Annotated in this window: 47 protein-coding genes (1 of these 47 running past the window's edge); 19 read left to right on the top strand and 28 right to left on the bottom strand. The window is 45.0% G+C overall.

Annotation, left to right across the window (positions count from 1 at the left end; genetic code table 11):
• Positions 1–219: the beginning of a YcxB family protein gene (locus Q1A86_RS00970; protein ID WP_299801844.1), read on the bottom strand. It extends 267 nt beyond the left edge of the window; 219 of the gene's 486 nt are visible here — the first part of the coding sequence; the start codon lies at positions 217–219; its stop codon lies off the left edge, out of view.
• A gap of 136 nt (positions 220–355) precedes the next feature.
• Between Q1A86_RS00970 and Q1A86_RS00975 the strand changes: the two genes are divergently transcribed.
• On the top strand, positions 356–691 hold the full coding sequence (locus tag Q1A86_RS00975; RefSeq protein WP_299801846.1) for a DUF1971 domain-containing protein: 336 nt from the start codon (positions 356–358) through the stop codon (positions 689–691).
• 42 nt (positions 692–733) lie between these two features.
• Here the strand turns inward: Q1A86_RS00975 and Q1A86_RS00980 are convergent, their stop codons facing one another.
• Positions 734–1,618, bottom strand: coding sequence for a universal stress protein (locus Q1A86_RS00980; protein WP_299801847.1), 885 nt, complete (start codon positions 1,616–1,618; stop codon positions 734–736).
• A gap of 322 nt (positions 1,619–1,940) precedes the next feature.
• Here Q1A86_RS00980 and Q1A86_RS00985 point away from each other — a divergent pair, with 322 nt between their 5' ends.
• The 3 genes from Q1A86_RS00985 (at position 1,941) to Q1A86_RS00995 (ending at position 3,447) form a co-directional block, all read left to right on the top strand.
• Complete coding sequence (locus Q1A86_RS00985; protein WP_299801849.1) at positions 1,941–2,216, top strand: hypothetical protein; 276 nt, start codon at positions 1,941–1,943, stop codon at positions 2,214–2,216.
• Between the two features lie 49 nt (positions 2,217–2,265).
• Positions 2,266–2,511: a hypothetical protein gene (locus Q1A86_RS00990; RefSeq protein ID WP_299801851.1), complete on the top strand. Its 246-nt coding sequence runs from the start codon at positions 2,266–2,268 to the stop codon at positions 2,509–2,511.
• A 183-nt stretch (positions 2,512–2,694) separates the two neighbouring features.
• Positions 2,695–3,447 (top strand): SDR family oxidoreductase, encoded by a 753-nt coding sequence (locus Q1A86_RS00995; protein ID WP_299801853.1) that lies wholly within the window; start codon positions 2,695–2,697, stop codon positions 3,445–3,447.
• 87 nt (positions 3,448–3,534) lie between these two features.
• On the opposite strand, the gene Q1A86_RS01000 is transcribed toward Q1A86_RS00995, so the two are convergent.
• The gene (locus Q1A86_RS01000) at positions 3,535–3,954 is read right to left on the bottom strand and encodes a VOC family protein (protein WP_299801854.1); all 420 of its coding nucleotides are present in this window, start codon (positions 3,952–3,954) and stop codon (positions 3,535–3,537) included.
• A 37-nt stretch (positions 3,955–3,991) separates the two neighbouring features.
• A complete protein-coding gene (locus Q1A86_RS01005; RefSeq protein ID WP_299801855.1) occupies positions 3,992–4,600 on the bottom strand; it encodes an NAD(P)H-dependent oxidoreductase in 609 nt (202 codons plus the stop codon).
• A gap of 164 nt (positions 4,601–4,764) precedes the next feature.
• Here Q1A86_RS01005 and Q1A86_RS01010 point away from each other — a divergent pair, with 164 nt between their 5' ends.
• From Q1A86_RS01010 to Q1A86_RS01020, 3 genes are all read left to right on the top strand, one after another.
• Positions 4,765–5,400, top strand: coding sequence for a metalloregulator ArsR/SmtB family transcription factor (locus tag Q1A86_RS01010; protein WP_299802242.1), 636 nt, complete (start codon positions 4,765–4,767; stop codon positions 5,398–5,400).
• A gap of 3 nt (positions 5,401–5,403) precedes the next feature.
• A complete protein-coding gene (locus Q1A86_RS01015) occupies positions 5,404–6,108 on the top strand; it encodes a pseudouridine synthase (RefSeq protein WP_299801857.1) in 705 nt (234 codons plus the stop codon).
• A gap of 553 nt (positions 6,109–6,661) precedes the next feature.
• A complete protein-coding gene (locus tag Q1A86_RS01020) occupies positions 6,662–7,264 on the top strand; it encodes an acetate uptake transporter (protein ID WP_299801859.1) in 603 nt (200 codons plus the stop codon).
• Between the two features lie 109 nt (positions 7,265–7,373).
• On the opposite strand, the gene Q1A86_RS01025 is transcribed toward Q1A86_RS01020, so the two are convergent.
• The 3 genes from Q1A86_RS01025 to Q1A86_RS01035 all read right to left on the bottom strand — a co-directional run bounded on the left by Q1A86_RS01025 (position 7,374) and on the right by Q1A86_RS01035 (position 10,507).
• Complete coding sequence (locus tag Q1A86_RS01025) at positions 7,374–8,909, bottom strand: MFS transporter (RefSeq protein ID WP_299801861.1); 1,536 nt, start codon at positions 8,907–8,909, stop codon at positions 7,374–7,376.
• Between the two features lie 453 nt (positions 8,910–9,362).
• Complete coding sequence (locus tag Q1A86_RS01030; protein WP_299801863.1) at positions 9,363–10,052, bottom strand: LrgB family protein; 690 nt, start codon at positions 10,050–10,052, stop codon at positions 9,363–9,365.
• Positions 10,049–10,507, bottom strand: a complete 459-nt coding sequence (locus Q1A86_RS01035) for a CidA/LrgA family protein (protein WP_299801865.1) — start codon at positions 10,505–10,507, stop codon at positions 10,049–10,051. The genes Q1A86_RS01030 and Q1A86_RS01035 overlap by 4 nt, the downstream gene beginning before the upstream one ends.
• 108 nt (positions 10,508–10,615) lie before the next feature.
• On the opposite strand from Q1A86_RS01035, the gene Q1A86_RS01040 reads away from it, so the two are divergent.
• Complete coding sequence (locus Q1A86_RS01040) at positions 10,616–11,518, top strand: LysR family transcriptional regulator (protein WP_299801866.1); 903 nt, start codon at positions 10,616–10,618, stop codon at positions 11,516–11,518.
• Positions 11,519–11,680: 162 nt separating this feature from the next.
• Here Q1A86_RS01040 and Q1A86_RS01045 read toward each other — a convergent pair whose 3' ends face one another.
• The 3 genes from Q1A86_RS01045 to amrB all read right to left on the bottom strand — a co-directional run bounded on the left by Q1A86_RS01045 (position 11,681) and on the right by amrB (position 13,505).
• Positions 11,681–11,845 (bottom strand): YqaE/Pmp3 family membrane protein, encoded by a 165-nt coding sequence (locus tag Q1A86_RS01045; RefSeq protein ID WP_012144718.1) that lies wholly within the window; start codon positions 11,843–11,845, stop codon positions 11,681–11,683.
• Positions 11,846–12,085: 240 nt separating this feature from the next.
• Positions 12,086–12,676, bottom strand: coding sequence for an AmmeMemoRadiSam system protein A (gene amrA, locus Q1A86_RS01050; RefSeq protein ID WP_299801870.1), 591 nt, complete (start codon positions 12,674–12,676; stop codon positions 12,086–12,088).
• Positions 12,654–13,505, bottom strand: coding sequence for an AmmeMemoRadiSam system protein B (gene amrB / locus Q1A86_RS01055; protein WP_299801872.1), 852 nt, complete (start codon positions 13,503–13,505; stop codon positions 12,654–12,656). The genes amrA and amrB overlap by 23 nt, the downstream gene beginning before the upstream one ends.
• A 73-nt stretch (positions 13,506–13,578) precedes the next feature.
• Here amrB and amrS point away from each other — a divergent pair, with 73 nt between their 5' ends.
• Positions 13,579–14,688 (top strand): AmmeMemoRadiSam system radical SAM enzyme, encoded by a 1,110-nt coding sequence (gene amrS / locus Q1A86_RS01060; protein WP_299801873.1) that lies wholly within the window; start codon positions 13,579–13,581, stop codon positions 14,686–14,688.
• Positions 14,689–14,852: 164 nt separating this feature from the next.
• Here amrS and Q1A86_RS01065 read toward each other — a convergent pair whose 3' ends face one another.
• Positions 14,853–17,819, bottom strand: coding sequence for an ImpA family metalloprotease (locus Q1A86_RS01065; protein WP_299801875.1), 2,967 nt, complete (start codon positions 17,817–17,819; stop codon positions 14,853–14,855).
• Between the two features lie 401 nt (positions 17,820–18,220).
• Between Q1A86_RS01065 and Q1A86_RS01070 the strand changes: the two genes are divergently transcribed.
• A complete protein-coding gene (locus tag Q1A86_RS01070) occupies positions 18,221–19,942 on the top strand; it encodes a methyl-accepting chemotaxis protein (RefSeq protein ID WP_299801877.1) in 1,722 nt (573 codons plus the stop codon).
• Between the two features lie 106 nt (positions 19,943–20,048).
• Here the strand turns inward: Q1A86_RS01070 and Q1A86_RS01075 are convergent, their stop codons facing one another.
• The 3 genes from Q1A86_RS01075 to Q1A86_RS01085 form a co-directional block, all read right to left on the bottom strand.
• Complete coding sequence (locus Q1A86_RS01075) at positions 20,049–22,964, bottom strand: valine--tRNA ligase (RefSeq protein ID WP_299801878.1); 2,916 nt, start codon at positions 22,962–22,964, stop codon at positions 20,049–20,051.
• 20 nt (positions 22,965–22,984) lie between these two features.
• Positions 22,985–23,476: a DNA polymerase III subunit chi gene (locus tag Q1A86_RS01080; protein ID WP_299801880.1), complete on the bottom strand. Its 492-nt coding sequence runs from the start codon at positions 23,474–23,476 to the stop codon at positions 22,985–22,987.
• A gap of 266 nt (positions 23,477–23,742) precedes the next feature.
• Complete coding sequence (locus tag Q1A86_RS01085) at positions 23,743–26,307, bottom strand: PKD domain-containing protein (RefSeq protein ID WP_299801881.1); 2,565 nt, start codon at positions 26,305–26,307, stop codon at positions 23,743–23,745.
• Between the two features lie 432 nt (positions 26,308–26,739).
• On the opposite strand from Q1A86_RS01085, the gene Q1A86_RS01090 reads away from it, so the two are divergent.
• On the top strand, positions 26,740–27,249 hold the full coding sequence (locus Q1A86_RS01090) for a hypothetical protein (RefSeq protein ID WP_299801882.1): 510 nt from the start codon (positions 26,740–26,742) through the stop codon (positions 27,247–27,249).
• 17 nt (positions 27,250–27,266) lie between these two features.
• Here the strand turns inward: Q1A86_RS01090 and Q1A86_RS01095 are convergent, their stop codons facing one another.
• A complete protein-coding gene (locus Q1A86_RS01095; RefSeq protein WP_299801883.1) occupies positions 27,267–29,360 on the bottom strand; it encodes a winged helix-turn-helix domain-containing protein in 2,094 nt (697 codons plus the stop codon).
• A 237-nt stretch (positions 29,361–29,597) separates the two neighbouring features.
• On the opposite strand from Q1A86_RS01095, the gene Q1A86_RS01100 reads away from it, so the two are divergent.
• Positions 29,598–30,833, top strand: a complete 1,236-nt coding sequence (locus Q1A86_RS01100; RefSeq protein ID WP_299801884.1) for a DEAD/DEAH box helicase — start codon at positions 29,598–29,600, stop codon at positions 30,831–30,833.
• A 68-nt stretch (positions 30,834–30,901) separates the two neighbouring features.
• Positions 30,902–31,810: a LysR family transcriptional regulator gene (locus Q1A86_RS01105; RefSeq protein ID WP_299801885.1), complete on the top strand. Its 909-nt coding sequence runs from the start codon at positions 30,902–30,904 to the stop codon at positions 31,808–31,810.
• A 20-nt stretch (positions 31,811–31,830) separates the two neighbouring features.
• Here the strand turns inward: Q1A86_RS01105 and Q1A86_RS01110 are convergent, their stop codons facing one another.
• The 3 genes from Q1A86_RS01110 to Q1A86_RS01120 all read right to left on the bottom strand — a co-directional run bounded on the left by Q1A86_RS01110 (position 31,831) and on the right by Q1A86_RS01120 (position 33,520).
• Entirely contained in the window at positions 31,831–32,364 is a 534-nt protein-coding gene (locus tag Q1A86_RS01110) for a peroxiredoxin-like family protein (RefSeq protein ID WP_299801887.1), read from the bottom strand.
• A 97-nt stretch (positions 32,365–32,461) separates the two neighbouring features.
• Positions 32,462–32,998, bottom strand: a complete 537-nt coding sequence (locus tag Q1A86_RS01115) for a nuclear transport factor 2 family protein (protein WP_299801888.1) — start codon at positions 32,996–32,998, stop codon at positions 32,462–32,464.
• Between the two features lie 267 nt (positions 32,999–33,265).
• Complete coding sequence (locus Q1A86_RS01120; RefSeq protein WP_299801890.1) at positions 33,266–33,520, bottom strand: hypothetical protein; 255 nt, start codon at positions 33,518–33,520, stop codon at positions 33,266–33,268.
• Between the two features lie 313 nt (positions 33,521–33,833).
• Here Q1A86_RS01120 and Q1A86_RS01125 point away from each other — a divergent pair, with 313 nt between their 5' ends.
• Positions 33,834–35,156: a hemolysin family protein gene (locus tag Q1A86_RS01125; RefSeq protein WP_299801892.1), complete on the top strand. Its 1,323-nt coding sequence runs from the start codon at positions 33,834–33,836 to the stop codon at positions 35,154–35,156.
• A 179-nt stretch (positions 35,157–35,335) separates the two neighbouring features.
• On the opposite strand, the gene Q1A86_RS01130 is transcribed toward Q1A86_RS01125, so the two are convergent.
• The 3 genes from Q1A86_RS01130 to pepA form a co-directional block, all read right to left on the bottom strand.
• On the bottom strand, positions 35,336–36,565 hold the full coding sequence (locus tag Q1A86_RS01130) for an EAL domain-containing protein (protein WP_299801894.1): 1,230 nt from the start codon (positions 36,563–36,565) through the stop codon (positions 35,336–35,338).
• Positions 36,562–40,566, bottom strand: coding sequence for a transporter substrate-binding domain-containing protein (locus tag Q1A86_RS01135; protein ID WP_299801896.1), 4,005 nt, complete (start codon positions 40,564–40,566; stop codon positions 36,562–36,564). The genes Q1A86_RS01130 and Q1A86_RS01135 overlap by 4 nt, the downstream gene beginning before the upstream one ends.
• Before the next feature lie 406 nt (positions 40,567–40,972).
• The gene (gene pepA, locus Q1A86_RS01140) at positions 40,973–42,481 is read right to left on the bottom strand and encodes a leucyl aminopeptidase (protein WP_220761172.1); all 1,509 of its coding nucleotides are present in this window, start codon (positions 42,479–42,481) and stop codon (positions 40,973–40,975) included.
• 224 nt (positions 42,482–42,705) lie between these two features.
• Between pepA and lptF the strand changes: the two genes are divergently transcribed.
• Together lptF and lptG are read left to right on the top strand one after the other, a co-directional pair.
• Positions 42,706–43,821, top strand: a complete 1,116-nt coding sequence (gene lptF / locus Q1A86_RS01145) for an LPS export ABC transporter permease LptF (RefSeq protein WP_299801900.1) — start codon at positions 42,706–42,708, stop codon at positions 43,819–43,821.
• Positions 43,818–44,876, top strand: coding sequence for an LPS export ABC transporter permease LptG (gene lptG / locus Q1A86_RS01150; RefSeq protein WP_299801902.1), 1,059 nt, complete (start codon positions 43,818–43,820; stop codon positions 44,874–44,876). Before lptF ends, lptG begins: the two co-directional genes overlap by 4 nt.
• Before the next feature lie 100 nt (positions 44,877–44,976).
• On the opposite strand, the gene Q1A86_RS01155 is transcribed toward lptG, so the two are convergent.
• The 4 genes from Q1A86_RS01155 to Q1A86_RS01170 form a co-directional block, all read right to left on the bottom strand.
• Positions 44,977–45,486 carry an RDD family protein gene (locus Q1A86_RS01155; RefSeq protein ID WP_299802243.1) on the bottom strand — a complete coding sequence of 170 codons (510 nt, stop codon included), beginning with the start codon at positions 45,484–45,486 and terminating at the stop codon, positions 44,977–44,979.
• Between the two features lie 71 nt (positions 45,487–45,557).
• Positions 45,558–45,812 (bottom strand): DUF2960 domain-containing protein, encoded by a 255-nt coding sequence (locus tag Q1A86_RS01160; protein ID WP_012154175.1) that lies wholly within the window; start codon positions 45,810–45,812, stop codon positions 45,558–45,560.
• A 45-nt stretch (positions 45,813–45,857) separates the two neighbouring features.
• Entirely contained in the window at positions 45,858–46,337 is a 480-nt protein-coding gene (locus Q1A86_RS01165) for a GNAT family N-acetyltransferase (RefSeq protein WP_299801907.1), read from the bottom strand.
• Positions 46,338–46,434: 97 nt separating this feature from the next.
• The gene (locus Q1A86_RS01170) at positions 46,435–47,919 is read right to left on the bottom strand and encodes a carboxypeptidase M32 (RefSeq protein WP_299801908.1); all 1,485 of its coding nucleotides are present in this window, start codon (positions 47,917–47,919) and stop codon (positions 46,435–46,437) included.
• A gap of 504 nt (positions 47,920–48,423) precedes the next feature.
• Here Q1A86_RS01170 and Q1A86_RS01175 point away from each other — a divergent pair.
• The gene (locus Q1A86_RS01175; protein WP_299801910.1) at positions 48,424–50,250 is read left to right on the top strand and encodes a S8 family serine peptidase; all 1,827 of its coding nucleotides are present in this window, start codon (positions 48,424–48,426) and stop codon (positions 50,248–50,250) included.
• An 89-nt stretch (positions 50,251–50,339) separates the two neighbouring features.
• Here Q1A86_RS01175 and Q1A86_RS01180 read toward each other — a convergent pair whose 3' ends face one another.
• The 3 genes from Q1A86_RS01180 to Q1A86_RS01190 all read right to left on the bottom strand — a co-directional run bounded on the left by Q1A86_RS01180 (position 50,340) and on the right by Q1A86_RS01190 (position 54,486).
• Positions 50,340–50,978 carry a DUF2913 family protein gene (locus Q1A86_RS01180; protein ID WP_299801912.1) on the bottom strand — a complete coding sequence of 213 codons (639 nt, stop codon included), beginning with the start codon at positions 50,976–50,978 and terminating at the stop codon, positions 50,340–50,342.
• A gap of 210 nt (positions 50,979–51,188) precedes the next feature.
• A complete protein-coding gene (locus tag Q1A86_RS01185; RefSeq protein WP_299801914.1) occupies positions 51,189–52,487 on the bottom strand; it encodes a DEAD/DEAH box helicase in 1,299 nt (432 codons plus the stop codon).
• 211 nt (positions 52,488–52,698) lie between these two features.
• Complete coding sequence (locus Q1A86_RS01190) at positions 52,699–54,486, bottom strand: aminopeptidase P family protein (protein ID WP_299801915.1); 1,788 nt, start codon at positions 54,484–54,486, stop codon at positions 52,699–52,701.
• A 249-nt stretch (positions 54,487–54,735) separates the two neighbouring features.
• Between Q1A86_RS01190 and Q1A86_RS01195 the strand changes: the two genes are divergently transcribed.
• Both Q1A86_RS01195 and Q1A86_RS01200 read left to right on the top strand, forming a co-directional pair.
• The gene (locus Q1A86_RS01195; RefSeq protein ID WP_299801917.1) at positions 54,736–55,923 is read left to right on the top strand and encodes an MFS transporter; all 1,188 of its coding nucleotides are present in this window, start codon (positions 54,736–54,738) and stop codon (positions 55,921–55,923) included.
• A 314-nt stretch (positions 55,924–56,237) separates the two neighbouring features.
• The gene (locus tag Q1A86_RS01200) at positions 56,238–57,455 is read left to right on the top strand and encodes a Xaa-Pro peptidase family protein (protein WP_299801919.1); all 1,218 of its coding nucleotides are present in this window, start codon (positions 56,238–56,240) and stop codon (positions 57,453–57,455) included.
• Positions 57,456–57,671 lie beyond the last annotated feature (216 nt).

Genomic DNA, 57,671 nt, shown 5'->3' on the forward strand with positions numbered 1-57,671 from the left:
TCGAACACTTAAGGCTTCGAGGGCACCTAAGGCAATGATGAACCAAGAGGCATAGCCATTGATATTGGTTAACATTAAACCTGTACCGACTAGCGTAAAGATAATAGCTTTGCGGTAAGCGCGTATAGATGTGTCGACCACAACAGATTCATCGTAGCACTCGCTAAAATGGCTTTTGTCTAAGGTGTATTGCGTGGTGTAGCGATATTGTTCGTTCATTGGTTCTCGTTATTACAGCAAGCGCTAGTGAGCTAATATTGCAGTTAAGTGGGCTGATTATAGTGCCTAGTTTGCTGATAGTCGCTTAACTTGAACTTAAATCGGCTTAATTACATTTTATAAACGAGGATGAAATATGGCTAAGATCCCTGCTGATTACGTTAATTACAAATCCACACCAGTATTTGAGAAGCACACCGTGCCAAAGATGTTTCTTCATCTGCATAACACAAAGGCTGGTGTTTTCGGTCAAATTCATGTGTTAAGCGGAGAGCTTAAGTTTTATGGGTTTAAAGATAGGCGTGGAGATGTGGAGCAAGAAGTTGTCATTAAAGCCGGTGAAACAGGGATCTCGCCACCTCAGTATTGGCATAAAGTGGAGTTTCTCACCAATGACACTCAATTTAGGGTCGATTTTTGGGCGCAAAAGGACTCCGAAATAGTCGCTAAAAACTTATCAGAGCGTGATTGAAGTCTCCTCTATTACGACTTGGTAGGCGGCACTCCTGAGACATTAGTGTAGCTGTGGCTTGATAGCTAAGATATCGCATTTGAGTTCATCGACTATTGCTGAAGAGGTGTGACCCTTTAAGTCACTGATTAACCCTTGGTGTTCACCAGCCCCAATGACTAAGAGATTAGCGTCGCACAGCTGTGCAATCGAGGGAATGACATGATCCGGTAGTCCTTGCTCAAGATGAAGATGAGCATCTGTTAGGTGGTAGTCTTTTGCACTATTGAGTAAACGTGCCCAGTGCTGCTGTTTTTGCTCCTCATCGGTGAGGCTATCTTTTTTCTTTTCTACCGACATACTCCAATTTTCATTCTGATAACAGTTAACTAAGTGAATATCGTTATCCAATAAAGAGGCCAGTTGCTGACTATCATCGAGTAAACATTGGTTTAATTTACTGTGTTCAATATGGGAGTCCGACGTTTCGAGAGCGGTTAGGATATGTCCATTTTTTTGCCAACGTTTATTACCGACTATCATGATAGGATGCGCGCACTCTCGTAGCAAATGGGCTTCGCAACTAGGTATAAACTCGTTCATGATTGCGTTGCGATGTTGGTTGTTAATCACGATTAAATCGTAATCGCCAGCTTTTGTTTCCTTAATAAGCGCAATGTGTTCTTTGGTTTTATCAATATTTTTGATCTCAACCTCTACGCCTTGGCGTTGGTATTTTGCTAAAAGTTTTTTCACAAAAAGCATGGGGTCAAGGGCGTTATTGGGGATCAGCCCAAGCCTAGTTAATAAGCTACCGTAGGGATGTTCTATTTTCAGTGCGGTGACTTTAGATTTGGTTTTCTTAGCTAGCTGTAAAGCTTTATGCAGTGCAAATTGTGCGGGTGAATCGTTATCGATCACTGTCAGTGTGTGGTGGTACGAAATCATGGGGAGTACTCCATTTTCCTTGCACTCCCTTGCCATTAACGCTGGTTCATAATTCTGTAAACTTAGTCTATAACCCAGTAAACACACGGGTTTGCTAATACTAAATCACGCTTAAAGCTGCGTTTGTAAGTGCATTCGGGTCTACGAGCTTCTAACCCCTTGATATAGCGAATCTAGTGCGGGGGTGTTCTCACATATTGATAGCTAACGAGTTAAAAGAAAGTGTTAATGATTGTTATTAACAACTGTTAACCTGACATTAACCTGACTTATGGTTAAGGTTTAATTCTCTATATAGGCAGTTATACAGGGAGTTAAATCAATGCCGACAAGTTTAGATAAGCCACAGAGACAGGCTGAAGGGGCACGGGTCAACAGCCGTCATATACAGGCTAGCCAAGCAGAGAAAACTCATCCTCAACAAGCAGAGCATCATCGCCCTAAAAATGATTGGAGTTGGTTTGACGTAATTGAGATGCAAACCGAGTTTGCGTTATTTCAGTCGATGGCGCGTTCGAAGACATTGACCGTGATGGTTTGTCTCGGTGCATTAGCCTATGGTGGATTTATTTTATTTTTACTGAAGATGGCAGCGTAATAGTTTTAAGGGGTAATAGTTTTAACAGATAATCGCTAAGGAGAGCGTAATGTTTGCATTGGCCGCTGAATTATTGTTTTGGGTTGTTTGGGACTTTGTATTGTCTTTTGTGTTCTATTTTACCGGAGCGCTACTGCTCTATATCTTTAGCTTTGGAAAAATCAATTACTCTCTGTCTCCGGCTCGATTTCTATCAAGACAAAGAGTACGAGGTCGCTCGGAAACCGATAAGCCTTTTCTTTTAGGTTTTGCGTGTTATATAGGCTTACTTGTACTCGCTATCTGGCTGAGCTGACTTGTTTCTTAAGTGATGTATCAAAAGTTACTTTTCAGTAGTTACATTTCAGCATAGATAATCAGAAGTTATATTCAAAAGTGACCTTAGTTTTCACCATACCAGCTAGGTTTACATTCTCATCTCTGAGCAGTAGTTTAAGTTAAATAATGGCTAAGGATGGTAACTTTTTAGGGAGATATGATGGCAAACCGTCAAAGGATATTAATCACAGGCGCGAGTTCAGGACTAGGAAAAGGTATGGCCATAGAGTTTGCCAAGATGGGACGAGACTTGGCTCTATGTGCACGTCGAGTCGATCGTTTAGAAGACCTTAAGCAAGAACTGCTACAGCTAAATCCTAATATTAAGGTTTCGGTTAAAGCACTCGATGTGAATCAGCATCAAGCTGTCTTTACGGTATTTAATGAGTTTAAGTCTGAGTTTGGCCAGCTAGATAGAATTATTCTCAATGCGGGGATGGGGAAGGGGGCATCGATTGGTACCGGACATTTTGAGGCAAACAAGCAAACCGCTGAAACCAATTTTATCGCTCTGTTGGCGCAAGCCGAAGCGGCTATGACGATTTTCAGGCTACAGAATGCCGGTCATTTGGTGACAATTTCTTCTGTTAGTGCGTTGCGAGGCTTTAGACGAGCTATGACGGTTTATGCTGCCACTAAGGCGGCGGTAACTTCGTTAACGGAAGGGATCCGTATCGATGTAATGCACACGCCGATTAAGGTTAGTTGTATTCATCCTGGCTTTATTCGTAGTGAAATTAATGAGCATGTGGCAAAGGTGCCGTTTATCGTCGATACGCAAACGGGTTGTAGAGCCATGGTTGCTGCCATTGAAGCCGAAAGAGCAAGCAGTTTCGTACCACGTTGGCCTTGGTCTATATTACACAGATTACTGCGCCTTGCTCCGAGTGGTTGGATAAGACGAATGAGTTGATCAGGCTCATTTTCAGCGATATATCTTTGTTACTGGGATACCTCTGTTTCTGATATTCCTTTGCTACTTAAGCTAAGCCTAACACTTTTAATCGTAGCGATTACGCAGTGTTGGGATATCAGTTAAGTATTCGACAAACTCGACCTCATAACCGTCAGGGTCAATAAAGTAGACATTACGTCTGAAGGGATCTTCGGCGCCGGGTTTATCTATGTCTCGGCCGGTTTTTGCCAAACGAGCGATAACACCATCTAGGTCGTCGGTGACAAAAGCAAAATGTGCCATGCCTACTTGATGGCCTGTTAAGTCGCGATTATCAGCATCCCCATCATCATTAAATGTTAGGTATTGATAGTCATCACCAAAGTGGACCCAGTTACGTTCCACTCCGTGCCAAGTCGATTTTCCGCCACCTCTAACCTGCCAATGGGGAAAAACCGCGCGATAAAAGTCGAGCGCTTTAGGGATATCTCTGACAACCAAATTTATGTGTTCTAAACGCATCATGACAAACTCCTTGTTACTGAAATTATGATTGGATTGATTACATGCCGTAGCTATATTCTTGCTGTTTTGGAAAAGGTTGGTGTTGGTGCTGAAAACGGATCGCTTTTAAGGCTTCACTGTATTGCTCAAGCATATGCAAACTGTAGTCTATACGTTGGCGTAAATGTAATTCTCGTTCATCATCGACCTCGTTATGGTTAAGCACCTGCTCAACGTTTCGAATGATTAAGTGATCGGGTGTCGCCACAAGCTTATTATTCTTCAAGGCATTCATTCTCAATTCGGCTATGGGGTAGGCGCCGCTGATCCCACTGACAACCGCCACCAGAAGTGCTGGCTTATGGGCCGTATCTTGGTTGTCACACATCAATAAAAAGTTCTTCATTAATGGCGATGCCATGCCGCCCCACTCTGGAGTAATTAACACCAGTGCGTCGGCGTTTCTTAGCTGCTGAGCAATCAAGGGCCAGCGACTATCATCGGTTGACTTAGAATCTGCTTCACCGTCCCAAAAAGATAAGTTGTACTGGCAAAGCTCGATGTGATTGACCTTGCTAAAGCCTTCAACTCGTTCGTTCAGATAACGCGCAACCTTTGCACTTTGTGACGGGCTTCTCTGGCTAGCACTCACAATGACTAATTCCATTTTAGTAAACCTTTTTGTTTATTTAAGTTTTAAGTAAAGTAATCTCTTTATAAAATAAAGTAAAGAAAAAAGTTTACTTAATTGCTGGGTGAGTAATAATGGCGTTAGTCATACTGCTTTTATGGCTAAGAACCATAAAAGCAGAGCAGTTAAAAGAGGTGTCGATGAAGACCAGTGATAAGATTTTGCAGATGTTAAAAACCCAAGGCGAATTAACCGCTAAAGTGATTGCCAGTGATTTAGGGCTAACCACCATGGGCGTGCGTCAGCACTTACAAAGCCTTGAAGAAAGCCAAGATGTAGTGTTTGAAGATAGGAAGGCTACCCGTGGCCGACCAACACGCTTTTGGGCGTTAACACCGCAAAGTAACAGTCACTTTTCCGATCGTCATGAAGAGCTAACGGTGCAGTTAATCGATTCGGTTAAGATTGTCTTTGGTGATGGTGGGTTAGAGCAGCTTATTGCTCACCGTGAACAGGCATCTTTAACCCTTTATCGTGATGCGTTAATGGGGGCTGATACCTTAGTGGCTAAATTACAGAGCTTAGCTCAATTACGTACTGACGAAGGTTATATGGCTAGCGTTGAGCAAGTCGATGGGTGTTATTGGTTACTTGAGAACCACTGCCCTATCTGCGCGGCTGCATCTGCATGCCTTAACTTTTGTCGCTCTGAGTTGCAGCTGTTTCAAACCCTGCTCGAAGAGGACGCTATAGTTAGTCGTGAAGAGCATATCATCGAAGGTGCGCGGCGTTGTGCTTATAAAGTGATGCCTCACAATAAAGACAATGGTCAATAAGTCATGGAATCAAAACGGGCGCGTTTAGACAGGTTTATCAGTGCAAAAACCGGTATTAATAAAAAACATGTAAGATTGATACTCGCTAAAGGCCAAGTGCTGGTGGATGGTGAAGTGGCAAGAGATATCGACCAGATCATCGATGAGTTCTCCCATGTTTGTTTCGACGGGAAAGTATTACAAGCGAATGCGCCGAGTTACGTGATGCTCTATAAACCCGTAGGTGTGGTCAGTGCCACAGTGGACGACAAACATAAGACGGTTATCGATCTACTTGAGCGAGACGATAAACAAAGTCTACACATAGTTGGGCGATTGGACTTAAATACCTCAGGGTTACTGTTACTCACCAATGATGGTCGTTGGTCGAAGAAGTTGATGTCGCCAGATCATAAGGTGGGTAAGGTATATAGGGTGACGTTGAAAAACCCTATCGACGAATCCTATATTGCGGCATTTGCAAATGGCATGTACTTTGAGTTCGAAGACATTACCACGCTTCCTGCGACACTCGAAATAGTCGATGACTACACCGCTTTGGTGACATTAGTCGAAGGTCGCTACCACCAAATAAAGCGGATGTTTGGGCGTTTTCGTAATCCGGTTATTGGCCTACACAGACTATCGGTTGGGGCTATTGAGCTGGATCCACAATTGGCAGTGGGACAGAGCCGAGATCTCTTGGGCACTGAGATCCAAATCGCCTAATGAGAGACTGACTTTTAGTCTGTTGCTAACCACTGAATAGCTATCTAATCGTTAGTTGTACCTTAGTTGAATATGAGCATTTTCGTTTCTCAGAACTACTTTTACTGCATTTTCTGTTAATAAACTTTCAGTTTTTTTAGGAGAAAACGGAAAGTTTTGCCCGATTAAGGCGAAATTTGATAAAAAAAGAACCAATTTATTAGTTTGTGAGCTGGTGCAATTTTTCAACACTTTTACAGAGTCAATTTCATCAGCTGCTAATGTGCTAAATTAGATGAAGCGTGTCGAATGTATCAAAGTGGTGCTGTTTTGTGAGTTGTGTCACACACTGTTTGATTGTTAATCCTGATAAGGTTTACCAATAGGTAACATATTGATTATTTAGGAATATGCTGTTTTTTATCCCAGCCTAAAGATTTTTCCCCTCCAAGTTAACTGATTTGCTCGGCTGCAATGCTTCCACTAGAATGCGCGCGCTCAAATTAACTTAATTTAATAATGCGCTTTGTAATGGGGTGCATTTGTTAGTGAATACTTCCTGTAGGGGAACTCAATGTCTACACAACTAGCTAATCCTGCTCCATTAGGTCTAATGGGATTCGGTATGACAACTGTCTTACTAAACATCCATAACGCAGGCTTTTTCCCAATCGATTCTATGATCTTAGCAATGGGAATTTTCTACGGCGGTATCGCTCAGGTTATCGTTGGTATCATGTGCTTTAAGCGTGGTGATACTTTCGGAACAACTGCATTTACTTCTTACGGTTTATTCTGGCTAACGCTAGTAGGCCTATTGGTTATGCCTAAGATGGGTCTTGCTGCAAGTCCTGCTGCTTTCATGGGTTGGTACTTACTACTATGGGGCCTATTCACTGCAGCACTATTTGTTGGTTCACTACGTTACCCACGTGCTAAGCAAGTTGTATTCGCATCTTTAACGATTCTATTCTTCCTACTTGCTGCACGTGATTTCACTGGTAGTGAGTTAATCGGCACTATCGCTGGCTACGAAGGTATCTTCTGTGGTTTAAGTGCGATTTACTTTGCTATGGCACAAGTACTGAATGCTGAGTTTGGCCGTGTTATTTTACCAGTTGGTCCAGTTGCCGTTGCTGCATATGAGCCTGCTGAAGAAAAGAAAGCGTGCTGCTAATTCGCTAACTTGATCGCTATCATCGTTAATTTATTGTGATGATGCCTGACTCAAGCGATAAAAAAAGCTGACCTTAGGTCAGCTTTTTTTATATCTGCACCAAACTAAATTAGCTTTGCTGCTGTAGTTTGAATAACCACTTACCGTAAAGGTAAATACCTACGGCTGATATGGTGCCAATGGCCGCGATGATATACCAAGCCATACCTATATTATGGCTATTGTATAGCAAGGTCGTTAGCTCTTGTGCTGGCTCACCGGTAAAGGCTACCAAAGTGGTAAAAGCTTCACCCTGTGGAATTGCGCTGATCTCAGTTGGGCTCATACCGCGCTGAGCAAGTAGTTCTAATGAGAAAATCTCTTTAGAGGCGTACATTTCATACAGCTTAGGGCCGAAGTAACCTTCGAGTGTCCAGCCTATACCCTGTGGCAACATCACGAAGCCTAAGTACATCGCCTTCTTACCTTCTGGGGCAATGTTACCCATAAACTCATTCTTCTTTGGGCTGATCATCATCTCGCCGAAAGAGAACATGGCAATTGCTAACACAATCATCCATGCCGCATTGGTTGCGCCAATCAATACGAAAGCGAGAATACTCAGTAGACAACCACCTAGCATCGCCGTGGTAATACGATACTTTGCAGTTAATGCTGCCACCAAGAAACAGCTGGTCATGATCATACCTGCGTTAAGGTTTAACATACCCTCAGGCATGACCTTAGTTCCGGTATTATCCAGACCTAGCCAGAATTGGAACATACCATTTGAGGTACCTTCAGGACCAAATAGCGAGGTAACAATCACACTGGTATCGACCCACTCGGCAATGTGGATCGGTAACACGTCAAATAGCGAATTAAACAGGAACCAGAAGCCTGCGAAAACCAGCATGTAGTAGATAACAACAGGTTTTTTTAGCTCATTCCAAGCATCGCGCCAAAGCGCTTCTTGGTGGATTTCACCGGCTTTAACTTTACGGTTACGCTCCATACGTTCTTCTTTGCCGGGCTCTTTATAGGCAAGTAAGAACAGAAAGTTAAGGGAGATAATGGCGGCGCAAGCATAGAAGACGTTATCCCAAGAGAGCTGACGCATATGCACGGCAACAAGCGGCCCTAAGAAACCACCAATATTCACCACTTGGTAGAATATGCCCCAGGCCATCGAGGTGTTCTGGCGTCCGGTAGAAAGTACTAAGGTGCCTTGGATCCCAGGCTTAAATACTCCGGTACCACCGGCAAGCAATATGGCGCCGAACAGGAAACCGTAAAAGCTTGGGAAGAAAGCCATGACTAAGTAGCCAGCAATCTTGATGATGGTAGAAACAAAAATCGTTTCTTTATAACCAACGCGGTCGGAGATCCCGCCAGTAAAGACTGGGATAAAGGTCTGCATAAAGGCCCAAATTGCGATAATGATACCGTAATCGCTAAGGCTAATGCCTAAACCTCCTTCAGATGTTGGGGCTTTTGCATAGAGGCCTGCACTGGCTTTTACGCCGTAGTAGGCAATACGCTCAACTAGCTCCATTCCACCGACAATCCAGAATATATAACTTAAGCTGGCGATAGAGGCCCACATCCCCAGCTGTTTAACTTCCCTTAGGTCGTTATCTGCGTAAGCATCGTTCGAATCGCTCATAACTTTCCTTCAAATGTTCTAATTATTTATAGTTATTTTATCTATTTTTATATTGTGTTGGTTTTAGGTTTGTCGACAGTGACAGTCTTTGCTAAAACGCTGCAAGCTTGTGATTGCAGCAGACACTTTACCTAATTTGGCTGTAAACACCAAAGCGTTAATTAGATCTATTAGCGCAGCATGTTTTAAACAGGGTAAAAATGAGAGGGGAAGGATCTAAAAATCAACGATAAGGAGCCATCACTCTTAGAGGGATGAGCTATGCCTGCCAAAGGTTTATCGATGGTTTGTAATAAAATGCATTAAGCCGCTTTGCTACTGAATGTACGACTCTTGGTGGAGCAATATTGTGATGTGAAAAATGTTTAAGTTGCGTGGAGGTTTGCTCTGACGTTGTTGTTTCGCATAGAGCTGGCTGCCGATATTGACAATCTGGCAACCAGAAAAGTAGAGCTATTTGATTATCACCGCGAACATAGGTGCACTCAATACCATAACGATCCCCGTAAATATCATGGTCAGACTGGCGATAACCCCTTCTTGCCTGCCTATTTCACTGGCCTTAGCCGCGCCAGCGCCATGAGCCGATGCCCCTAATGCCACGCCTTTAGCTATGGAACTGCGAATCTTAGCCACTTTAAATAGCGGCTCACAAATTAGCATGCCCATGACTCCAGTTAGCAGTACTAGCATGGCGGTGAGTTCGGGGACGCCACCAAATGCAGTAGTGGCTTCGATGGCAAAGGGGGTCGAGACGGAGCGCACCATCAAGCTATGAGAGATCTGCGATGGCATATTGGTACAAAGGGTCAATATCCAAGATGATCCAACACCTAATAATAACCCAGTGATAACCCCTAAGCTTAGCGTGAGTGGATACTGCTTTATTAACTGTCTTTCGCGGTAAATTGGCACCGCGAAGGCGATGGTTGCCGGGGCTAACATGGCGGCTAACCAGTGGGTGTAGCTGAAGTAATCACTTACCGCAATATTGAGGCTGACGACCACGGTTAGTATGATCACTGGAGCGATAATGATAGGCGCAAACCACACTCTGCGCTGGTGGCGATAGAGTGTTTTACTGGCGTAGTAGCCGACAAGGGTAAGGGCTAAGCAAAAGAGTCCTACTACCGAGTGGCTCATTGACAGGCACCTTGTTTAACCTTTTCAAGGTGCAGCTTGGCTAACTGTTTTTTTAAGTTTTGCTTATGCTCAAACTTAAACAGTCTATCGACGGTAAAGGCGGTGCCCACTAGTACACAGCAGCTGGCGGCTAACATGGAGCCTATAAGCACGACGCCATAGTGCTCAAGCAAGGCTTGGTATTTGATCACCGCAACTACAGGGGGAATAAAAAACAGCAATAGATCGCCAATCAGCCAGGTGGAACCTAGGTTGACGCTGCTCTCGGGAACCAATTTGCAGGCCAATAATAGCAGTAGGAGCCCAAGGCCGATGACACTGCCGGGGATGGGGGAGTTAATCTGCTTGGCTAACAGCTGGCAGCCCCAAGCAAATAGGCATAGTAGGGCTATCTGTCCGGCAGTAATAGCCGTTTGCTTGAGATTAATCCGAGAAGGTTTGGCAAAGGTTGCCATGATGAGGTCCAAACTAGCGTGGTTGATGTATGACTGTCAGTTTACGCTTGCCTATTTGATAAAAAAAATGAATATTAAGAATAGAATCTATAAGTAATGGTTATCTAAATGGATCTGAAAACGCTGCACTATTTTACTCAGGTGGTCGATGCGGGCGGCTTTGCTAAGGCTAGTCGTAATGTATTTCTGACTCAACCTGCACTGTCTAAGGCGATTAAAGCTTTAGAGGAAGAGTTGGGTATGGTGTTGCTTGAGCGGGGAAAGCGTGGAACTCAGATAAAGCTTACCGCAGCCGGGGAGCTGGTGTACCGCCATGCCCAGCTCTTGTTGACTCAGCGACAATCATTGTTATCTGAGCTGGAGGCGCTGCGAAATCTTACTGGTGGTACATTAAAGCTAGGTTTGGCACCATTAGGCAGTGCCGAGTTATTTGCACCAGTTATCGCCAAGTTTAGGCAGCAATATCCAAAGGTTGGTATGCAGCTGTTGGTGCGGGGCGGGGTTGAGCAGACTATAGCCTTACAGAAAAATGAGATTGAACTAGCGACAGGGATCATCGCATTTGACGGTGAATTCGACGGGCTTAGGATCCGTAATGATCCTATGGTTGTGGTCGTCCCTAAAACCCATAGCTTAGCTGAGCGTAAGGAGTTGCAACTTAAGGACTTACAATCTCTAGCGCAGGTAATGTTCGAGCCTGAATATGCCCTCTATGAGCTGATTTTAAACGCTTGCGATAAGGCTGGATTTGTTCCCGCGGAAATAACACGAGTAAGCCATGCTGACTTTGGTATCGCGTTGGTTGCGGCTGGCACGGGGATCATGGTGTTACCACAAATTATTGCCGAGCGATATCGCGTCGATGCGGTGGTGAATGTGCCACTTTCTGCGAGCGATTTAAGGTGGGAGTTGTCACTATTTTGGCGTAAGCAGCAGAGTCTCTCTTTTGCGGCCAAGGCAATGATAGAGTTAGTTAAACAGCAGCTAGAGCAGAGTGCGACACTGAGGTAATTTGCCCTTACCTCAGAGACTCAGTATAGAAGTGCTATGCCTAAATGCGTAAAAACAAAAAGCCTAGTTCATCTGAGACTAGGCTTTTCTTTAGCTAGGTTAAATAGCTGGATTAAACTGGCGTGAATTCTTTCATTGTGTGGCCGTTTCACATAGGAAGTCTTATTTCGTCACGACCCATAACGCATGTAATAAACCTGGGATGAAGAAGAGCAGGCAGAGAATAATATTGATCAATAAGTCTTTGCCGACGCCGCTTTTTAAAAATACAGCTACGGGGGGTAATAGAATCGCGATAATAATGAGTAATAGCTTGTTCGTGTCCATGACGTCATTCCCTTAATTAGAGTATCTATTCTTTACATTCGGTATCTTACAGAACGATTTACAGAGTTTCACCTGTAATGATATTGGGTTAAATCTAATACAGTTTTACATTTATGTAAACTTAAGTCCTTGAGACTATTGCTGACTAGTTTACTATCGCGTGGACTGGCTCTAAGGTCGATACTCGCGCTGAATGCAAGCGTTAATATGCGCTCGCTTAAATAGAGTAAATCTGAGCCGCTATAGTTTCTCTTCGCTAAAATGAGTCACGCCAAAGATCTCTACTTGCATATTAGGGGACCAGTAACCTCTATCCCAACCTCCTTTAGCTTTTAGCGCCTCGATAAACTCCTTTGCTTCAGGTAGTTGTTGCCAGACTTGTGGCAAAAATACCGCTTTTTTATCGTCCTCCTTTAGTACAAGGCCGAATGAGGTACCTTCAAGGCTGGCCTGTAATTCCGTTTGATTCTTTACCTCTATTCGCTTCATCTCTGATAGCAGTGAGATCTCGATGCAAAGGGCTTTAAGTTGTGACTCTACTAAGGGGAGAAAGCGTCTATCACTAAAGGCACTACTGTTAGCCAATGTTGGGATCGACTCGCTGAGAGGGCGATCGCCCTCGATACAACCCATGCAGCCTTTTAATTCTCCTTCCAGGGTAAGGGTCACGAAACATCCCAGTTTAAGCCGATTTAGTGCGTCATCGAGCGGGGCTTGAGTTACCTTTGAATGGTGCTGGGAATTAAATGCCTTAGCTAATGTATTACGGGCTAACGTCAGCAGTTGACGCTTCTGGCCGGGAGTCAGGTTAACGGCTGGCAAAGCTGGCATAGCCCACCACACGATTTTTGTCTCCGGCGGTATCGCCAGAGTTTTGGTAATTTAACTGTGTGAGGCACAGTTTATGGCGCTTAAGAAGTGGGAATAGCGCGTTGAGGCTTGAGCTGCCACAGGCTTGCTCGGGAGAAAATGTACCTTGCCCATCTAAAATTTTCAGGCAGGTGATCTTATCGAGGCGAACCGCTTCATCGTATTGATGAAAATGGCTTAAGTCTGTACTGACAACGATTAAGGTTTCTTGGCCTCCCCATAAGCACTCTAACAACTCAGCCATGGCATAGGGTTCACTCTCTCCTATCAGCAGTGGAATCAACTTAAACTCCTTGAGGCAGTGTTGCAGAAAGGGCAATTGCACTTCGAGGCAATGTTCATGCTGATGGGGAAGATCTGAGACGCTAATCAGTTGCTGAGATGCCAACATGTCCACGCTGTCGCTATCGATACCAATCTGACCCAAGGGAGTTGCAAAGTATCGACTCTGAGGCAGCGCGGCTCCATGTAGGTAAACGGTATGGGCTGGCCCGATTAATACGACTCTCTTTATGGTGTTGGCTAGGGGCTGAATTAAAGCGTAGGCATGAGCAGCAACTTGACCTGAATAGATGTATCCCGCGTGAGGTACAACGATGACCTTAATCGAGCCTTGGCCATTGCCTTGTGGTTGTAAAAAGTGATGAGTACTTATTTGCTCAGTTAGATTTGATTGAGCTAGGCACGATGTCGCTTGGGTCAAATAGGTCTCAAGCATTCGCCTCAGTTCATCAGGATCTCCGGGGTAAAATAGGTTTGCAACGGCAGCTGGACGAATCGAACCGAACATAGGCGGATTAGCTCAAGATTATCGACTAGGCTTTAAGTATAGAACATTGAGATAGCGCCCTTGGGATGTATTTATGCCAACAAACCACGGAGTCAATTCAACTCATGATATCGATATTTTCACGGTTAAGACCCAATACTGGCATCGGCTTGATGATGGTCGAGTGCAGTGCGACCTTTGCCCTCGACATTGCCAGCTCAGAGAGGGAAAACGCGGGGTCTGCTTTATTCGGCAGAATATCGATAATCAGATAGTGCTGACCAGTTATGGCCGCTCTAGTGGTTTCTGCATCGATCCGATTGAGAAAAAGCCATTAAACCACTTCTATCCAGGCAGCAGCGTGCTCTCATTTGGCACCGCAGGTTGTAACCTTAGTTGTAAGTTTTGCCAGAATTGGGATATCAGTAAATCGAGAGAGTTCGATACTTTAGGTGCTAAAGCCATGCCTGAGGACTTGGCCTTAACGGCTAAGCGTATGGGCTGCAAAAGTGTGGCGTTTACCTATAACGATCCGGTGATCTTTCATGAATATGCAATCGATGTCGCCAAGGCCTGTCATGAATTAGAGATAAACGCAGTAGCCGTTACCGCAGGTTATATCTGCCCTGAGCCGAGAGTCGAGTTTTTTAAGTATATGGACGCCGCGAATGTCGACCTTAAAGGCTTTACTGAGGATTTTTATCATAAGATCTGTGGTGGTCACCTAAGTGATGTGCTTGATACTTTACTCTATCTTCGCCATGAGACTCAGGTCTGGTTTGAGCTAACGACCCTGTTAATCCCAGGAGAAAACGATTCTAGCCAAGAGTTAGAGCGCCAGTGTCGCTGGATAACTGATAACTTAGGTCCCGACGTACCATTGCATTTCAGTGCTTTTCACCCCGATTTTCATATGATGGATAAACCAGCCACCCCAGCCTCAACCTTGACCCGAGCAAGAGAGATAGCCCTAGAGCAAGGACTGAACTTTGTCTATACAGGTAACATTCATGACCGCAAGGGGGGCAGTAGTTATTGTGCGAACTGTAAGGCGTTACTGATAGGCAGGGATTGGTATGAACTGGGCGAATATCACCTCAATAATAGCGGCAAGTGTGATTATTGTGGCTGCCAACTCCCCGGGCGCTTCGATGGTCCACCACAGCACTTTGGCCGCCGCCGGATCCCCATTTCGATAGCTTAAATAGATGGCTTGAATCTAGCTCTTGAATCGAACAAGGGCTGGAAACCGTTACGAGTAACAGACGATAAATCAAAAAGCCACCTAATATCATTGATTGGTATTAGATGGCTTTGCTTGTCGCTATTATGGCGACTTATCGTATAGCTGGTGGATTAGCCGCTGGATTATAGGGGCCAAGCTTGCAGACCATCTACGGCAACCTCTTGTAGATCTAGGCTTAAGCAGTAATCCCCAGGGTTATAGACGTATACCTTGCTGTCGATAACCGTGAAGTTAAAGCCTGCAACTTGCTCTTTTGCAAGTGGTGTCGTAGCTAAGCCCCACATCTGATACATCTGACGATAATCCAACTTAGTCGAGAAGCTCATAGCCACCATCAAGAAGTCATTGTTAGTAATGCTCTTTGCAGCATCCAGGCTATATTGACTGAAACCTAGCGGAGCACGCTTCTGAAGCCAGAGCTCTTCCGAGCCCTTAGCCCGTTCAAACTCACGCAATAAGATATGCAACCTAGCGAGCAGATGCCAGCCATTTTCAAGCGCGCCGTGTTTTTGCGCTGCAACCATCATCTGTAGCATGGTCGCCATACCGTTTGACCAGCTGGTTAGCTTTGCCGCTTGCATATAAGCAAATGGGTCGGCTTGATTCATGCTTGCTTGCAGCACGGCAAACTCATCGTCGATATCTAGGCCCTGGCACGATGGCAGTTTACCGAGTTCGCTATAAGCACGGGACTTAGTGTAATAGGAGTATGGGTTGGTCGATGCGTGGCCGTCGTGGCCATCGAAACGCAGGCGCCCCTTTTCTAGTCCGTGGCCGAGTTCGTGTATATCGCCATGCCCGGTTGGGCTAAATGACCAACCTGCATCATAAGGATTACCGGAACAGCCATAACCACAGGTGGCTTGGTCGGCATTCATATGCTTGACGGTGTCGATAGTATCGATTTGCCAGCCTTGGCTCGCGGCAAAATCGGTGATCTCTGCGACTTCATCGATAAACGGTCCCTTAAAACCTGCCAGTAGGTGCGGGTAGTTATGTACCTGCGTCATTATGGCGGTAGCCATCTTCTCTGGAGTATTCCAAAGTGGCTCGTGTTCCATCGTCTTTTGCATCTTATCGAGCTTGGAGTGCACCTCGAAATGCGCTGTTGCCAATTCGCTCCAGTCATATTGGTTAGCCGCTAACTCTTGCATAAACAGATTGCCATCCATGCCTTTGCGCCAGTACGGATGAAGACCTACTTGCTTAAAGTTAAATTGTGTTGCGAGATCTGTTTGGTCAAATCGAACTTGCATCGGGCCGCCATAGGGACTGGTCAATTTAATGGTTTCACCGGATTTGACTTCAATATGAGTCGATTGCAGTAACTTAGGACGGTTATAGCCGTTTGTTGCAAACTCGTGGGTTGAGCCTGAGCGCAGTGTATTGATGAAGACCCAAGTACGAACATCACTGCTGTCATTTCGGGTCACACTAACGGTCTGGCCAGGTAGTGCGTACACGCCTGCCGAGCGGAAGCCTTTTTTACTTTCGAGGCTCACAGCTTTGTCTGTCGGCGTAATATGACTAAAGTCGCTGCGACTAAAGTTACCGAGATCCTGTTGGACTGCATTAATATCGCGGTAGTTGTAAACGCTGTGATCGGCATAATAGGCCTTGAGATAGTTTAGGCTATCGGTTGTTGTAACATCCATAGGGTACTGGATTGTTTGGCGATAGTTGTCACCTAATAAAGTGAGATATTTATAGAGGTCGTAGTTGGGCTCGGCAAAGATATCGACCTTATTGCTTTCTAGGGCTTGGATGTTACTGCGGATAGCCGAGAGAGCCGGGCGATAGTCATCATTAAACCTGCTATCACAACTGCTGGCACAATTGGCAAGGTTGAAGTCAACTTGCTCACTGTTAAATAAACTTAGCCATAATTCTTCTTTATCGAGCGCACTGTAGCTGTTAAGCATGGCCGTTGCCGTTGGCCAGTCTGCTTTATCTTGAGAGAAGTAATTACCTGGGCCGCCAGGGCCCTGCATACCAAAGCCCATTGGATTGAGCACCGTTTGAGTCAAGGGTACGCTATTCCAGCTGTGTAGATGCATATATAGCAAGGCTTGTTTGTCATCTTGTATTTGCGCGATAAGTGGCTCAACAGTCTCGATTGAAAATAGTTCTGAAGAACCGGTGATCACAAGTGTCGCTTCGCCTAAGCAAGTTGACAGCGTGGCTTCATTGCTACAGATTTCAACTTGCCAATTAGGGTAATGCTGCCCAATCCAGTTGTTGATGCGATTAACCGTACTGCCCGCCATTAAGAATAATCTAACCTGCTGATTATCTGCCATCGAGGTTTGATCTAGGTTTAGCATCCAGCCGAGTAAACGCTTAAAGCTGGGCTCAAAATTAGCGTTATTACCTTGTTGCATGCTGGAAATGATGTCGGTACCAAAGGCGGCATTACGTTGGCCTGCAATATCGTTAGTCGCTGCGAAGGTGAGGCCTTTATTACCTGTGACTATGGCATAAGCTTTACTGTGAGGGTAGGCGTGTTCGGCGCCCGCTAGTTGGATCATTTGCGAGTGACGGCCTTGGTCATACTCGATTGCATCTTTGTCGTAGATGCTTTTGATGAGCGTGTCACCCTCAAATCGATATTGTTCAATATGTTTTAGTGCACGATTGACCATTTGCGGCGATAGGTCTTTGACGATACTAGCATCGCCGGTTTTCATTGCGACGCTAATTTTGTCCTTGAGCTGTAAAGTGAGCTGGTCTGTCGCAGTCTGGTTACTGCTATCGGTAACCGTTAGGCTGAGTGTAACACTGGTGTCTTGTTCGAGTGCGCTGGCATCTATGGTTACTCCCTCTATGCTAGCGTTTAACAGCGATACTTGGGGGCCTGAGACTTGCTGCCATTTGAATGTTGAACTGCCTGATGCGTAAATCGTCACATCGGCAGATAATGCAATAAGATTGTCATTCCAGCCGGTTACCGCTTCGCCCAAGTCTACACTTGGTGCTTGTACCTTTGGTGGCAAGGTGCCGCCATCGTTGTCATCTGAACTGGTGTCGTCTGATCCACCACAAGCCGATAAGCCTAGTAATATGCAACTCGATAAGAGCCAATGCTTCATTCTTTAACACTCCTTTTGCAATTTGCTCACATCTTGAGTTTTTTTCATGTTTAAATCAATTTAATTATCAAAATAACAATAAAAAACAATGGCTAAGCCGGAATGTTGACGTTGTCATCAATTTGACAACAATCTTGGTGTCCCCCTGTATCAAGGCCAACAGGAAATGGCATTGGCCTAAGGGCTTAATGATTAAGGCGACATAGACAGTGAAAGCGAGTGAATTAATCTTACTCTTGTGATTAATATCAATAATTTACATACAGGTTTTATATTTGTGTATCAAATTAGGGCAATTTCACTATGCTGCTCCGGCAGCATTTTGCCCCTGGTCGGGTAACTGCTTAAGATCTCTTTTGTTTTCATGATTCCATTAATACTCGTGGAGAACAGGAATTAGTATGTCTGTATCAATAGATCAATTAGGCCATGACGAGATCCGCCAATCCAATTTGGCGCAGTCGAGCTTTACTTCAGTTTTTAAATCGGTTCGGTTTCAACTTAAATTTATAGTATTTCTAACCGTAATATCATTTTTATTCTTGGGCTATAAAGGCATAACGGGCATGCAAGATGCCGGAGAGTCGATAGGCGAGCTGCATGCCGAAGGTATGCAGCATAGTATTCGCGCAGGTAAAGTTCTTAATGAATTAGCGACAGCACGTAGTGAGCTGCTATTGGCATTTCAGCATGATCCAAGTAGTCAATTTTCTGAAATGCATAACCATCCTCTCACGCAGCATATTAGCCAAGCACAAATGGCTATCGCCATGCTGCATGACATCATCGATAATGAGATCTTAGGGGCGAAATTAGATAATGCTGAACGTCTGCAAGTGAATCGATTAAAGAGCCAGCTCGACAGTGTTGTCGCTCAGGGATTTAATCCAACTATAGATGCGCTCAAACGAGGAGAGTATGAAGCAGCAAACCGAGTCTTGCTGACAAAGATTAACCCTATGTTTAAGAATATTACTGCTGAGGCGCAATCATTCTTAGATCTACAAGTCGTTGGAGGCGAAGAGAGCTTCAAGCGTTTTAATCAAGATATGCAGGTTTACATAACACTTGTGGCGCTCTTCTCTATCGTCAGCATGTTGGTTATTTCGATTAGCTCGACTTTGATCGTTCGCCGTATGGGTAAGGCAATGACAGAGCTGGAAACGACAGCCGTCGATATTGCTAATGGCGATCTCACTAAGCGAATCGAGATCGGTGGTGATGACGAATTCTCGCATATTGCTAACTATGTAAATCAAATTGCCGCGAGGTTTCAACATGCGGTGCAAAACACTCATGAGTCTACCGCTCGCTTAGCCAGCGCAGCCGAAGAGAACTCAGTGGTCGCGACCCAAGCTGTGCATAATGTTATTGAACAGCAGCAACAGACTCAGCAAATAGCAGCGGCTATTCAGCAGTTTACCATAGCGGTACGTGATGTTGCACAAAGCGCAGAGTCTGCAGCGAGTACATCTGAGGACGCAAATAATGCGGCGCATCAGGGCCAAGTCGTGGTAGGTGAGAGCATCGAGGTGATAGAGACCTTATCTACCGAGATGGATGGCGCGACAGAGGCGATGCAAGTGTTGTCTAAATCGTCAGATGATATTGGCAGTGTCGTCGATGTCATTCAAGGGATCTCGGAGCAGACTAACCTGCTCGCGCTTAATGCTGCCATCGAAGCGGCACGTGCGGGTGAGCAAGGCCGGGGCTTTGCGGTTGTCGCCGATGAAGTGCGGGGACTTGCTAAGCGAACCCAAGACTCGACAGAGGAGATCCAGAAGATGATCCAACGTCTGCAGCAAGGAGCGCGTGACGCTATGTTGATGATGCAACGCGGCACTGAACAGGCGAAATTGAGCGTGGATAAGTCACAGCAAGCCGGTGCAGCCTTAGTGCAGATCATGGCGAGTATCGAGCAGATTAATCAGTTAAATATTCAGATAGCGACGGCATCGGAAGAGCAGAGCTTAGTAACAGAAGAGATCAATCGCAATATCATCAATATCAGTGATATTTCCGATCAGACCGCGGCAGGGGCCGAGCAGGCTCAAGCGGCGACGCTTGAATTAGCTAGCCTTGCTGAAAACATGCAGCAAGAGATCACTTATTATCGAGTCTAATACGATTTAAGTATAAAATTTGAGATAACAAAAAGGGCTGTCGATGACAGCCCTTTTTTATTGTCTCGCTTCCATGATGGAAGCGAGTTTTCAAACTAACGTTATATTAGCCTTCTAGCTTTGCAAGCTCAGCTTTTTGCTCAGTTAGCTTATCCATATCACGCTGGTATTCGGCTTGCTTGGCACGCTCTTTTTCAATCACGGCAGCAGGGGCTTTAGCAACGAAACCTTGGTTAGATAGCTTACCTTCGATACGCTTGTATTCGCCAGCAGCTTTCTCAAGTAACTTGTCGATACGCGCCACTTCTTTAGCGACGTCGATTAGACCTGCCATTGGGATCAATAGCTCCATGTTGCCTACAAGTTGTGTAGTCGACATTGGCGCAGTTTCACCGTCAGCTAGAATCGTCATAGACTCAAGTTTAGCTAGGGTCTTGAAGAAGGTTTGGTTGGCCTCTAAACGAGCCTTATCTTGCTCGCTCACACCACGTAGAAGTGCGTTTAGCGGCTTAGAAGGCGCGATGTTTAGCTCTGCACGGATGTTACGAACCGCAACAATCACTTGCTTAACCCACTCAAGATCTTCCATCGCTGCTGCATCAACTTTGTCAGCTTGATACTCTGGGAATGGAGCTAGCATCAGGCTATCGCCTTCAACACCAGCAAGCGGCTTAACGCGCTGCCAGATAGTCTCAGTTAGGTATGGCATGATTGGGTGCATTAAACGCTGCATCTGCTCAAGTACGTTAACCAAAGTATGGCGAGTACCACGAAGCTGGGCTTCGGTGCCACTTTGCATTACAGGCTTAGTCAGCTCTAAGTACCAGTCACAGAACTGGTTCCAAGTGAACTCGTAAATCGTGTTAGCAGCTAGGTCGAAACGGTAGTTCGCCATGTGCTCGTCAAAAGATTTAACGGTTTCATTGAACAGGCCAATGATCCAGCGATCTGCAATCGATAGCTCCATTGCGCCTGGCTTGCCGTCAACAAGAAGCTGCCCACAATCTAATGCTTCACCAATTGCATCATCGTTTGCATCATCAGTTTGCACTTCTGTGTTCATCAACACGTAACGTGATGCGTTCCAGATCTTGTTACAGAAACTACGGTAACCATCAAGACGCTTCATGTCCCAGTTAATGTCACGGCCAGTTGATGCCATAGATGCTAGGGTAAAGCGCAGTGCGTCAGTACCGTGTGGCTCGATGCCGTCGGCAAACTCTTTACGGGTGCTCTTCTCAATCTTAGCCGCAAGCTGGGGTTGCATCATGTTGCCAGTACGCTTTTCAACTAAAGACTCAAGATCGATACCGTCAATCATGTCTAGTGGGTCAAGTACGTTACCCTTAGACTTAGACATCTTGTTACCGGCTTCATCACGGATAAGGCCTGTGACATAAACCGTCTTGAACGGAACTTGTGGCTTGCCATTTTCATCTTTGATGAAGTGCATGGTCATCATGATCATACGGGCAACCCAGAAGAAAATGATGTCAAAGCCAGTTACCAACACATCTGTTGGGTGGAAAGCTTTAAGCTCAGCTGTATCTTCTGGCCAGCCTAGTGTAGAGAATGTCCACAATGCAGAGCTGAACCAAGTATCAAGTACGTCGGCGTCTTGGCGTAGAACTACTGAGTCATCAAGTTTGTGTTTAGCACGTACTTCAGCTTCATCGCGGCCAACATACACTTTACCGGCTTCATCGTACCAAGCTGGGATACGGTGACCCCACCAAAGCTGACGTGAAATACACCAGTCTTGAATATCGCGCATCCAAGAGTTGTACATGTTCTCGTATTGCTGAGGTACAAACTTGATATCGCCGTTTTCAACAGCTTCCATAGCGGTCTTAGCCATAGGCGCAACAGCTACATACCACTGGTCTGTTAATAGTGGCTCGATAACAACGCCAGAGCGGTCACCGTAAGGGACTTTCAATGCGTGTGGATCGATTTTGCCAAGTAGGCCCAGTGTTTCAAATTCTTCAACGATAGCGCTACGTGCTTTGAAGCGATCAAGACCGGCATAACGCTCTGGTAAGCTATTATCTAAATCGTTGTTTGCAGTACCATCGGTATTAACTACTTCAGCGCTTGAACGGATCGCCGCGTCGATAGTTAGGATGTTGTACATAGGTAGCTCGTGACGCTTACCGACTTCATAGTCGTTAAAGTCGTGCGCAGGAGTGATCTTCACACAACCTGTACCGAATTCCATGTCCACATAATCGTCAGCAACGATTGGGATAAGACGGTTTACGATTGGTAGAAGAATAAACTTACCAATGAGTGATTGGTAACGTTCATCTTCTGGGTGAACCGCAACAGCGCTGTCACCAAGCATGGTTTCAGGACGCGTGGTCGCTACTTCTAGGTAATCTTTACCGTCAGCTGTTAAAGCGCCATCGGCTAGCGGGTAGCGGAAGTGCCACATGCTGCCTTGCTTTTCTTTGTTCTCAACTTCTAAGTCAGAGATAGCCGTGTGAAGGGTTGGATCCCAGTTCACAAGGCGCTTACCACGGTAGATAAGGTCGTCTTCGTAAAGGCGTACAAATACTTCTTGTACGGCGTCAGACATACCTTCGTCCATAGTGAAACGCTCACGGTCCCAATCTACAGAAGCGCCAAGACGACGTAGCTGTTTGGTGATAGTGCCACCCGACTGTGCTTTCCAGTCCCAGATACGGTCGATAAAGTTTTCACGGCCAAGATCGTGACGGCTTAAACCTTCTTCAGCAGCGACTTTACGCTCAACCAGCATCTGAGTTGCGATACCTGCGTGGTCAGTACCGACCTGCCAAAGGGTGTTTTTACCCTTCATACGCTGGTAACGGGTCAAGGTATCCATGATGGTATCTTGGAAGGCGTGGCCCATGTGCAAGCTACCCGTCACGTTTGGTGGCGGGATCATGATGCAATAGTTGCCTTGAGACTCATCGCCGTGTGGCTTGAAGTAACCTTTCTCTTCCCAGTTTTGGTAAAGAGACTGTTCTATAGACTGCGGGTTATATGTTTTTTCCATGGGAGCGTGTTTATCTCAAACTAAAAATGAATAGGTTGTGTTGCTATATCTTGGGTGGTTAACGCTATCCCAAGTGCGCGATACTGTCTGTAGCGATCGCGAGCAATCGCTTTATGGCTATCGTCGTTAGCAACGAAATCGATAATCTGTCCAAAGTTTACCGCAAATTGCGGTACTTGGTCTGCAAGATTAATCAGAAGATGACGATTTTTGTTGGCACCAAGTCTATCAAAGCCAATTTCTACTGGCGCGCCGCCTAACGGGCCTTCACCTTTAAGGTTGTGAGGCACGAAAGATTGTGGCTCAAATTGCCAAAGTAATTCGTCAATCGCGTAAGCTTGCTGCTGGTCTTGGCAATGAATGTAGACTAACTCTTGTCGAGTAAAGGCCCGCTCGGCGAGTTGGCAGGCAAGAAAATACACTTGCTCAAGCGCCGATTTGGGCGCATTAGATGCCTGAAGAGCATCTTTTGGCATCAGATAAAACTGAGCCTGAGTCTGACTTGGCGACATGCTTAAAACCTGCTTGAAGACCCGCTCGAAGTGATAGTTGGCTATAGCTTCGGCTTTTGGCTGACGAAAGAGAGGATTTTACACTAAAAGTCGCTCAGAGATCAGCCTCTAATCGATTTATCTGCAGTAATTGCGGTAATTAATGTATTACCATTTCTTAGTAATTGATTTTTAATTTAAACATGTAAAGTGATGGTCGATTTATATTGCTTATTACGCAATATAAATCGACCATTTCCTGGTGCGGAATGAGCAAGATTTAAGCTTTAATTGTCCTTGTATTGCAGTGATATGGCGGCACCTGCAAACTCTGGGTTGGCTCTGACATGGATATAATGCCAACCCACTGAAGCCGAAGGGATGATGACGAGCTCCTTGTTGGTGTTGTCACTGGAACTGTGATCCCAGCTTTGAGAGTTTGGTCTGTCATCGAAGCGGTGAAGCATATCGGCATTACCGGTTCCGTGCTCTACTCGGATTTCGATGGTTTTACCGGCATCTTCACTACGAACTAAGTGAGATAATTGAATCTGTCGATTCTCTTGCGTGGTTGCTAAGCAGTATGTTTTATTAGCCTCTAACCTGCCCCCTGAGATTGGAGAAGCACCTTTGCTACAAACATCTTCAACACTGGATATCGTCACATTTGCTGCGTCTTGATTACGTTTACCTTGAGCATCCGTGACAGTGAGTACCGCAGTGTAGTTGCCAACAGATGCGTATTGGTGAACAGGGTTGGTATCTTGACTCTGGCTGCCATCGCCAAAGTCCCAAGAGTAATGGCTAATATTGCCATCGGGATCGTAAGAACCATCGCTATTAAATTGGATATTCTCGTTAATCATTGCCGTATAGGGGCCATTAGCATCAGGGAGTGGCGCTGCATTGCCATCGACTTGATAATCAGCAGTTAACTGGACATCACTAAAGTCGTTATAGCCTCTTAACATGACGTGATAAATCCCTGCTATCGCTTCAGCAAAGATACATTCCTCTTTGTTGCCAGCTTTGTACGGGCGGCAATCAAAGTCTGAGAGGTTAGGCTCTTGTGCGATGCGAACATAGAGATCCGCATCTCCTGTGCCACCTTGAGTCTTGATGCTCACAGAGCTCGCATCATTAGGCACTTCAAAGGTGAAGTGGCTGTCTTCTCTTTGCTTGCCTGACACGGTTTTAACAACGCCTTTCTCTAGTACTGTGTCGGCTCCCCCTGACACTTCAACTAAGACATCGGTTTGGCTAACTGCGCCGTGATTATCAGTTACGGTTAGGGTCGCTGTGTATTTCCCTGCTGTCGTATAGGCGTATTTAGGGTTCGCAAGGCTGCTAGTATTGCCATCGCCAAAATACCAAGAATAACTGGTTATTTGGCCATCAGGATCCATCGAGCCATCACTACTAAAGCTAATTTCTTCATCGCTCGAGCCAGTATACGGGCCATTAGCTATAGCAATTGGTAATTCATTGGGTTGGTTATTGTCACCGCTGTGGCTAATAGTAAAGTAATCAACCAAATCGCCTTGAGGGCCAATCACGTTCATAGTTAACACTTTGTCATTGATATCAAGCACCATAGAGCCTCGTCCACCATAAATGTAATCAGTTGGGTGACGCTTGCCTGAGGTGATATCGTCTTCGGTGACGACTCTTGCATAACCGCTGCCGCCACCCGAGCCTGAGCCATGGGTAATATAGACGGTACCAGAGTTAGCAGCTCCAGCTTCTTTTATGTAAGCTCCATCGCCATCAAGTCGTCCATCGCCTGAATTAATTTGATGTTCGCTTGAGCGGAAGCTATCTGATTTACCATAATGGCCATTGATTAAGGTGGAGCGAGTGTAAAAGTGGTTGTGTCCAGACATCACCAGATCAACGCCATGTTCTTCTAAGATTGGACTGAAGTTTTCTCGCATTTTGATCATGTTATATTCAGTATCGGAGTCATGACCGCTTTTGCCATATACAGGGTGGTGAAATACTGCAATGACCCACTCAGCATCTGTGCTTGCTAAGTCTTCTTTTAACCACTCATCCATAGGGCCTGTTAATTCATAGTGCTCTCTATCACTTGAGTTGAGTACCACTACATGTATATTTCCGTAATCAAATGAGAAGTAGGCTTCTTGGCCAGAGGCAACCCCGCCAGCCTCGGCATTTTTGGGCATACTAAATAGATCGTAATAGCCACCTGTGCCGGTTTCTACTTTGGCGGTACGATTATCATGGTTGCCCATTACTGGCCATAAAGGAGATTGTTTGAGCATCTTAGGGTACTGATTAAAAACCGCATTTTGATACTCTTCGATGGTTCCATCGTTGTAGGCGTTATCGCCAAGCATCATCCAAAAGTCTGTGTATGCCCCTTTACTATATTGATAGTAGCCATCGCGAACAATTCTCTGTCCGTCTGTTGTCGGGTCGGTCCCGGCGCGCCCTGGATCGCCTAGAATCCAAATTCGAGTGGGGGTGGCGCTGCCTTGGATTGGAGAGGTTTCAAAGAAGGTCTCTGAATTATCTCCTGACAACACATTGTCTTGGTCTCCTACTGCATAGTAGTAACGAGTTAAGGGGGAGAGGTTATCAAGTTCGACGATATGAGTGGTGGTTAATTCAGAACTAGTGATGGTTTGATTAAGCGCATTTAATTGGGTTCCGAAGTGAACTTGGCTGGTTGAAGGTTCATCGGTATCCCACCTAATTATCATACTGGAGTCGGTGCCGAGCTGAATATAGGGCCCACGAGTAATCTCAGTTGCCGCTACGGGGAGTGTCGCTAACCCTAGTGTTAGCAAGGCGGTTATTTTTAGTTTTGTATGAAGATGATGTCTCATAGTTTCCTCCTAATTAAATAGGGCATGTGGTGTTATTTTTCTTATCCTTTAACGCTGGATAGAATGATTCATTCTTACTAGTTAAATTCATGCCCTTTAGTCGCTAGTTTGCGCTAGCGCATTCACTTGTTAATAAATGAATGCTCGAATAACTATTAACCACTTTTCGTTTTTAAAATGGTAGCCTTGCTAGCTGATATAACCTGATGAAGGCTGATTTTTGCTGATGAATTAAGTGTTTAGTCTCATCTTTATGAATGCTTGATTGCATATTGGTGCATTTGTCAGCAGGAGGTATTTGAAAGACTTATTCAGGATTGATACCTTGAGAGAACAATAATAACAAGGTTCACTAGGTAGGTAGCTATGGTCAGAGTGATGCTGAGAAGAACACTTTTTATGATGCTCTATATGTTTTTCGGACAATCCTGTATGGCCTCAGAAATCATTTCCCCTGGCAGTGAGTGGCGTTATTTTGATGGTGCGGATATATCTGCTACTTGGTTCCTTGCAGATTTTGATGATAGCCACTGGCCAGTTGGCCCAGCACAATTGGGTTATGGTGAGGGCGATGAAGCCACAATTACCGATTTTGGTCCAAACCAAGCAGATAAATATCCTGTTCAATATTTCCGGATTAACTTTTTCCAGAGAGAAGTGACAACCGATAAGGTCGTACTTAGATTGCTGGTCGATGATGGAGCGAGAGTATATTTAAATGGAGAGGTTATCTTTGAGGTAAACCTAAGCTCGAGTAATAAAGCACAGCAGTTAGCAGACAATTCATTAATTGAACATGTGTGGATAGAGGCTCAATTAAATGATATTAAGCTGAATCAAGGAGATAATATCTTGGCTGTTTCAGTGCATCAACTCAGTCACAAAAGCTCGGATTTAAGTTTTGATCTCGCGTTGGTCAGTGGCATCAGCTCTGGGCAATGAACCCAAGTGCTAACTAATTAAGGATTATCGTTGGTTAAATCGATGGACCAGAGGTCGCTATCGGTGAGGGTTTTCTTGGTGGCTGACAATCCGTATAGGCGCTTTTGGGGGCGAAATTGAGCATCAAATTTTGACTCAAGCGGTGTCACTTCTATGTCACCAAAATCCATATTTAAGTTGAAAATACTGCCATGGCTATCGATCCCCCAAATGGCCTTATCTGATATATCCCAGTTTCTGTCGATAAATAGTTTGTCGCTATGTTGGAGCTTTTCTGGGAGCCCTTGCCAATCCCAGCGCCATAAGCCCTTTCTAGTCGAGTCTGTAAACACTATCGCCTTAGCATCTTTTGTTAGTCGGGCCTGATACATATCAAAGCTGGATAAGTTACTGCTTTGTTCATCAGCGAGTTGATAGTGCTTAAGTTGCCAAGTCTTTCTGTGTATTTGCTGGATAAGCTGGCTGAACAGCAGGCTGTGGTTATTCTGCCAACCAATAAGGTGAAGAGGCTGCTGGAGTAGCCAGTTGACAGTCACGACTTCAGAGTTTACGTCGAATACCAGTAAACCATATTGGTTATCTTTTTTGACGATACTCGCCAAATGTCGACTATCAGGAGACCAATTAATATCATAAATTTCATCAAACTCTGTGCCTGGAATAGGATTGATGTCATTACCTTGCCTATGCCACAAACTCTTTATATTGGTTCTATTTGATACAAATACAAAACTGGTGGCATCGGGGCTAATTGTCAGTTCAGTATCAGATGACAGAGACTCGGTTAACGGATAACTGGTATTGAATGACTTTAAATCGATATAGTGACCTTCGTGTTGAACTTGTTGATGGCTAAAAATAAGCTTTCCGGTTTCTGGCGAGTAACTTAAGTCGTAATAAGCGGGGAAGGCTTCTGTCGTTTTGATTAATTGTTGCTGGCCTTGCTTGTCGTAGGCTGTGATGCCTGTTTTGGTAGAAACGAGTAGCTGCTGCCCATTAAACCAATCAAACCCATATATTGCACTTTCAAATGTTGAGATCTGGGTGGTATTGCCATTGAGGTCGGTAATAAAGACAGCCGTTTCTGTTGGCGCAAACTGTCTTAGAAATGCGATGTATTGGCCGTCAGGTGAAAACTTAGGGTATTTATCTTCAACACCAATTACAGATGCAGTGATAAGGGTTTGCTTACTGGTTTTTGGCTGCCAAGTATAGACCCCATGATTATGCTGATCGATATGACTCTGGGTATAAGCAATTAAATCTGTAGTCGGGTGCCAGTCTAAGCCTAAACTAGTTGATTCTAGTGCTAGCGCTTGTTCCACCTTAGTGTCACTCAGATTTATGATGTTGATATGGTATGGGGCGCGGTCATTCATAGCTTCAGCAATAACGGCTAATTTGCTTTTGGTTGCCGAAAATACAGGGAAGGAGTAGCGGACATCGCTCTCACCGATATTCATCGCATAGGTTTTTTCGAGTGAGCGTAGCATTAAGGTATTTTTGTTGTGTTGTGACCCGCCGATAAACACAATACTTGAGCCATCACTTGAGACGTCTGGCATAAAGTTATCAGATTTATCGTAGGTAATGCGCTTAAAAGTGAAGTCTTGGGGGGGATTTTGTGGGGCATGAGCTTGGCCAAAAAATATCATTGCAAACAATAACAGGCTAGCAATTGCAGCTAATGTCATTTTATTGCTTGGGCTAATTTCAGTGGCTGATTTAGTTTGCGTCTTAGTATTGTCTGTTTTGTTATCGCTCTGGGTGAGCTCTGTTGCCGGTAAAACTGTAATTGGTGCGACAACTTTATAACCCACTTTTCTTATGGTCAGGATAAACCTAGGTTGATTCGCGTCTTCATTGAAAAGGCGCCTTAGGTTTGACATGACGCGGTTTAGCGCATCTTCAGTGACGACTTGGTTAGGCCAGAAAAGCTCAAACAGTTCAGCTCGAGTGACCACTTCTCCAGCTCTGCTTGCCAGATATTGTAATATCATCATGGTCTTAGGCTCTAAACGAACCTCTTTATCGCCATTAAAAGCTAAGCTTTTATTGCAATCAATTTTCCATTCATGAATTAGAAATAGTTGAGCTAGTTGATTCGGCATATTGTTTCTTGGCTTTAATCACCATATTTTTATTATGTTTCATTAAATCACTAGTTATTAAAGCAGAGCAATAACTATTTGTTTACAATTTAAGAGCTGCAGCGAGTATGGAAATCATCAATAGCGAGTTTATTTGTGAGTCACTTTTCAGCAATTATATAGCTGCTTGCGTAGATAGTTTTACTAATAGTGCGGCTGTCGCTACACTCCACTCAATTGCCGTTATTAGTCCATATTATGAAATTCTCCGAGCTAAACCTTTGCACCGAAATCTTATCTAACCTACCCAATAATCTGGTTGCCGCTACTGACATTCAAAGGCTTGCCATCCCTGCCGTCCTCGCAGGAAAAGACCTACTGGCGCTAGCGCAAACCGGCAGTGGTAAAACTTTTGCCTTTGCTTTGCCACTGCTGCAAAGCATCATTAAAGATGATGCTAATAACTGCGCGATTAAGGCGTTGGTGATAGTGCCTACTCGGGAGTTAGCACAGCAGGTCGGCGAGGTGCTCCAATCAGTGTCTGCTAGTATTGAAGTGGCTGTTTTATGTGGTGGGGTTGATAAAGCTGAGCAGATCCGAGGATTAGAGAGCAATCCTCAACTCGTGGTGGCAACACCTGGCAGGCTATTAGATCTATTACGTGAACAGCAGCTGTCACTTGAGTCGGTAAAGCAGTTAGTACTCGATGAGGCTGATAGGTTAATGGAGATGGGCTTTTGGCCCGATCTTGAATGCATACTTAAGTTTATTCCGAGTCAGCGACAGACCCTGTTATTTTCGGCAACCCTCGCGCCAGCATTAAATGAAAAGGCGCTTGGTTTGTTACGCGCTCCTGTAAAGGTTGAAGCGCATGCGGCTAATAGTGTGGTCTCTGATATCAATGAGTCGCTTTATTTGGTCAATAAAGGTGATAAAGCTAGGGCGTTAACCGCACTTATTCAACAACATCAATGGTCGCAGGTTTTGGTGTTTATCAATGCAAAAGATGACGCCGATAAACTCGCTAAACGACTGGTTAAAGCTGGCATTAATGCGAGCGCTTTGCACGGTGATAAAGACCAGTTAGATAGACAGCAAACATTAGCCGATTTTAAAGCCCTAAAATTACCGGTTTTAGTCACGACAGATCTTTTGTCTCGTGGTATTCATGTCGATGCTTTGCCGGTTGTTATCAATCTGGATTTACCAAGTAGCGCTCCTGTATACGTACATCGTATTGGCCGCACTGCGCGAGCGGGAGATGAGGGCCTAGCGATTTCCTTAGTGTGTCATGGCGAAGCCGATAGCCTAAAGGCGATTGAGATGCTAACTCAGCGAGAGTTTAAACTTGAAACTCTTCAAGGATTTGAGGTGACTGATAAACCTTCATCGGGTGAGAGTAAAAGGGCGCCACGGGATAAGAAGGCCAATCGCCGCAGCCTCAATAAACGCAGCGCCAAAGATTTTGCCGCCAAAAGGCCAAGACGCACTTAAGCGGCATCAATCTAATTTGATGGGCTATTAACAGCTGCTGTTTACGGCTTTGGAAATAGAGAGAGTAAATGGATCAACTAGGTGCAATGAAAGCCTTTGTCCGAGTGGTACAAACTGGTAGCTTCTCTGCTGCAGCGAGGGAGCAAAATAGCACTCAGGCGACAATCAGCAAGAAAGTCGCTGCGCTGGAGAATTTACTCGGCGCCAAGCTACTCACTCGTAGCAGTCGTGAACTTTCGATGACAGAAGTCGGAGCGGTTTATTATGAAAACTGTGTGGCGATTATCGGTGAACTCGATGAAGCTGAGGCACTAGTACGCTCTCAGCAAGCTTCACCGAAAGGCGTTTTACGTGTTGCGGCACCAGTGGTATTTGGCTGTCAGTTTATTGCGCCTATCTTGAGTGACTTTCTTAAAAACTACCCAGAGATAAAAGTGGATCTGATGCTTAGTGATAAGCATGTCGATCTGGTTGCCGAAGGTGTAGATGTTGCTATTCGTGCTAAGCAACTTGAGGACTCCTCCTTGGTGGCAAGGCATTTATTCGATAACCCTTTGGTGACGGTAGCCTCGCCCCAATACCTAAATTGTTTTGGTGAGCCTGAAGCGCCTTTAGATCTGAAGCCCCATAACTGTATCGTCTATTCGATGTTGAAGTCGGTCAATATCTGGCACTTTCAACAAGCTGGTGGAAGTGGTGACGATATTTCGGTGCCTGTGAGCGGTAATTGCCGCTGCGATAATGGTGAGGCGATATTGCAGCTTGTTCTTGATGGTGTCGGCATTGCTCAGCTACCGATCTGGATGGTCGATGAATATATTGAGCAAGGCAAGCTGATAAGAGTCATGGCGGGTTACAGCTCTAATCCCTTGCCCTTTAATGCTATCTATCCTCAGAGTCGCTATGTGCCGTTAAAGGTGCGTAGTTTTATTGATTACCTAAAGCAGCGCTTAGCGGAAGACTCAAGCTACCGTTAAGCGATGCCATAGCTCAAAGACTAACTATAAGTACCACGGATAGGGTAATTATTCTCAGGATCACGAATAAAGGATAGACCTGACAGAAGTGTTGCCAGTTCTGGACGCGCAAACGGGCCATTGGAAATATCAATAAGTTGCACTGTGCCTTGGTCGTTGATAACAAACAAGCCGGGCTCGGCAAACGGGTGGTCAGTTTCCTTTTCTGAACGCGGATGAGAGATATAAAGCCCCAACTGCTGCATATTCTCAATAGTGAGGTTGTAAGCGATAGGGAAGCTGACCGTTAAGTTGGTCTTATGAAACTGTGCTTGCTCAAGAGAGTCCGCAGAGGCAGCAACTATGTCTATGCCCAATTTTAGAAAATCAGCCGCTAATTTCTCCACTTCATTGAGGTAACGCGTGCAGAGTGGGCAGTGCTTGCCCCGATAAATAATCACTAAGCGCCAATCACAACCTGAATCGGGCGTACCAAGTGAGATTGACTCCCCAGTTAAGGTGGGCAGTTGAATGTCAGGAAATGGTGCTCCTGCAGTAAACTTCATTGATGACATATCATTATCCTTCTTGGCTAGCTAGCCAATAATGTGTACTTTTTTATTAAGGATGAAGGAGCGATGACGGCCTTCATCAGTTATTTCAGTCACAAGGTTAGATTGAAATGTAATTGTAGCTGTCATCTTGATGATTGCGTTTACCGCGGTATTTATCACTGAAATTGTCGGCCCAAATCGCTGTGGCATTTTGGTTTTGGTTCCAGTCAAATACCGTAGAGCGATGTTTAATTTTCCATACCCCAGCGCGACGTTGGAAGCGAAAGTGATGTCGCCCGCCTAGAATGCCCTCTTTATCAACACCGTCTTCTTCGTGTACATGATAGGCCCAGACATAAGCCTCTGCGGTAGCTGTATCACCATCGATCTCGATAAGGGGATTACTAATTCTGTGCTGCGTGGTTTTTAAGGCTCTAAAGCCTTCCATTGCAGGTTCAACAAATTGATGAGCGTTATCATTGTAAAAGAACAGATCTGGGAAAATGGGATCTTGATGTTCTTCAACCGCATCTTCCCAGTAGGTGGATTTCATCAGTTCACCATCGACTCGGTCCAATGCTCGAGCAAACTTATACATAAGTTCTGTCATCTCTTGCTTGTCTAATAACTGTTGAAGTTTTTGCTGCATATCCATGGTATCAATCCTCATTATCTTTGATGTACTTAAATAGGGCTGGGGCAAAGGTTATTGCGCTAGCGCTTAATTCTTTGAGCGAGCCTTTAAAGCGATGAGGAGATATTAACTATTCACTTTTATTTTGATAACTAGGCTTGAGCCTATACCAGCTATTCCATTACGGAATAGAACAGAAAGGGGAGTGGCGCGGACAGGTAGCAACCAAGACTGCTTGGCAAGTTACTTTCTTTTTTAGCACTTACTTGGGTTACTTACTTTTTAGTGTTATTTGTTTTTTGGTAGGTCTCTCGCGCCTAAAAGACGACCGAAAAAATATGACAGGCCGATGGTTTTGCGTAGGTGTTCGGCCCAAAATGCACCGGCAATAAAACCGACAGCAGTCCACAGTGGCACCATATTTGAGTAGATTTGCTCGGATTGCAGACTAATTATCACCCCAATAAAAGCGCCTACTAAACTCGGTGACGCGGCAATTGCCAGCCATTGTAAAGCGTGTACAAACCCTGCAATAAACTTCATAGATTATCCTTAATCTCACTTTGTGATTCAGAATACATTATCACAGCTGGATATTTGGTGTTGGTTGTTTTCCATACAATCAAAGGGTTGCTTCCATCAAATAAGATAAGTTTAAGTGATAAAAAATTAATCGCTCACATAGGTCAATTTATTAGCTGGTGAGTTCTCAATATTGCGGATATACTCCGCGCTCGCGCCAATAGAGGTTGGTCATTATACAGAGTTCTGCTTGGAGACTAATGAGTCTTTCCAGGGGAAATAATGATATGCAGTAGAGGGATAGGTGTGTTTTTAGTTTTTAGAAAGGTGCTAAATGAGCTTCTTTGATAATGCTGTGATTATATTACTCCTAATTGGAGTGAGTTGTTTTTTTTCGATGTCAGAAATTGCCTTAGCGGCTGGGCGCAAAATTCGCCTACGTCAGCTCGCGGCTGAAGGTGATATCCGAGCTAACAAGGTGCTGTTACTGCAAGAGCAACCAGGTAACTTCTTTACTGTGGTACAGATAGGTCTAAATGCCGTGGCGATTATGGGTGGTATTGTGGGTGAGTCGGCTTTTACTCCTCATATTCACGCATTTCTATCGACTTGGTTGACCGGCCCTTGGCTAGATAAAACCAGCTTCTTATTATCATTTTTGATTGTAACCAGTCTGTTTATCTTGATTGCCGATCTCATCCCTAAACGTTTAGCGATGGCTTTTCCTGAAAAAGTGGCCATGACCTTTGTTGGCCCTATGATGGTCTGCATCGTGGTGCTAAAACCTCTCGTATGGTTTTTTAATGGCTCGGCTAACTTTGTTTTTCGCGTGTTTCAAGTTCAGACCGCACGTAACGATGCCGTGACCTCTGATGATATCTATGCTGTGATGGATGCGGGCGCAGAAGCGGGCGTGCTCGATAAAGGCGATCAGCTGATGATGGAAAAAGTGTTTGAGATGCAAACCATCCCTGTGACTGCGGCGATGACGGCACGTGAAAGCTTGGCTTACTTCCTATTACAAGATAGTGAAGAGGAAATTAGAACCAAGATTGCAGAGCAGCCCCACTCAAACTTCTTGGTTTGTGATGAGCAGTTAGACACTGTTGTGGGTATCGTTAATGCCAAAAAATTACTGATTTGCCTCATTAACGGTGAAAGTATAAGCCTTACCGATAAAAAACTGGTGACCAACTGCTTTATCATTCCTGACACATTAAGCCTGTCAGAATCGATGGATTACTTTAAGAACAGTCGCGCAGATTTCGCGATAGTGATGAATGAATACTCTTTGGTTGTGGGCGTTGTGACGGCAAAAGATCTGCAAGACGCGGTGATGGGCGCTTGGTCTTTGCCTGAGAGTGAAGAGCAGATTATCGCTCGCGATGAGCGCTCTTGGTTGATGGATGGCGTAACACCTATCACCGATGTGATGCGTGCGCTGGATATTGAAGAGTTTCCGCAAAACCATAACTATGAAACCATTGCCGGTTTTATGATGTTTATGCTGCGTAAGATCCCGAAGTGCACCGATTCAGTCAATCATGCTGGCTTTAAGTTTGAAGTGGTGGATGTGGATAGTTACAAGGTGGATCAGCTTTTAGTTACGCGCATCGATGAGTCGATTAAGGCAGAGGAGCTAGAGGTTAAGGCTTAGCTTTATTTGCTAATTCTTAAAGCCAGCCTCTGCAGCGCTTGGATCTAGTCTAAGGTGAGTCAAATCTGACTCACCTTCAATCTTTACTTATTGCCGAATCGAAATTTACAACTATCAATTCTTAACTCTCTGCTTCAACAATCTACTCCTATTCACTATTTTCCACACTGTTTAAGGTATTAGGCGTGATAACTAGCTAGCTTTTGCTGCAACTGATGCTTATCAACTTTGACTAGCCAGCTTTGGTGCCAATCACTTAAGCGTTCAACAGGCATTGGCGCGGCAATGTAATAGCCTTGTGCTAAGGTGCAGCCTAATGACTGTAATCGTTGCCACAGCGCTTGGGTTTCGACGCCTTCGGCTACTGATTTTAGCTCGAGTCGGCTACTCAACAATAAGCAAGCCTCTACAATCGCGGCTGCCGTTTTGCTGTGTTCCATGGCTTTAATAAAGCTCATGTCTAGCTTAAGTGAATCGAAAGGTAAGGTGTCTAGCAAGGTTAGGGATGAGTAACCGGTACCAAAATCATCGATGGATAGCTTAAAGCCGTGCATCGCTAAGCGTGAAGCCGACTCCAATGCTCTGCCTGTATTTTCTAAAGCATCTGATTCGGTAATTTCAAAATACACTTGGCTGGATAGTTTGGGCTGAAGTTTAGCTAAATCCAACACCTTGTCGACGAAGTGGCTATGCATTAAGGTCGTTGGCGTGATGTTAATTGCCACTGTTCGACCTGCAAGTTCCGCTTGGTGCTGCAGGATATAATTAACACTCAAGAGTGCTAACTCGGCATCCTTCTGCATCTTGCTCAATTGAGGCAGAAAACTGGTTGGCGGCAATACCCCTAAGACAGGGTGGACAAAGCGGATAAGGGCCTCACACGATTGCCACTCGGCGCTATCTAATGCGACCAAAGGTTGGAAGTAAGGCTTTATCCAGCCTTGTTCAAGGGCGTGCTCAAGTTCTTTCTCGGTGAAGGTTTTACTCTTTACTGAGTGATTTCCTGTGAACGATGAGTCAGTAAGACTCTCGACATAGGCCAAGTGTAATAGCTCTTTTAGTATATTTATTTTTACTGGCTTGCTAATCGCACCAATCACTTTTAAGCGATAACTCATACACATTTTCTGTACGGTATCGAGTACGATCTGATTGCTGGCACTGGTGATAATGATGGAGCCAGTAAACATCAGTTCACTGATGTGACTCAAGAAGGTGATACCGTCCATCTCCGGCATTTTTAGATCGCACAGCAGTACATCTGGTTTGAAGTCTGCCATAATCTTTAGCGCCTCAACACCAGAGGCAGCAGTTCGAATCTGCGAAATCTTAGGTGTTGTGATCAGTTCTAGCTGCATTTGCATCGCTTCGCGCTGAAACAGATGATCTTCTATCAGTAAGATTTTCATTTTAACTGGTTTACCTGATGAGCTATCTGCTCTAATAATTTTTCAAGCTGTAGAAGGTATTCTTGAATCGCTTCAATGTCCTGCGTTGAAGCCGCTGTTTCTATATCGGCGCAAGTGATAACAAGCTGCTGACACTCAATCACACCCGCAGCGCCCTTGAGTTTATGGGCACTATGGGCTGTGGCTTCAAAGTCGTGCTCTGCAACTGCTTGATGGAGTAATTGCATATCACTCTCACCGGTTGCTATGAACTTACTGAGTAAGTTGATGCAAAGCTGTAAATCTCCGAAGTTCGCCTCAAGCGCCTCGATATCAATTACGGTGTGGTTATTGCTGGCACACTCGCTCGTTCCACAGGAACTTGCTACTATCAAATCTGTATCTTGTGTTGATATTTGTTGAGCCTGTTCGACATTGAGCTGAGGGGGGGCATAGAGTGAAGGCTGAGCCTCCACTAAGTAATTATTAAGTACGTTTTGTAGTTGCTCTAATGACACGGGTTTTATTAAATAGTCATCGAATCCATACTGGTGGCAGCGGGCTTTTTCACTCGACATGGCATTAGCCGTGAGAGCGATAACGCCGAGGCGGCTTAGCTCTGCTTGTTGTTCATGCTCCCTTATGGCGCTAACTAAACCGTAGCCATCGAGTTCAGGCATGTGGCAATCGGTCAACACTAAATTGTATCTATTTTGTTTATAGGCCGTTAGCGCCTGCTGACCGTTGTCAAAAATATCACCAAAGTAACCTAATTTACCCAGCTGCATCCGGATCACATCCTGGTTGATGGGGTGATCTTCTGCAACCAGAATCAGTTTGTTTTGTGCAATGGCCTGCTCACGGGTAATAGCTTGCTCTGGTTGGTGCTGTTCTGCACCCGGTTTGACGTCAAAAAACTCTGGTTTAGTGAGTAGGTGCAATAAGTGCTCTGGGAGCAGCGGGTTAACAGACAGTGCCCAACCTAGCTCTGCGGGTGTCGGCGAGAGCATACTCTGTCTTCTGAGTTGAATGACTTGCACATTGGTAAGGTTGCGTTTGGCCCAGCTAGGGGTCAATACATGTTGCTCACACCAATCCTGAGGTAAAAGTAAAACTTGAATTTGAGCCTTAGCTACATGCGCTGCTAGCGCAGCTTTATTATCTAGGTGTTGTAGATTGTAGGCGGTACATTGCCAAGCTCGCAGGTACTCGCAAAGCAGATCATAGTCGCTTTCATCCAACACCATGATGCCACAGCGCTTGTTGACTGTGGAGGGAACCTCTACAGCAGCAATGGGAAAAGTCAGTGTGAAACGGAATGTGCTGCCTTGGCCTTGCTTACTGTTGACCGAGATCTCGCCGCCCATTAGTTTGACCAGCTGTTCACAGATAGACAGGCCTAGACCCGTACCACTGAAACGACGTTCGCTACTGAGATCGACCTGTTCAAACGGAATGAATAGTTTTGCGATATCCTCTTCGCTTATCCCTATGCCTGTGTCAGTAACGGCAAAGCTGATAGTCTGTTCTTTATCTGTTGCTGAAACTAAGTCTACAGATAACCAAATTTCGCCCTCAGTTGTAAACTTAGAGGCATTATTTAACAGGTTATTGAGTACCTGCTTTAGACGTAAATTATCTAAGTTTAATGAGTAAGCAAGTTTGGGCTCTAGCCATAGCTTAAACTTAATGCCTTTGCGTTCGACATGTACAATATGTGGCTGAACTAGTTCATAAATAAAGCCGCTTAGTTGGCATACTGCCGGGCTTAGCCCTAGTTTGCCCGCTTCGATTTTTGAGAAGTCGAGTACATCATTAACAATGTTGAGTAGGTTATTACCAGAGTGAGTTAGGTTTTTGTGGATCCCATGAAGCTCGTTGCTATTTAGGTGTGGGGTCATTAACTCTAACAAGCTTAAAATCCCACTAATTGGCGTGCGGATCTCATGGCTCATCATGGCTAAAAAGCGTGATTTTGCCTCGGTTGCGGACTCTGCTATTAAGCGCGCCTCATCTAGCTCTGCTTGCTTCTCTTTAATCAGAGTGATGTCGACAAGGGTGTAGGTCCAATGTTTATTCTTATCGACTTTAGTGCAGATTCCGGTGATCTGGAACCAGGATATCTTGCCGTCAATATTAAGTTTCATGGTTGTATATAGTGAGTCGCAGAAGCGAGATTGTTCGATATCTTGCAAGAAGTCATGCTCATCAGCGTGTTTCGCTAAGAACTCCATCAGTAGATTTGGCGCTTGATAGAGTTGTTCTGGTGTTAAACCTAGATACTTCTCGATATTACTGCTGATGTAGTTCCATTTAATGTCATCTATATCATCACCGTAGCGTACTAGCTGAGCAACGATTCCGCCAAAATTGTTATTGATCAACCTTAACTCTTTCTCGATGCTTTGCCTCTGGGTTATTTCATGCTTTAGTTTTCTATTGGAGAAGGCGATGACCAAGAAAATACTTACACCTCCACCGAGAATAAGTAAAATCCAGCTCGGGATTTTTTCATAAGAAAAATCACTGTTGATACTGATATCATTCCACTTATGCTTGATTGCTTCTAGTTCATCCTCATGAATTGCCGCCTTAGCCTTATTTAAAATTGAAGCCAGTGTTGCTGAGTCTTTGTTGACCCCGAAGCTAATGGCGCGGGTATATTCGCCTATAGGGTTTGGAGTTAACTTTAATTGGCCTAAATAGCGAATGCTGACGACTGAGCTGGCCTTCGATAGAGGCAATAGCCCTACCTCAACCTTACCTGCAAGAATCGCATTGAGTAGATGTTTAGTAGAATTAAAAGTCGTTATTTTCGCCTGTGAAAAGTACTTGGCTGTGTCTATATGTTGCTGGTGTAGATTTAATAGGCCAAGTTCCTTAGTGCTGGTAACTTGCTCTGTGATTAAGTCATTTGCCGTGATAGCAACCCAAGGATCTTGTGTATAGGAAGATGTACATCTTACATAGTCCAAGCTGTTCTTTTCACAGGTAAATGCTGGTATTAAATCAAAATCATTGTCGGCGAAGTGCTGTTTTAAATTCTTGCCACTATAGGCCGTAGCCTCGATACTAAGATTTAGCTTTTTCGCTATAGCATTTAAAATATCAGCGCTCATACCATCCATTTCACCGATATCATTAGTAAATGCGTATGGATGATTATCGGCCGAATAAAGTACTTTTAGCACTTTTTTAGCGCGTAGCGCATTGAGTTCGGCTTCGGTTAGGTTCAAGTCATGTTGATGGTAGACATATCTAATTTGTGCGGTTGTAAGCCAGGTCTCGTATAACCTGGTAAATGTCTCACTAGGGATAAGCTTTAACCCTGTATTTAACTCATCGATCAAATGGCTATTTTTCTTCGCCGACGCGAAATGTAGTTGGTCGAATGGCATATCGTTGAGTAGTTTAATATCAAGGGTATTTGTGGTGTCTTGGTGGGTATGAAGGTAGTCCAAAGTAATTGCGTTACCGATATAGGCGTCGGCCGCATGCTCGATTACTGCTGAATAAGCGTCTTGGCTACCTGCATAGCCGGTGATTTTTAGTTGGCTCCCAGCCGAGTTTGCTAACACTTCATTGATGGCGAAACCCGTTTCTGTCGCTATATGCTTGCCTTTTAACTCGATAAAGCTGCTGACATCTGTATCGTTGGTGATCGCGGCGTAAGGAAGTAACATCAGCGGCGAACTAAAGTGCATCCACTCCTTTCTTTCTGGCGTCATCGAGACACCCATAATGATGTCAATATCATCGTTACGTAGTGCTTGCAGAACGTCATTATAGGTCGGGTAACTTACAATCTGAGTTCGGTAGCCACTGTTATTTGCAACTTCTTGAAATAAAGACGGTAGTAGGCCAATGATTGTCTTGTCTTTGGTGACGTAGGTAAAAGGCTGCCAGTCAAATTCAGGGTAACCAATTCTAACGACTCGCTCTTCGTTTGCTGGTGGCGTTTCTTGTGCTGTCGCGCCTATGGAAACGAGAAAGAAAATAAATACAAATAATGCCTGACGCATACAGCAGCCTTAATTGGGTGGTCACGATAAATTAACTTGAATGGTTTATGCACAGGCTAGCGAACACTCACGATGAAAAGTCGTAGTGGAATCGATATTTTTATGATTCGAGTGTGGCTGATGTCAGTGTTTGGCTCTAGAAAAGAGGGCTGAAAACTGAAGCTGTGAAGTTTGCGCGTATTGTAAACTTAAATTAATTCCTGTCGATATTTTGCAAAAAATATAATGTCAGTTAGCTCTCATTTTTGAAGTTATTTTTAACAAAGCGTTTTGGCATGTTCAGGGATGGAAACTGATTTTTGAATAGAAGCAAATAAAAAGGCTAAACCACTCTATAACCAGTAGTTTAGCCTTTACACGTTAGCTCTTTAACGTCACTCTTCTAGCATTAGCTTTCTAGCGGGAGTTATTCGCCCTGTTCAATGCCAGCTTTATTAATCAAGAACTGAGTTAACAATGGCACCGGACGACCTGTCGAGCCCTTGTTCGCACCGCTATTCCAAGCCGTACCCGCCACATCAAGATGCGCCCAGTTATACTTCTTAGTAAAGCGCGATAAGAAACAAGCTGCGGTGATCGAGCCTGCTGCACGGCCACCTAGGTTAGTCATATCGGCAAATGGGCTTTCCAAGTGCTCTTGATACTCATCCCATAGTGGCATGCGCCATGCGCGGTCGCCACTTTGCTCGCCAGCATTTAATAGCTCGTGGGCAAGTGGGTTGTGACCTGAGAACAAGCCTGATGCATGCTTACCTAAAGCGATAACACAAGCGCCAGTCAGTGTGGCGGTATCGACAACCAATTCTGGGTCAAAGCGTTCGACGTAGGTCAGTACATCACACAATACCAAACGACCTTCAGCATCGGTGTTTAACACTTCTACGGTTTGGCCTGACATGGTGGTTAAAATGTCACCCGGACGATATGCATTGCTTGAAGGCATGTTTTCACAGCCAGCCAAGATACCGATAACGTTGATTGGCAACTGCATCTGACATAAGGCTTTCATGGTGCCGATAACACCAGCAGCGCCGCCCATGTCGTACTTCATCTCATCCATGGCTTCGCCAGGTTTAAGTGAAATACCACCCGAGTCGAATGTTAGACCTTTACCCACAAGCACAATTGGCTTTTCAGTATTATCGACAGCGCCCTTGTACTCCATGATGGTCATGATTGACTCATTATGGCTACCACGGCCAACAGCTAGGTATGAATTCATGCCTAGCGCTTCCATCTGCTCTTCACCGAGAGTGGTCACCGTAAGGTTTTCTGTATTTTCGGCGATTTGACGGGCTTGTGACGCTAAGTAAGCTGGGTTACAAATGTTTGGTGGCATGTTTGCCACGTCGCGGCAAAGGTGCATACCGGCAGAAACCGCCATACCGTGCTCGATGGCACGCTCGCCAACTGTTAGCTCACGGCGAGTCGGCACATTAAATACTAGCTTACGCAGTGGACGACGAGTTTCGCCCTTACGGGTTTTCAGTGCGTCAAAGCTATAAAGGCTGTTTTGTGTGGTTTCAACGGCTTCACGTACTTTCCAGTAGGTGTCGCGGCCTTTAACGTGTAACTCGGTAAGGAAACAAACCGCTTCCATTGAACCTGTTTCGTTCAAGGTATTGATGGTTTTAGTAATGATTTGCTTATATTGACGTTCATCAAGCTCACGCTCTTTACCACAGCCAACGAGCAAAACACGCTCGCTAAGGACATTGGGTACATGATGAAGCAACAACATTTGTCCTGGCTTACCTTCCAAGTCGCCACGACGAAGTAAGTTGCTGATATAGCCTTCACTAATTTTATCTAACTGTTCGGCGATACCGGACAAGCGTCTTGGTTCGTATACACCTACGACGATACAAGCTGAGCGTTGTTTCTCTGGACTACCGCTCTTTACGCTAAACTCCATGAGCTCTCCTAGATTCTTAAAGACAAATTTTATTATTTATTAGATAATGTCTGCTTGTGCCCAAAAAGGGCAAAAATATGGCTCACTCAAGAACTTTACTTTTCGAGTGTTTTCCCTGGCCATGTTATGTAATTGTTGGTTACAAAACTACTAAAAGTAGACAGTCTACATGAAAGTTGTATTGATACCAGCATAAATGAGACTTTGGAGACCGGATCCTCACTGTGATTGTATTTAGATACCTGATTCGAGAAGTTTTAAAAGCACAAATTGCGGTACTTTTAGTACTGTTAGCTATTTTTATTAGCCAACATTTTGTGCGTGTGCTTGCTGATGCCTCCGATGGCGAGTTTCCTGCATCTCTTGTTATGACTTTACTCGGTCTTAACATGCCATTCCTCACCGTTTTAGTCTTACCATTAAGTCTATTTTTGGGCATTTTATTAGCCCATGGGCGTATGTACGCCGAAAACGAGATGGTTATTTTCCATGGCGTCGGCATCAGTGAGTGGTATATCACTCGGGTCACTCTGTTGCTTGCCGTGATTAATATGGTGTTTACCTCGTTCCTATCTATTTATGTCGCACCTTGGGCTGAAGAGAAACAGAACCAGGTACTGGAGCATGCGCAATCCGAAGCTGGACTTGCAGCCTTAACTCAGGGGCGTTTCCAAACCAGTCCCAACGGCCGCGCTGTGCTGTTTGTCGAGCGTATTGGTCGAGATAATCAATTAGATAAGGTGTTTGTTGCCCAGTTGCCAGATCCCGATGACGAAACCGGTGTGGCAAATGTGGTGGTAGCGCGCACAGGTAAAGTGGTCGAAGATGAAATTGGCGGCCAGCGCTTACAGTTAGAGGATGGAGTGCAGTACCAAGGTTACCCTAAGCGTGTTGATTACCAAGTCGTCGAATTTGGTGGTTATCAGATGCAGATCAAAGAGCAAGAGGTTGATGAGCGTCGTCGTAAGTTATCTGCCATGCCTATTGGTCAACTAATGGATATTGATAGTCCAGAAGCTACTGCAGAATTCCACTGGCGATTAGCTATTCCTTTGGCTATTCCGCTGATGACGTTAATCGCAGTGCCGATGGCGCGAGTAAATAACCGCCAAGGTAAGTTCGCTAAGATGTTCCCGGCTATTTTGTTGTATTTAGGCTATTTTGGTTTGATGGTCGCCGGTCGTAAATCATTAGAAGATGGGGTCATTCCTCAGTACTTAGGGATGTGGTGGATCCATGCTTCCGCACTTGCTATAGGTATAATGCTCTTAGGTAAAGAGCGCCCAACAGGGGCGAGACTAACAGGTTTACTTAAGCGTAAAAAGGCGAGTAAAGCATGAAAATATTAGATCTCTATATCGCCAGAATACTGATTAGTACTTCATCTTTGGCCTTGTTAGTCCTTACTGGGCTATCAGGTATTATTAAGTGGGTCGATCAATTACGCGTGGTTGGACGCGGTAGTTACACCATGATGGATGCAGCTGTATATGTACTGTTTTTGATCCCGCGAGATATTGAGTTATTTTTCCCTATGGCAGTATTGCTAGGTGCCTTAATCGGTATGGGAATGCTGGCGTCAAACTCGGAGTTGGTGGTAATGCAATCATCGGGGCTTTCTCGTTTGCAGATCACCATGTCGGCGATGAAAACAGCGATACCCTTGATGATCATCGTGATGATGCTTACCGAGTGGGTTGCACCCGTTTCAGAATTGCGTGCGAAAGAGATTAAGCGAACCAAAGTGTCTGGTGGTAGTTTAATTGAGTCTAACCGTGGGATCTGGGCAAAAGATGGGCCGTTATTTGTGAATATTGGTGGTGTCGTTGATAGTAATCACCTACGGGATATTACCCTATATGAATTTAGCGATACCACGAACTTAACCAGCACGGTTCATGCGGATTCTGCTGAATATCGAGATAAATATTGGCAGTTATTTGATGTAAGAAGAACCACGCTTAAAGATGAGCAAGTGGTGTTAGTTAATCTTGAGCAAGATAAGTGGATCTCTTCACTGACACCTGAGAAACTCAGCGTGGTATCGGTTAAGCCTGAAGCGTTATCGATACAGGGACTACTCGATTATCTGGATTATTTAGAGAGTAATAACCAAGCATCGGAGCGTTATGAATTAGCTCTTTGGCGCAAATTAATGCAGCCCGTTACCGTTGCGGTGATGATGCTGGTTGCGCTTTCTTTCGTGTTCGGACCGCTTAGAACCGTGACTATGGGCGCGCGAGTGTTACTCGGAGTTGTGGCTGGTTTTAGCTTTTATATCTGTAGTGAGATCTTCGGGCCGTTAAGTATCGTATATGGATTACCGGCATTTATTAGTGCTGGCATGCCCGCCTTGCTGTTTGCTATTGGAGCACTCTACTTTATTAGGAAGTAATCCTTCTTATACAGCAGTCATAAAAAAGCCAATCGACAGAGATGTCTGTGATTGGCTTTTTTGTTGCGCTTAGATAGGGCGTAATGGATAATTCTCTCGATTAAACACCATGCCAGTTGCGCATCTGATTAGCTTCTTTAGATAGCACAACTACCTCTGAGCGAGTCATCATATCCTGTAAGGCCAGCTTATCGCCGTTAATCAAGATCCATAAGTTACCAATCCCCAGTAGTGACCATACAAGCCTTGCTGCCGCGGTCACCATACTGAGATTTTGACCGTTTGGATGTTGGATCTTAAGGCGCCAAGCACGCATTCCGAGTGTCTGACCCCCTTTGCTCCAAAAGCTGATATAGAACAGACCCACACAGGCCAATATCCAGCTCTGGTAAATACCTTTATAAAGCGGAGTGCCATTGAGTAAGTCTGACACATGTTCAAACCCTGCCATATCGATTAAGCCACTGCTGGTAAAACCGATAAAAATACCAAAACCTATTGCTCCAGCCACCATATAAACGGCTACGGCGAGCATTAGGTCATAAACGATGGCGCCACAGCGCTTTAAAAATCCAGCACGTGGAAAATTAGCGTGTTCGTTATTAGGCATGTAAGTAGTCGTCATTGATATCACTTATTATTAGGTTTATTGGATGTTGATGGCGATCATTGGCTCAAATATTATGACTTTTTCGGTTCATCTTTATGGTAGTAGATGTCGCTAAAGCCAAATCGAGCAAATTCTTTAGCGCGAAAATCCCTCACCGCAGATGAACCCTTTGAGGTCATGGCGACTTGCTGCTCCATCATCAGGTATTGGGTTAAGTCAATGCCTTCTGCTGCGGCAACTGCCTCATACATGTCATGAAACTTGTCGTAAGCAAAGTTAATCTCTTTCGCTTGGTTCTTAAACTTATAGGTAATTCTGGTTGCCATGATTAGCTTCTCTAATGAAATTGCCCCTATGATAGCAAATCTCGGCTATAAGGTATAAACCATATAGCAGGCATCATCGGTATAGCCGCTGAGATCTTTGTCTATATTTTTTATTTCAAAGCCTTGCTTGGCCCAGTAATGATTAGCACCTTGTACGGCGACTAACGAGATAGTTGGGTAATCCTTTGATTGAGCCAAATTCATCAGCCTAGATAATACTTGTCGGCCAGCTCCTTTACCCTGAGATAAAGAGGAGAGGGCGATATCGTGCAAGTATAGGGTGTCAGGGCTATCGATTTTAGCTAATACCTGCTCAAGTGAAGGCGGGCTATCTTTGATCCAAGGGTGAGCGAGGCAATAACCGATCACCTGAGACTGTGATTCAATCACAAAGCAAGTATCGGGCGAGGCTTGCCACTTACTCTGTAGCACACTGAGTGATTCAGGCTCTATTTGTGGATAGCACTCAAGTTGGATCTCGAGTATATGGGGCCAGTCTGACGCTTGAATAGGGCGGATCTTCATATAGTGACCTACTTAGGTAGTGGTTTTTACCTGAGTCAGTTTAGGTGAACTCAGGTAAAATATTGCTTGTTGATTGGCTAGCATCTAATGGCCGTGCTTATAGATAGCGCCCGATAAGGTGCTTTCTAAAGTGCTCAGGATTGAGCGTCTCACCTGTTGATTGACGCATTAAGTCGTCGACACTCAATAGGCTACCTTGAGACCAAACATTATCGTTTAACCACCCCATGACACTGGAAAGCTTACCTGAGGCTATAAGGTTTTCTACGCAGCCGATTTCTTTTTCCATCGCATTTCTAAATTGCGCGGCATACATGGCCCCTAAAGTATAACTTGGGAAGTAACCCAGCTCACCGACCGCCCAGTGTATATCCTGCATACAGCCATTCTTATAGTCGCCATCAGTATTAATGCCTAAAAGTGACTGCATCTGCGATGACCAGAATTCAGGGAGATCGGCCACGGCAAGCTCTCCGCTCACCAAAGCTTTCTCTGCCTCGAATCGCAGCAGAATATGGCAAGGATAAGTGACCTCATCGGCATCAACGCGGATCAAACCTGGAGTGACTCGGGTGTAAATATTAGTCAATTGTTCGTGAGTTAACTGGCTGCCCAATATTGAGCTGAGGTGAGGCTCTATAAGATTAAGAAACGCAGAACCTCGGCCAATTTGCATCTCACAGAACAGGCTTTGGCTCTCGTGTAGAGCCATCGATCGAGCAAGACCTGCGGGTTGACCGCGCCAAGCAATTGGCAAGCCTTGTTCATATTTTGCGTGACCCGTTTCATGGACGATCCCCATCAAGCCACTGGTAAAATCGGCTTCATCGTAACGGGTGGTTAAACGCACGTCACTGGCAACACCACCACAGAAAGGGTGGCTACTGATATCGAGTCGACCATGGTTAAAGTCAAAACCTAAGATATTCATGATCTCACGCCCCAACTTCGCCTGACTTTCAGCGCTGGCGCTCGGAATGACGAAATTAGCTTCAGATTTTTGCTTATCTTGTACTTGCTGGATAAGTTCTGGCAACCAGTTCTTTAAGTTGCCAAAAATTTGCTCAAGATTGGCGGTGGTCATTCCCGGCTCGAACTTATCTAGCAGTGCATCATAAGGGCTAACATTTTGCGCCTCGGCGCGAATATTGGCTTCCTCTTTGACTAGGGTCATTAGGTTTTCAAGATTCGGCTTAAAACCTTGCCAATCATTATTCTTACGCTGATCTCGCCAAGCTTGTTCACAGCGATAGGCGGCTTTAGTCTTAGCTTCTACCAATGACCCTGGCACAATGCTGGCCTGCTGGTACTGGTAATCCATCTCAGCGAGATTAGCTTTTTGCTGCTCAGTCAGCGGTAACTCACCAGCCTCGTTTATTGTCTGCGACAGCATAGGCGTCGTTTTTAGAGAGTGAATATGTTTTGCGAGTTCGGCCATTGCCGCACCTCGCGCTTCACCGCCTCCCATTGGCATCATGGTTGCCTGATCCCAATCACCGAGGGCACTGAGGTGTTCGAAGTGGCTAATACTTTGAAAGTGATTAACTAAAGTTTGATAGTGCGGATTGCTGTTCGCGCTCATAGTGTCTGATTTCAGTCTGATGATTTGTCGATATGCTAGCACATAAATCGGTATTCAAATGCTAATTTGCTTAGGCTCATTGGGCGGAGATTCAAGAGAGTTTAATGTCTTTTTCTGTAAAACATGGCTCACCCTATTCAAGACGATGCTTTTAACATACGAACATAGAGAAATAATTTATTTGGTATGGTTATTCGATTTTTATGCATTTAAATTCTACCTTAGCCAGTTGTTTTCACTTTAACTACCCAAGTTAAATAGATGAATTTGTTTTGTCTTGCCGCTTTGAATTATGGGCTAATACCTTTGAACTATTATTCAGTTGTAAGCGTAATAACATTTGCTTACATGTGTTAATGATTTGTTATCGGTCAAAGCCTGTGCTAGTTTGATTTCGTGTTCCGGTTTTTTTAACCAATAAACCACTAAAAAAAAGTTTAAAAAACTAATAATAATCTAGGCTTTGAATTACGGCCTAATATCATGATTTTGGAGCGAATAAATATGAGATTAACAAAAGTAGCTACGGCCTTAGTCGCCTTGTCTCTCGGTGTTTCTGCAAGCGCTACGGCCAGCGAAAGATATGTTATTCAGGTCGATAATAATAAAAAAGGGATTGTAAAAGCCCTGGCTAAAAAAGTGGGTGGTGAGCTAAATTTAGATGGTAATGGATTTATAGCGGCGACCTTCTCAGGCAAAGACCTTTCGCAAGTTAAAGGTTTACTCAATAACCCACATGTTAAATTAGTCGAAGTGGATCAGCCTCGTTTTCTTATGTCATATAGCGATGACGCAGGAAACCCAATGACTCAGCAAGTTACGCCTTATGCTGTTAAGCAGTCGAATGTGACTGATATTGCTTTCAATGCAAACGCCGGTATGAAGGTTTGCGTTATCGATTCAGGATTAGATAGAAGTAATCAAGATTTTGATTGGAACACTATTAGTGGTGATAACGATAGTGGCACAGGTAATTGGGACGAAAATGGTGGCCCACATGGTACACACGTAGCGGGTACTGTTGGTGCGGCAGATAATAATGTCGGTGTCGTTGGGATGGCACCTGGCGTCGATATGCATATCATTAAAGTATTCAATGCCGATGGTTGGGGTTACTCATCAGATCTTGCCCATGCTGCAAACCTATGTAGTGCAGCTGGCGCTAACATTATTAGCATGAGTTTAGGTGGTGGTGGCTCTAACTCTACCGAGTCGAATGCTTTTCAGTCATTCAGTGATGCAGGTGGACTCGTCGTCGCAGCAGCTGGTAACGATGGTAATAGCGTACGTTCATACCCTGCGGGTTACCCTTCGGTGATGATGGTTGGAGCGAATGACGCAACAGATGCTATCGCAGATTTTTCTCAATTCCCAAGTTGTACAACTGGCCGCGGCAAGAAACAGCGCACCGATACCAGTATTTGTGTTGAGATCGCAGCAGGTGGTGTCGATACTCTGTCGACTTACCCTGCAGGCATGGCGACAGCTTCTAATATGAGTGTTGATGGTAATCCACTCGCGAGTTCGTCGATGGAGAATGCTGGCTCTGCAAGTGGTAGCACTTACTTTATGGGCACGGCCGAAGCGACGGACTCAAATGCCAATGGTAGAGTTTGTGTTATCGACCGTGGTGTAATTTCATTCCATGACAAGGTGCTTAACTGTGAAAACTCAGGTGGTGTCGGCGCGATTATTATCAACAATGAGCCGGGGATGCTGTATGGCACCTTAGGTGATACTAACGCGACATCTATTCCATCAGTCGGTGCAACGTTTGAAGACAGAGCGGCAATTGTCGCCGCAAGCAGTGCTGATATATCAATCGGTACATCTGATTACGGCTTTATGAGTGGTACTTCAATGGCAACCCCTGCGGTATCGGGTATTGCTGCACGCGTTTGGTCTAACCACAACCAGTGTACAGGTGAAGAGATCCGAGCGGCATTAAATGCGAGCGCAAGAGACTCTGGCGCAAGCGGCCACGATGTTTACTTCGGCCACGGTATTGTTGATGCTGCGGCTGCCAATGCATACCTAACGGCAAACGGTTGTTCTGGCGGTGACGGTGGAGGGGAGCCTGGCACGGGTGACGGCCTGACTGTAACCACAAATCACTATAAGCAAAGAGGCGTTAAGGTTGTTGAGCTGAACTTTAGTGGTGCAGCGGGTAGCAGCGTAGATGTATATCGTAATGGTACAAAAATTGATACCGCTTCTAGTTCTGCAATTTATACCGATAGCATTACCACTAAAGGTGGCGGAACCTATACCTACAAGGCTTGTGATGCAGGAACATCAACCTGTAGCGCAGAGGTCAGCGTGACTTTCTAAATCTTTGTTCTTAATAAAAAGGCCTGCAGAAGCAGGCCTTTTTTATGTTTGAGCTATTGTAAAAGTTTAGATGAACCGAGACTCGAAACCTAAAGCGGTTGCAGTATCGTTAGTGCTGGCTGTATGTTCTTAGGCCACACTTGATAAGCTTTATGGTGTTTAATCAAAGAGCTCTTCTTATTACCAGGGCTTAATAGCAAATTGTGGCGATAAGCGATTTTAGCAAACTCAGTTTCATCGGCACGCACATATAAGGTGATAGGCTTAATAATCTCATCACCATCAATACGTTGACTAAACTGCTCATCAGAAATCACTAGGCTATTACAGCCATCGCTATCGAGCTTTAGCTTCTTAGTCACCTCTTCATCGGTGATGACTATCCACTCTTGGCCTTCAAGCTCAGTTAGCATGGCATTAAGCGATTGACCTAAGCCTGTTTGCTTGTCGCTAATATAGCTATATTGCGCCTTAATCTTCTCTAAAAGGGTTTTAAGCTCAGCGCCAGCGCCCATGCTGCGTCCCTGACGGATCCACAAGGTTAAGTCATCGGCGACTAATTTTGAAAAGGTGCGTTGTTTTAATGCGGTGACCATCCAGCTGCAAAGGAAGTGACTCTCAGCCGCTGGTGTTCTTACGCTGCTACTCTTAGCACTTGCTTCTGCAAGTGCATCGAGTCCCGCAATGGCGAACGCTAAAACAGCTTGGTTATAGGTGATATCTGACATGAATTCTCCGCCGTGTTGAATTGATAAAAGAGACGGCAAGGGGATTATACCTAATGGTGTAGTAAGTACGAAATTAACTTATCACTGATTGGTATTGCTCAACTTAAAGTGCCGAACTAAAGGTGTGCTCGCGAAATCACCGATAAGACTAAAAAAGGCACCAAATGGTGCCCTTTTTGTTCATAAAATAATTCGGTGTCCGTACAGCGATTATTTTATCTTCTTAATTTTTGCTGGTGATGAGTTTTTCACTTTTACGCGGCGGCCTTGCATGTTTTTCTCTGCAATCACCTGAGCGCCAGCATTGTCTACACGCTGCTGTTTCTTAGCAAAGCTACGACGGCTCTGTAATTGTTTGATAAGTAGATCGCGGCTACCGACTTCATATCCAGGAATACTGATCCGGCGAAGCTTCTGACCGATTAACTTCTCGATGTCAGCCAGAGTTCGCTCTTCTTCGCGGCTAACAAAAGAGATGGCTACGCCAGACTTACCTGCGCGGCCTGTACGGCCAATACGGTGAACATAGTCTTCAGCTAGGAAAGGTAAGTCGTAGTTCACTACGTACTCTAAGCCTTGAATGTCTAGACCACGTGCAGCAACTTCGGTCGCCACTAATACGCGCATCTTACCTTCTTTAAACTCACGCAGTGCACGGCGACGGCTACCTTGTGCCTTTTCGCCATGAACAACGGCAGTTGGAATACCATCTAGGTTTAGTTCTTTTTCAAGCTTGTCTGCAGCATCACGAGTGGCAGTAAATACTAGCACTTGTTGCCAGTTCTTCTTGCCGATCAGCTCAGATAATAGTTCGCGCTTACGGCGCTGCTCTACCGGGTAAACCACTTGGCTTACCGTAATCGCAGTGGTGTTTTGCTTATCGGCAGCAATCACGTTTGGTTTAACCATCATCTCGTTAGCAAGTTGCTTAACGGCTGAAGAGAAGGTTGCCGAGAACAATAGGTTTTGACGCTTCTTATTGACTGCCTGCAGAATTTTTTGGATATCGGCGCTAAAGCCCATATCTAGCATACGGTCAGCTTCATCTAGGACTAAAAAGTCTACGTTAGACAGGCTTAAGTTACAGGCAACAATATGCTCAAGTAGGCGACCCGGTGTAGCGATGATGATGTCAGCGCCGCGCTTTAGCTTAGTGGCCTGACTATCCATCTTCACGCCGCCATAAACAGTGACAACCTTCATATCAAGATATTTAGCGTAGTCATTGATGTTGTCAGCAATCTGAGCGGCCAGTTCACGAGTCGGCGTTAAGATTAATGCGCGTGCATTTGAACGGCCCGTGGTGCTTGGGTTATCTAACATTTTTTGCAAGATTGGTAATGCAAAAGCGGCAGTCTTACCTGTACCTGTTTGGGCACTAGCAAGTACATCTTGACCGCGACGAACGGCTGGGATTGCTTGCTGCTGAATTGGTGTCATTTTTTCATAACCACATTCAGAGATTGCACGCAAAATCTCAGGAGCAAAACTAAAAGATTCAAATCTCATGATTGAGGAGTCCTATGTTCAACAATTCAATTGCTAACAGGTAAAGCTAGCATTTTTCTATACCATTAAAATGGCGGTGGCGGAGTATAGCAAACTTTTATACTGACTGGTATTAGATTAAAACCTGCACTTTTTAGTTACAGCTCCCTAGGGAGCAACATAAAAAGCAGCGCCTAAACGCTGCTTTTTTTATCTGTTCACAATAAAATGCTTAAATTGCTGCGGTGACCTTGTTTAGCCAGTCTAAGTCTTCAGCTTGCATAAACGGTGTTAGCTTATCTTTAACTTGCTGATGATATTGGTTAAACCAGTTAACTTCAGACTCAGTTAGATACTGCTTGTCGATTAAGCGCGAGTCCATCGGAATGAAAGTTAATGCTTCAAACTCCAGCATTTCACGCTCGATATTGGCAAGTGCAGCACAAGGACGCACGGCAATTAAGTTTTCTAAACGAATGCCAAATTCATCTGCGCGGTAGTATCCCGGCTCATTTGATAACACCATCCCTTCGAGAAGAGCAACGTTTGAACGCCCCTTCGCAATACCTTGTGGGCCTTCATGCACACTTAAGTAGTGGCCAACACCGTGACCAGTGCCATGGTCAAAGTCAAAACCGTGTTGCCATAGGTATTGGCGGGCAAACGAGTCAAGCTGCATGCCGCTGGTGCCTTTAGGGAACTTAGCCTGATCAATCGCGATATGGCCTTTGAGTACTAAAGTCACCATCTTTCTCTGCTCGTCGGTGACATCACCAATGGCAATCGTACGAGTGACATCTGTGGTGCCATCTAAATACTGGGCGCCAGAGTCGACGAGGTAGATGCTGTTCATCTGCATCTGTGCTGGCGTGCCATTATTATGATTGTAATGACACATGGCGGCATTGGCGCCGGTGGCTGAAATAGTATCGAAGCTCGGCTCTTGATATAGAGGGTCGATTAAGCGGAAGCTTTCTAGTTTATCTGCTAGCAGAGCTTCATCATAAAGACGGTTGGCTGCCACTTCACGGTCTAACCAGGCTAGGAAGCGGCTCACCGCGACACCATCACGAATATGACAGGCCTTCATGCCTGCAAGCTCTGCGGCATTCTTCTGTGCTTTAGGTAAAGCGACAGGATCGTTACCGGGAATTAATTGTGCCCCAGCTGCTTTCGCTGTCAATTGCAGCCAGGCGTTACAGCTCTCTGGGCTTGCCAATACCTTAGTGCCTTCGAGTGTTGCCAATTCAGCTGCTAACTCAGCTTCATGTTTAAAGCTAACGCCTTGACCAACGTGAGCCTGAATGTTATCTGGCAGCTTGTTGATATCGGTAAATAGCTGCATATCACCATTGGCATGCAGTAGCGCCGTGCCTAAAACGACAGGAAGACAGGGGATGTCTTTACCCCGAATATTGAGTAGCCAGCAGAAAGAGTCGAGTGCCGAGATGATGGCGACATCGGCGCCCTGTTTTTTGATCTCAGCGCCTATGGTTTGGCGTTTTTCAAGGCTGCTTCGCCCTGCGCTTTGCTCGCTAAATAGCATCACTGGCGCAGAGGCTGGAGACGGTCGGTCGCTCCAATTGAGATCAATGGGGTTTTGCTCAACTTGTGTTAACTTGATTTGCGCCTTAGCAAGTTCGCTATGGGTTTGCTCAAACCAAGCCAATGTATGCAAACGGGCATCAAAGCCCACTTGAGCATTTTCGCCAAGTTGGTCGATTAACCACTGGGCCTGAGGCGTATCGTGTAGGCTTAGGAATTCAAATAAGTTTGCATCTAGCTGCTGACGGACCTGCACGGTATAGCGGCCATCGACAAAGATAGCGGCGCGAGCCTTAAGGACGATAATCACCCCCGCAGAACCGGTGAATCCACTGGCCCATAACATACGTTCATTATGCTCTGGTACGTATTCGCCTAAGTACTCATCGGCACGAGGAATGATAAAGGCATCGAGGTTGGATTTCGCCATTTCTGTGCGAATGGCATCGAGGCGTGCTGCAATTGTATTTGACATTCAAACTCCATTATCAGCGCTAAAGCGAGTCTTTTACTGGGCTAGAGGCTGTTTATTTTTGTACGAATTTAGCGCGGAGAGTACCACAAAGGACTATTGCTTGGGAGGGGAAGGAAGGGATATTTGTAGCGATATAGGTGTGAAGCAAATTGGACGAATGATTTATAAAGCGACGTTCGCCTGCCACTATGGCTGTAGATAATATATGGTTAAACAAGATAAAAACTGCGATAAGGAAGCGCGAATCATATGCCATTTAATGTTTGGGTATTAACCCTAGCACAAGCGTTTGCCATGAGCGCCACCCCTATGATGATGTTACTCGGTGGTTTGATTGGCGCCGAAATAGCTCCATCGCCTGAGTTAGCAACTCTGCCGATAGCTTCTATGGTTGTAGGACTTGCCTTGTCGGTGCTGCCCGTGTCTAGGTTGATGCAGCGCTTTGGGCGCAAGCCTGTGTTTGTTGGCGGAGCGCTGCTGGCAGCAAGTTCAGGGCTTGTTGCTTCACTGGCAACGTCACAGCAAAGCTTCATCTTATTTTGTTTTAGTGGTGCGATGCTAGGTTCTGCTGGAGCTGTAGTACAACAATATCGCTTTGCGGCAATGGAGTCGGTAAGCGAGGACTTAGTGGCAAAGGCCGCCTCTAGAGTTTTGCTCGGTGGGCTCGCGGCGGCTGTTATCGGGCCTGAATTAGCCGTTTTGGGCAGTAAGCTCTGGCAACAAGCATATGTTGGGGCTTTTTTGTTTCTGACGCTAGTGAGTCTTATTGCGGCGGTGATTTTGAGCTTTTATCGCGAGCCGAAACTTGAAACAAGCAGTGACTCTCAGCAGGTGAAAAATAATGCCCGTTCTTTGGCTGAGATCTTAACTCAACCACAACTTTGGGTGGCAATTGCGGGAGCGACCTTAGGCTACGCCATGATGAGCTTTGTGATGACAGCAACGCCGCTGCATATGCATCACGTCGAACATCACTCGCTGGCTGACACTAAATGGGTGATCCAAAGCCATATTATTGCCATGTATTTGCCCTCTTTATTTAGTGGTGTTCTTGTGGCTCGACTCGGCGTTTCCAAAATGATGCTACTAGGGCTGCTGGCTTACCTTATCACCATCATCACGGCGATTATGGGGCGAGATTTACTTAACTACTGGGCCGCTTTGGTATTACTTGGAATTGGTTGGAATTTTCTGTTTGTGGCAGGTACAGCTTTGCTGCCTCGCTGTTATGAAAAGAGTGAACGCTATAAGGTGCAGTCATTTAATGACAGCTTTATTTTTAGCGCCCAAGCTATTGCGTCCTTGAGTGCGGGGTGGGTGATCCATCTGCTAGGCTGGCATGTTTTACTGCTAAGCTGCTTGCCTCTGATTGCGGCACAAGTACTGCTTATTTCATGGTGGAAATGGAGCAGAACCAAAGCATTGTCAAACCTTTAAACGTTAAATTGAGAGCTAATAGTTGTTGGATTATCTTATTGAATACAGCTAGTCGTTTAAGCTTTTTAAATGCTGAATATTGATTGGAAATGAAGAGGTGTTAAATCACGAGAATGAGCGTCAGCTTTGCTGTGATCGCATCAGTAATTATTTGCATTTTCACTGATTGTTACTGACGTTTTGTATATTTTATGCTAGAAAGTGGGTCATATAAGTGTGCCATTGTGATTGAGTCAAGAGATAGAGCCTTGTTTGATACCGATAGGTATTAGGCTCTTCTAGGTTTAAAATTATTAAAAGTGAAGGGTAAGCATATGACCATAGGTGTTGGCGGTTCTACCGCAGAGCAGGAATTAGCAAAATTAACCGATATGACTCAAGGTGTTGAGCCAATTAGTCGTGAAGAGTATCAAGCTCGTATCGCTAAGGCGCAAGCCATCATGAGTGAGCAGGGAATTGCTGCTATTTACCTAAACGCAGGCACTAACCTTTACTATTACACGGGTACCCGTTGGTATGCTAGTGAGCGTATGGTAGGTGCGATTCTTCCTGCAAAAGGTGACGTTGAATATATCGCTCCAGCATTTGAAGTTGATACGTTAAACGGTTACATGGTCATTGGCGGCAAGGTTAACACTTGGCAAGAAGATGAAAGCCCATTTGCACTATTTGGCAATGTATTAGTCAACATGGGTATTGAATCGGGTGATATCGGTATCGATGAATCTGCAGCTTTCTTTATCTTTGATGGCGTGCGTCAAGCGCATCCACAGTATAACTATGTCAACGCTAAACCTGTTACTGCGGGTTGTCGTATGATTAAGTCGGCAGTTGAGCTAAGTCTTCTACAACGCGCTAAAGATATGACAATGGAAGTACATAAAGCGGTAGCGCGTATTTTGCATGAAGGGATCACCACTAGCGAAGTGGAAGCCTTTATCAATGCCGCTCATATTAAAGTGGGTATTCCAGCCGGTTCATACTTCTGTATTGTTCTTTTCGGTGAAGACAGTGCCTACCCGCACGGCGTTAAGTCACCTAAAGCATTAGAGCTTAACGATACGGTATTGATCGATACAGGTTGTCAGCTGTTCGGTTATAACTCTGATATTACTCGTACATATGTTTATGGTGAGCCTAGCCCACGTCAACGCGAGTTATGGCAGTTTGAGCAAGACTCACAAATCGCAGGTTTTGAAGCGGCTCAAATTGGCGCAACTTGTGCCAGCGTTGACCGTGCAGCTCGTGATGTACTTGAAGCTGCGGGTTTTGGCCCAGGTTACGATGTACCAGGTCTGCCTCACCGTACGGGTCATGGCGTAGGTCTAGATATCCATGAATGGCCATATTTAGTGCTAAACGATCACACGCCGCTACAAGCGGGTATGTGTTTCAGTAATGAGCCAATGCTATGTGTTCCTGGAGAGTTTGGCGTGCGCCATGAAGATCACTTCTACATGAGTGAAGATGGTCCAGTGTGGTTTACTAAGCCTGCACATTCAATCGACGATCCGTTTGGTTACGAAGCTTAAAATAGCTAAGCTTGACTATCATAGAGTAATCAGAGATGCCTCGTTATAAGTAACGAGGCATTTATTTTTGTGTAGCAAGGCCATGGGTACCAGGCGAGTTTGGTATGCGTCATGAAGACCATCTCTTTATACAAGCGTAGATGAGCGAAGACGGTCCAGTGTGGTTCACCAAGCCTGCTCACTCAATTGACGACCCATTTGGCTACGAAGCGTAAT

The sequence above is a fragment of the uncultured Shewanella sp. genome, from assembly GCF_947497935.1.
Taxonomy (GTDB): Bacteria; Pseudomonadota; Gammaproteobacteria; order Enterobacterales; family Shewanellaceae; genus Shewanella.

Coding starts and splice junctions, on each gene's coding strand:
- Q1A86_RS01180 (WP_299801912.1), bottom strand. CDS start 50,978: ATGTCAGATATCACCTATAACCAAGCTGTTTTAGCGTTCGCCATTGCG.
- Q1A86_RS01095 (WP_299801883.1), bottom strand. CDS start 29,360: ATGCCGAATCAACTAGCTCAACTATTTCTAATTCATGAATGGAAAATT.
- Q1A86_RS00975 (WP_299801846.1), top strand. CDS start 356: ATGGCTAAGATCCCTGCTGATTACGTTAATTACAAATCCACACCAGTA.
- Q1A86_RS01090 (WP_299801882.1), top strand. CDS start 26,740: ATGGCCTCAGAAATCATTTCCCCTGGCAGTGAGTGGCGTTATTTTGAT.
- Q1A86_RS00995 (WP_299801853.1), top strand. CDS start 2,695: ATGGCAAACCGTCAAAGGATATTAATCACAGGCGCGAGTTCAGGACTA.
- Q1A86_RS01100 (WP_299801884.1), top strand. CDS start 29,598: ATGAAATTCTCCGAGCTAAACCTTTGCACCGAAATCTTATCTAACCTA.
- Q1A86_RS01025 (WP_299801861.1), bottom strand. CDS start 8,909: ATGAGCGATTCGAACGATGCTTACGCAGATAACGACCTAAGGGAAGTT.
- Q1A86_RS01040 (WP_299801866.1), top strand. CDS start 10,616: ATGGATCTGAAAACGCTGCACTATTTTACTCAGGTGGTCGATGCGGGC.
- Q1A86_RS01080 (WP_299801880.1), bottom strand. CDS start 23,476: ATGTCGCCAAGTCAGACTCAGGCTCAGTTTTATCTGATGCCAAAAGAT.
- Q1A86_RS01170 (WP_299801908.1), bottom strand. CDS start 47,919: ATGAGCGCGAACAGCAATCCGCACTATCAAACTTTAGTTAATCACTTT.
- Q1A86_RS01005 (WP_299801855.1), bottom strand. CDS start 4,600: ATGGAATTAGTCATTGTGAGTGCTAGCCAGAGAAGCCCGTCACAAAGT.
- Q1A86_RS01030 (WP_299801863.1), bottom strand. CDS start 10,052: ATGAGCCACTCGGTAGTAGGACTCTTTTGCTTAGCCCTTACCCTTGTC.
- Q1A86_RS01175 (WP_299801910.1), top strand. CDS start 48,424: ATGAGATTAACAAAAGTAGCTACGGCCTTAGTCGCCTTGTCTCTCGGT.
- Q1A86_RS01035 (WP_299801865.1), bottom strand. CDS start 10,507: ATGGCAACCTTTGCCAAACCTTCTCGGATTAATCTCAAGCAAACGGCT.
- Q1A86_RS01015 (WP_299801857.1), top strand. CDS start 5,404: ATGGAATCAAAACGGGCGCGTTTAGACAGGTTTATCAGTGCAAAAACC.
- lptG (WP_299801902.1), top strand. CDS start 43,818: ATGAAAATATTAGATCTCTATATCGCCAGAATACTGATTAGTACTTCA.
- Q1A86_RS01120 (WP_299801890.1), bottom strand. CDS start 33,520: ATGAAGTTTATTGCAGGGTTTGTACACGCTTTACAATGGCTGGCAATT.
- amrS (WP_299801873.1), top strand. CDS start 13,579: ATGCCAACAAACCACGGAGTCAATTCAACTCATGATATCGATATTTTC.
- Q1A86_RS01200 (WP_299801919.1), top strand. CDS start 56,238: ATGACCATAGGTGTTGGCGGTTCTACCGCAGAGCAGGAATTAGCAAAA.
- Q1A86_RS01155 (WP_299802243.1), bottom strand. CDS start 45,486: ATGCCTAATAACGAACACGCTAATTTTCCACGTGCTGGATTTTTAAAG.
- Q1A86_RS01190 (WP_299801915.1), bottom strand. CDS start 54,486: ATGTCAAATACAATTGCAGCACGCCTCGATGCCATTCGCACAGAAATG.
- pepA (WP_220761172.1), bottom strand. CDS start 42,481: ATGGAGTTTAGCGTAAAGAGCGGTAGTCCAGAGAAACAACGCTCAGCT.
- Q1A86_RS01020 (WP_299801859.1), top strand. CDS start 6,662: ATGTCTACACAACTAGCTAATCCTGCTCCATTAGGTCTAATGGGATTC.
- Q1A86_RS01045 (WP_012144718.1), bottom strand. CDS start 11,845: ATGGACACGAACAAGCTATTACTCATTATTATCGCGATTCTATTACCC.
- Q1A86_RS01185 (WP_299801914.1), bottom strand. CDS start 52,487: ATGAGATTTGAATCTTTTAGTTTTGCTCCTGAGATTTTGCGTGCAATC.
- Q1A86_RS00990 (WP_299801851.1), top strand. CDS start 2,266: ATGTTTGCATTGGCCGCTGAATTATTGTTTTGGGTTGTTTGGGACTTT.
- Q1A86_RS01165 (WP_299801907.1), bottom strand. CDS start 46,337: ATGAAGATCCGCCCTATTCAAGCGTCAGACTGGCCCCATATACTCGAG.
- Q1A86_RS01195 (WP_299801917.1), top strand. CDS start 54,736: ATGCCATTTAATGTTTGGGTATTAACCCTAGCACAAGCGTTTGCCATG.
- Q1A86_RS01105 (WP_299801885.1), top strand. CDS start 30,902: ATGGATCAACTAGGTGCAATGAAAGCCTTTGTCCGAGTGGTACAAACT.
- Q1A86_RS00980 (WP_299801847.1), bottom strand. CDS start 1,618: ATGATTTCGTACCACCACACACTGACAGTGATCGATAACGATTCACCC.
- Q1A86_RS01110 (WP_299801887.1), bottom strand. CDS start 32,364: ATGTCATCAATGAAGTTTACTGCAGGAGCACCATTTCCTGACATTCAA.
- Q1A86_RS01065 (WP_299801875.1), bottom strand. CDS start 17,819: ATGAAGCATTGGCTCTTATCGAGTTGCATATTACTAGGCTTATCGGCT.
- Q1A86_RS01075 (WP_299801878.1), bottom strand. CDS start 22,964: ATGGAAAAAACATATAACCCGCAGTCTATAGAACAGTCTCTTTACCAA.
- Q1A86_RS01125 (WP_299801892.1), top strand. CDS start 33,834: ATGAGCTTCTTTGATAATGCTGTGATTATATTACTCCTAATTGGAGTG.
- Q1A86_RS01130 (WP_299801894.1), bottom strand. CDS start 36,565: ATGAAAATCTTACTGATAGAAGATCATCTGTTTCAGCGCGAAGCGATG.
- Q1A86_RS01085 (WP_299801881.1), bottom strand. CDS start 26,307: ATGAGACATCATCTTCATACAAAACTAAAAATAACCGCCTTGCTAACA.
- Q1A86_RS01010 (WP_299802242.1), top strand. CDS start 4,765: ATGAAGACCAGTGATAAGATTTTGCAGATGTTAAAAACCCAAGGCGAA.
- Q1A86_RS01160 (WP_012154175.1), bottom strand. CDS start 45,812: ATGGCAACCAGAATTACCTATAAGTTTAAGAACCAAGCGAAAGAGATT.
- Q1A86_RS01135 (WP_299801896.1), bottom strand. CDS start 40,566: ATGCGTCAGGCATTATTTGTATTTATTTTCTTTCTCGTTTCCATAGGC.
- Q1A86_RS00985 (WP_299801849.1), top strand. CDS start 1,941: ATGCCGACAAGTTTAGATAAGCCACAGAGACAGGCTGAAGGGGCACGG.
- Q1A86_RS01070 (WP_299801877.1), top strand. CDS start 18,221: ATGTCTGTATCAATAGATCAATTAGGCCATGACGAGATCCGCCAATCC.
- amrB (WP_299801872.1), bottom strand. CDS start 13,505: ATGTTCGGTTCGATTCGTCCAGCTGCCGTTGCAAACCTATTTTACCCC.
- Q1A86_RS01115 (WP_299801888.1), bottom strand. CDS start 32,998: ATGGATATGCAGCAAAAACTTCAACAGTTATTAGACAAGCAAGAGATG.
- Q1A86_RS01000 (WP_299801854.1), bottom strand. CDS start 3,954: ATGATGCGTTTAGAACACATAAATTTGGTTGTCAGAGATATCCCTAAA.
- amrA (WP_299801870.1), bottom strand. CDS start 12,676: ATGCCAGCTTTGCCAGCCGTTAACCTGACTCCCGGCCAGAAGCGTCAA.